The organism is Desulfacinum infernum DSM 9756, from assembly GCF_900129305.1.
Classification (GTDB): Bacteria; Desulfobacterota; Syntrophobacteria; order Syntrophobacterales; family DSM-9756; genus Desulfacinum; species Desulfacinum infernum.
This window is the reverse complement of sequence record NZ_FQVB01000012.1, coordinates 1-57,671: the sequence shown is the minus strand read 5'-3', so window position 1 is coordinate 57,671 and position 57,671 is coordinate 1. Positions and strand designations below refer to the sequence as shown.

Here is a 57,671-nt window from a genome sequence, read left to right as displayed (position 1 = left end):
ATTTTCTTGGAGACCCCCCATGAAAGCCTTGTTCTGCGACGGTCGTCTTGGGGCGGGGACCGGGGCCCGCCTGCGCGCGGTTGTCTTCAGCCTCGTCTGCTGTTGTCTGTCGGCCTTTTCCGGATGCACGCCGGTTGTTTCCAAGGGATTGCTGGCCCGAACACGGGACGTTTCCTTTGAGGAGGTTCTCCGGCGCCCGGCGCAATACTCGGGGCAAAAGGAAGAGCCCGTCTACTGCTATCCACCGCCGTATCCATGGCATCCATGGTGGTATCACCCCTATCCGTGGTTGTGAAGGAGCTTGGCATGAAACACTGCATGGCAGGGATTCTTTCGGCTTTCATCGTTTTTTCTCCGTACTTTGTTGCGGCAGATGATACTCGTGTCCATCCGCTGGACACCGTGGTGGTCTCGGCCACCCGCTCAGAGATTTCGGTGTTCGACGCCCCCCAAAGTGTGACGGTTTTGACCGGCGAGGAGATCATGGCCTCGCCCTTTGAGCGCGTGGAGGACATTCTCCGCAGCGTTCCGGGCATGTACAATTTTCGTCATTATGCCCTGCAGACAAACGGCATCGTGAGCCCGCTCAAGATGCGCGGCGTGGGCAACAACAGAATCCTGATACTGGTGGATGGAGTGCCCCAGAACGATAATTTCAACAACGCCATTGCCTGGGTGGCTTGGGGCCACGTCCCAAAAGAAGCCATCGAACGCATCGAAATTGTGAGGGGGCCCACATCGGCTCTTTACGGATCGGAGGGCCTGGGCGGTGTGATCCACATTATCACGAAGAAACCCGGCACGGAAAGGCATACGTTGGTTCGTGGCGAGGTGGGAACGGCGGATACATATGCTGGGTACGGTTTTCACAGCCAGAAGATCAAGGACTTCGGGCTTCTGGTGGCCGGAGGGTACGAAGAGAGCGATGGGTTCTACATGGTGGATGATCCGCAGGATTATGAGATCAAACGATACCGGGAAGTGTGGAAAGGCCTCGGCAAGGCGACCTACGACATTTCACCTGATTCCCATATATCCCTTGCAGCGTTGTATTATGACCATGAAACCGGAAAGGGTAGAGAGTTCTTCTACGATGAAATGACTCTTGAACAATACTGGATGAACTACGAGCATCTCGGTGAATCGATGGATGTTAAGGGGTTGGTTTATTTGAATCGTGCCGACAAGACCGCGTACCAGGATACGGCAACAGACAACTACAGCTCACTTTTTCGAGAGGAGAAATTCAAGGGGACTCAGACCTGGGGCGCGGATTTCCAGGGAACGCTCTTGAAGAACGATCCCCTGCGCATCACTCTTGGTGCTTCTTATAAGGAAGCCAAGTTGGACTATGACGAAGACTACCGGGCCAGTGATCGTGATGCCGGAGCCAAGGGAAAACAGCGCTTTGTCTCACCCTTTGTCAACCTGGATTTGCGGATTCTGAACGAGAGTCTGATTTTCAATGTCGGGGCGCGGTACGACTGGATCGAGACAACCGATGGCGCCAACTGGGATACAGCTGCCAGCGCAGGCAAGCCGGCCTACAGCAATTCGTACGGTTCCGACACAGAAGGTAGTTTTTCACCGAAGCTGGGCATTGCCTGGCATCCCGATGACAAGACCACAGTGCGAGCTTCGGGGGGCAAGGGATTTCGAGCCCCCAGTCTGTTTGAACTCTACAAGGTTCACGTGCGGGGCGGTGGTACCTATTATCGCCAGGCCAACCCGGCGCTGGAGCCGGAGAAAATCTGGTCCTACGATGTGGGCGTGGAACAGTTCCTGACCGACACCCTTTGGGGCAGGGTGACTTTCTACCAATCCTTTGCGGAGGACTATATCGGCGACCGTCTCCTCGGTACCGCCAAGTTCGCCGGAGGCACAAAAACCCGGTATGAATACAAACTCGACAATATCAGTGAAGTGAACATCTACGGAGTCGAAACGGAGCTGGAGTGGTATCCACGGGCCGACCTCACCCTTTTTGCCAATTACACGTTCAATATTTCCGAAGTTGAAAAGGATGAAAACAACGCCGATCTGGAAGGCAACTACCTGCCCAATGATCCGCGGCATCAGGCCCATTTCGGGTTTCGGTACCATAACCCGAAAGTCGCCAATGTCTCCGTCATCGCTAACTATTATGCCGATATTTACTTCGACAATGAGAATACCTTGAAGGAGGGTGACTATTTTACCCTGGACGCCTCTGTTTTTCGTCGGTTTTTCGATCGCTTTACGGCCTACATAAGTGCAGAGAACATATTCGATAAAGAATATCCACTGTTCAGGTCTCTTTCTTCTGGTGATACTATTGCCCCAGGTCTTATCGTTACGGGGGGTCTCAGATTTGACTTCTGAAAGGCTCGGGGGATGAGTGCCGGAATAGGGAACCTACCCGCCCATTCACAGGAGAACATGAGGAAGTGACCATGAAATCGGCACCATTCAAGAAGAAAGGGCGTGTGTGTGCGGTTGCGCTCTTCATAATCGTGTTTTGGGGTTCTCCCCTTTGCGTGAGCGGCACCGAAAGGAAGGTCGATCCTCTGGGGGGATATAAATGGTGGAAACGCGTGGGGGAGGCCGCGGCGGAGTCGGCTCTCGGATCCTTTGGGAAGATGGGCCTGCGGCCCCGGAAGGGCGACCTGGTGGTTATGACCAACGCCGGGTATGCGGAGGTGGACGGGCGATCGACTCAAGCCGTCCTCGACGGGCTGGCTTCTGTAACAGGCTCGAGCCGGGGGCGGCATACCCTGGTGGAAGTCCATTCGGCCCCGTGGGCGCCGCTCTGGTGCGCCGTCTACGACCGGAGCTCCGGCTGGAACGTCTATCTGGAGCTGGACCCTTCCAGGGCCGCCGCCGGCAAGGAAACCCCCGTTCCGGGTCTGTTCCGGCCCGCGGTGATGGAGCGCATCGATTCGGAGCATGTCCTTGCCCACCCGTCGTCGTGGGATCTCAAGATCAAGAACAAGGTTTTCGGCGGCAATGAGTTCAGGATCCTCACCATCGCCAACGCCGTTGCCGCGGGGGCGCCCACCGCCGCCGTGCGAGCCGTCGAATTCCACGATCACTATTGCCCGGGGGTCGCCTCGGGGATCCTCATGGCCGAATATCTGAAAACGCACTTCCCTCCCGGCGAAGGCGGCTACTTCGTGCACGCCGTGAAACCCTGGTGCAAGGAAGACGCCCTGCTGGTGCTCTTGAACGCCACGCCGGGAAAGCGGGCCTATGCGGTGGACTATCCCACCAAGGAAGATGAGGCGGGAAGGCTCCCGGAGGCGGCGGAAGCCGCCACCATCGTCTACCGCCGGCAGAAAGACGGGGGCGGGTGGGAAGGAAGGGTCCTCGCCTTCTCATGGGCGGAAACGCCCTGCCCCAAGACCGGAAGCGCCTTGATGGACAAGCTCTGTGCGGACCTCTGGTACCTGAAACAGATGGAGCACCCGGAAAGGTACGTAAAGGTCCTGAAGGACTTCCGACTCCCGGACGGGGTTTCTCCCAGGGATTGGGCCGGCCCCGGAGTGGACCCCCTGAAGATGCTGGGACTCATGCAGACGGGGAAGAGTGAAAAATGAAAAGCGACTCCAATGAAGCGCGCAGTGCGATGGCCCTCGTGCCCGTGGGGCATGTGCGAAGCCCGCTCAAGGATTTCTTGCCCGCCCCTCCCGCCCATGGCCATGCCACGGAAGAATACCTGACAAACATCCGGCGGTACAACGAGCGGGTCAGAAACCTGGAATCCGAACTGGTGATCTTTCCCGAACTGGAAGACATCCTGCTGGGGATTGAAGAATTTTCGCATGTCCTGGTCCTTTACTGGGCGCACCAGGTGCCGGAGGAGCGCAGAGGCGTCCTGCAGGTGCATCCCATGGGCCGAAAGGATATGCCGAAAAGGGGTGTTTTCGCCACCTGCAGCCCGGCAAGGCCCAATCCCATCCTTCTGTCCCCGGTCAGGCTGGTTTCCCGCAGCCGGAACGTGGTGGTGGTTCGAGGCCTGGAGGCCGTGGACGGCAGCCCCGTCTTGGACGTCAAGCCGTACGTCCGTGGCTATCACGCCATCGACGAGGCCGTGGTTCCCCAATGGATGGAAAGGCTCCGGCAGGAGATGCAAGAACGAAATCCGTAATCCCTTTCCTCGGCGTACCCATTGAGCGCAGGAAGTGCTCCCCAAGGCCGAGTCGTCCGTTTTAGACATTTCAAGATCGAAGAAAACAAGGCCACGAAGACCTTTGAAGGCGGGAAGCAGAGGTATGCGTGGCCTTTTTCTTGGCTCTCGAAAAGGGATATTCGCAATGATTGAGCTCAAGTACCGGTGGTGAGGGCGGCGCGAGGATCCCGGGGAAACGCAGGAAGGTGATGGAGGGGAGTGCGTCATGGGCTGGAGGAAATCGATTGTGAATGCGTGGGTTGTGGGGGCGGCCCTCCTATGGGGGCTCCAGGGAGCGACGGCGGCTGCCGGGGAGACGGACCCGGTTGAGGTTCTGCAACCGGTTCGCGTGGTGGCCGCACCGGTCATCGAGGGAAACGTGGTGGACGACTACGGGACCCAGAAGACGGTGGTCTCGGAGGAACAGATGGAGGACCTGAACGCCCAGGATCTCCAGACGGCGCTTCGGCGCACCCCCGGGGTGACGATTTCCCGCTACAACCCCGTGGGCTCCTTCGGCGGGGCCACCGGCGGTGCCCTCTTTGTGCGAGGATTGGGTTCCAGCCGCCCGGGAGCGGAAATCAAGACCTTCGTGGACGGCGTTCCCGTCTACATGAGCATCTGGAATCACCCGCTGCTGGACCTGCTGCCCATCGACCCGGCGTCGGCGGTGGAAGTCTACAAGAGCCCCCAGCCGCATGTGTTCGGCAACGCCTTGGCGGCCGTCAATCTGGTCCCCAAGACGATCCGGGAGGAAGGGAGGCAAAGCGCGGTGAAACTCGCCTACGGAAGCTACCACACGGTGGCGGCCCGGGGCGGACACGGGGCGCGGACCGGTGCCTTGGACTACTACCTGGCCGGAGCCTACCGGTCTTCGGACGGCCACCGGGACCATGCGGACGGCGAGATGAAAAACCTCTACGGCCGCGCCGGTTACCGGATCAACTCCCATTGGTCCGTTTCCGCCTTCACGCTCTGGAACGACAACTACGCCGATGATCCGGGAGCCGAAGGGGCGCCGGCCGAAGAGCTCCTGGGCCGCTACGAAACCCGCCTGTGGCTCTTGTCGGCCACCCTGGAAAACACCTTCGAGGGGGCTTCCGGTTCCGTCAAGATCTACCGTAGCGGCGGCGAGGGAGACTGGCTGGACCAGCCCACGTCCACGGCGGGCGTGCAGGAAGATCTTTTCAATGATTTTCTCTTCTACGGCCTGAAGGCCCGCGAAGAGTTCCACCTGTGGCCGGGCGGACGGCTCCTGACCGGCTTGGACTGGGAACGGACCGAAGGTGACTATCGCATCGAGTATTCGGACGGCACGGAAGACGACTGGGACGGCCACGGTTTCAACATCCTGAGCCCCTATGCGGCCGTGAGCCAAACCTTCGGGGATCCCCGGGGCTTTCATGTGGTGCCTTCCGCGGGCGTTCGGTTCTACGACCACACGGATTTCGACAGCGAGTGGGCGCCCCATGCGGGCCTGGTGGTGGGCGTGGGCAAGACGGAACTCCACGCCTCCTACGCCCGGGGGGTGCTCTACCCGGGCCTGGATGTGGTGGTCTTTTCGGAAGAGGTGATCCCGGCCCTTGCCGACACCTGGAAGAACCTGGACGCCGAAAAGCTGGATCACTGGGAAATCGGCCTGACGTCGCCCCTGGGACGGTGGGCGAGCGTGGACGTGACCGCCTTTTACGACGAGGGATCGGACCGGTATGTGGTGGTTCCGCCGCCGCCCTTTCCGCCCGTCTATGACAATGTGGAAGACTACCGGATCCGGGGCATCGAGGCCACCCTCACGGTCTATCCCTCCGATTCCCTTTCGCTGTTCGCCGGTGTGTCGCTCCTGGACCCCGATCCGGCCGATCTTCCCTATACGCCCGACTGCACGGTGAGCCTGGGCGGCAACTGGCAGTTCCTCCACGGGTGGACCCTGAGCGTGGACGGAGAATACGTGGACGACATGGTCGTTCGGGAACAGGCTCGACGATCCACGGCCGTCAACACCCAGACCGTGGGCGATTATTTTCTCCTGAACGCCAAGTTGAGCACCCGGTGGAGGATCCGGGACCTGCAAGCCACCGCCTTTGTGGCCGTGGAAAACATCACGGACGTGGACTACGAGTACCTGCCCGGCTATCCCATGCCGGGGACCAACGTCATGGCGGGGATCACCATGGCGTTTTGAAGCGGGTATCCGTGGTTGCCCATGACCCATGGGGGAGTCGCATGGAATCCGACAGGGCCAAGGTTCGGTTTTTCGAGGAACGCGCCGCGGACTGGGAAGAGGCATGTTATCCCCGGGATGTCCGCGCTCGGCTGGAAGAGCTCATCCCCTCCTTCGGAATTCGTCCCGGGGAAACCGTCCTGGACGTGGGAACGGGGCCCGGCGTCCTGATGCCTTACATCCAGAAGGTCCAGGGACCGGTGGGGCGGCTGGTGGCCTTCGACCTGGCCTGGGCCATGGCGAAGGAGGCGGCCCGGAAACCGCGACGCCCCCGCGACGGGGTGCTTCGCGCCGATGTGCACGCCCTGCCTTTCCCGGACGGCCTTTTCGATCGGGTGCTCTGTTTCGCCGCCTTTCCCCATTTTGCGGACCCGGCCGCGGCGGTGAAGGAGATGCATCGGGTGCTGCGCCGGGGCGGGGTGCTGGTGATCGCCCATCTTCTCAGCCGGGAGGAACTGGCCCGCCACCACGCAAGCCACGGCGAGGTCCGGCGCGACGTTCTGCCGCCGGAACCCGCCATGCGGGCCCTGCTGGGCCGCACGGGGTTCCTGGTGGTGGAGCTCGTGGACCGCCCGGGTCGCTATCTTGCCCGAGCCGTCAAGACGGGTCGGCCTGGTTCGGCCGCCATGAACGGTCACTTCCTTCGTGGACACGGCTGACTCAACGAAGAATGCAGCCCTGGGAACGGCAGGGCGGGGACCGGGCTGGTTCCACCTCAGCCAGCGAATCCCGAACCACAGGAAAGGAGACACAGTGCGTTGACGGCGATGGGTTCGTGAGTAGAATGGTCCAAAAAGTACAAACCTCAGGTGCCGGCCCGTGGCCGGCTCAAAAGGGAATCCCGTGAAAATCGGGAACGGTCCCGCCGCTGTGAACGGGGACGAAATCCGCACGAAGGCCACTGTTACGGGGGATCTGTAGCGGGAAGGCGCGGAGAGTAGGGCGATCCGTGAGTCAGAAGACCTGCCTGGGGTTTCTTCGCCCGCGTGCGCGAGACACGCGTGGGGCGATGCGGGATGAAGTTTACCAGGGTGCAATCCCCGAAGTCCAAAGAGGGCTTCGGGGATTTTTTTGTTTCATCCAAAGGAGGCTGCTTGGCTGACGAAAGGAGGATTCTGCATGGAAAGGCGAACGGGCATTTTCTGGCTGTGGATTTTCGTTCTCACGCTGACCTGGGGGGTGACGGACGTTGGGTGGGGAGAGACCGCCGAACGGGCCCTTCCAATCAGTCCCATCACGGTAACGGCGGAGCGTTTCCCCGTGGAAGAAAAAGAAAGCCCCCGTTTCGTTACCGTTGTTTCGAGCGAGGAACTCAAAGAAACCGGGGCCGCCACCGTCGTGGACGCCCTTCAGCGGCTGGGCGGATTTTCCTACCGGGCCCTCGCCCCCCTCGGGATATCCCACGGTGGCATGAACAGCACGTTGTCCATTCGCGGCATCAAGGACGGCGAATTGGTGCTCATCAACGGATCTCCGATTCAGGGGGCCGCCGGCCATGCCTATGACCTGGACACCATCCCGTTGGATCAGATCGATCGGGTCGAAATCCTGAAAGGGGCCGCTTCCACCCTTTACGGCGCGGACGCCATGAGCGGGGTCATCAACATCATCACCAAGGAAACCCGGCCGGAAACAGCCTTCACGGGAACGGTTCAGCTGGGCAACGAATCCTACCATAACCACAGCCTTTCAGCATCCCTCCCGGGAGTGAACGTGGGGTTCCAGTATCAGCACCTGGGCGGACAGAAGGGAATCTCCCGCAGTTTCTCCCAGAAGTATCGTTATGACCTGGACCCAACCGATCGGTACGCATGGAACCTCAATGCCCGTCTGGTGGAGCACCTCCACCTGGACTACCTTGGGGCCTACTACACCACCGGCTTCCAGAAGCATTACGACGGCGACGCGAAGCCCTATGAAGGTACGGATCAGGACTACGCCAAGAATTTCGTCAACTTCCGCTATGAAACCCGGTCCTTTCGGGCGAAGGTCTTCGGTACCTATGACGAGATGCGACGGGACGAATACTCTGACCCGGACGAACCAATGGATGAAAACAAGAACTACAACGTGGGCATGGAAACCGATTATCGATTCAGCCTGTCGGGATGGGAGTTCAACATGGGGGCGGACTGGATCTACCGCGGTGCGGATTACAACAACCAATACGGCCGGCGCCACCGGAATGACTACGCGCTCTTTTTTCAAGCGAAAAAACGGTTCATGAAGCGACTCACCGCCACGGTGGGGGCTCGGGAGCAATTCATCGATGCCGCTTCGGGAGCCAGCGACTCCGACCGTTTCTTGCCCAGTTTCGGTCTTACCTTCGCCTGCAGCGACAGGCTGAGTCTCTTCGCCAACGCCGGTAAAGCGTTTCGGGCACCTACGTTCAACAATTTGTATTACGAGAGTTCATTCCTCAAGGGAAATCCGGAGCTGGGCCCGGAAGAGGGATGGACCTACGAGGCGGGGGTGAAGTACGATATTCCCGCCCTGCGGCTTCGGCTGGCCGCCTTCCACATGGCCTATACGGACAAAATCGAAATCGACCGATCCCGTGGCTACCCCCTCACTTACTTCAACGCCGGCGACTACCAATCCACGGGCATCGAGTGGAGCATCGGTGTCAACCCGTTTCTCGCCCTCTCAGGTTGGGCACAGGCGCTTTCCGTTTACACCAACGGGTATTGGGCCGATCCCGTCGCCGAGGATGCGTCGGGCGTGGACTATCGGACCGGGCCCAAGTTCCAGGCCACCGTGGGGCTCGAGCACCTGAGCGAACCGTTGGTGTGGGATCTCAACTGCCAGGTCCTCAGCTCCAGGGAGCGAAACCTGGAAAGCCACGCTGTCGTCAACTTCTACTCCAAGTGGAAATTGGGGAAGGGTTTCCTGACCATTGGCGTGGACAATCTCTTTGACCAGGAAGTCCAGATTTCCGGAGATCTCTCGGAAGATGCCAGCAACCGATATGTCTATTACGAGGTTGGACGGTTGGTGAAAGTGGGTTACGAGATCCGTTTTTGATTTTCAAATGATCTTTGGTTTCATCCGCAAGGATGTTCTTCGGCCCTCTCCCATCCCTGGGTTGGTTTGCCGCTTCGTTTTTTTTGTCAATGCGGCAGACCGACAGGGTCTGAAGAGACGAACCGGATGGGCTCTTTGGGAGGGGCATGCTAGGATTGCAATGGGAGAACCAGAATTCGGGGGATTGCCAAATGCTGAAAGAGATCCGCAGGCACGTTTGGGACCTGAAGGAACGCTTCGATCGAAGCCCCTGGAAGTTCCGGTGGCTCTACCGGAGGGGAAGGACCCCGTGGGACACCCAGATCACGCCTCCCGAGGTGATGGAGTTCATCGAGCGGACCCCGCCGGGACGGGCGTTGGATCTGGGCTGCGGGACCGGAACCAACGCCGTGACGCTGGCCCGCCACGGCTGGGACGTGACCGGGGTGGATTTCGCCCCGGAAGCCATCGAGACCGCACGGCGAAAGGCGGCGCGTGCAGGAGTTCAAGCCGCCTTCCACGTGGCCGACGTGACCGAACTGGACATGCTGGAGGGGCCCTTCGACTACGTGTTGGATATCGGCTGTCTTTTCATCCTGGACCGGGAAAGGCGGAAAAAATACGCCCGCAACCTGGAGCGGCTCACCGCCCCGGGCGGCTGGTACATGCTCTACGCCTGGATGCCCCGGCCCTGGCGGGGAAGCGTCTGGGGGATCAGCCCCGAGGAAGTGGAAGAGCTCATCGGCCGGTGGTTTCAAAAAGAGCGCGTGGTGGTGGGAGAAGAAAGAGGACATCCCTCGGCCTGGTACTGGTACCGGCGGCGCTGACGGTCCATGACCCGCCGGCCGCACCCTTGGAGGCCTCGCAGCCCGGTCCTTCACAGCGGAGCAGCGTCTCTTTGGGAAGACATCCATAGGAATAATCGATTCACCATATCGAATTCTCTCGCCATTTCCTATTTGCCTCCCGTCTTTTCTTTCCCTACAAGCATGAGCTGAACTGGATGCGGGTGCGGCGCCCGGCCGCCGGGGCCGGGGCGCTGCGGTCTTTCAGCTGGAAAGGGGGCGCGGGGCCCGGAGGTCCCGCGCCATCCAATGACGGGAGGCAACCGATGACGGCAAGCTACGAGGCCATGTGGGAGCGGCTGGGCTTGGACCTGGAGGCCCATGCGTCCCTGCTGGAGGTGTTGGGAAAGTTCTACGGCGACATCTACCTGAGCCAGCAGGGGCGCCTGCGGGGCATGGAATACCTGGATTTCGTCCTGTCCGAGATCCACGGGCTTCGCATCCGGGAATTGGAGGAAGCCAAGGCTCAGGGGCGCAAGGTGATCGGAACCTTCTGCGTCTTCGTGCCCGAAGAGATCGTCTGGGCGGCGGACGCCATCCAGGTGGGCCTTTGCGCCGGGGCGGAAGCCGGCACGGAAGCGGCGGAGAAGATCCTTCCCCGCAACACCTGCGCCCTCATCAAGTCGTTCGTGGGCTTCAAGCTGGCCCGTCTGTGTCCGTTCACCGAGTCGTGTGACATGGTGGTGGGGGAGACCACGTGTGACGGCAAGAAGAAGGCCTACGAAATCTTTTCCGATTACGCTCCCGTTTACGTCATGGAAATCCCCCAGATGAAGCGCGATTCAGACCGGGCGTTGTGGAAGGCGGAGGTGCTGCGATTCAAACGGGCCGTGGAGGATCTGACCGGCCGCGAGGTGACGGCGGAAAGGCTCCGGGAGGCCATCCGGCTCATCAACCGGCGCCGTCGGGTGCTTCAGCGTCTCAACCGGCTGCGGGCCGCCCGGCCCGTGCCCATCTCCGGCCGCGATGTGCTGCTCATCAATCAGGTGAGTTTCTACGACGATCCGGACCGCTTTACGCAGAAGGTCGACGAGCTCTGTGACGAGTTGGAGGAAAAGGTCCGACGGGGCGAAGGGGTGGCGGACGGTGCCGCCCGGGTCCTGCTTTCCGGGTGCCCCATGGCGGTTCCCAACTGGAAGCTTCCGTACATCATCGAATCTTCCGGGGCGGTGGTGGTGGGCGAGGAATCGTGCATCGGAACCCGCAACACGCGGGATCTGGTGGATGAAGGTGGTACGACCCTGGATGAGATGCTTGACGCCGTGGTGGACCGGTACATGAAGATCGATTGTGCCTGTTTTACGCCCAACACCGAGCGGCTTGAGCACATCGTGGACCTGGCGCGCGGGCTGGATGTGAAGGGCGTGATCCACTACGGTCTGTCTTTCTGCCAGCCTTACGCCATGGAAAGCTTCAAGGTGGAAAGAGCGCTTCGGGATGCGGGCATTCCTATGCTTTCTATCGAAACGGACTACAGCATGGAAGATGTGGAACAGCTCAAGACCCGGGTGGAGGCCTTCGTGGAGATGATCCGTTAGGAGCTCATGCCGCCATGCCCGTGATCGGGATCGACATAGGGAGCCGCTCCATTGAGCGGGTCGTCTGGGACCCCGCCACCGGCCGCTGGAGTTGGGACAAGGCCCCCACCACCTTCGACCCGGTGGCCCAGTGCCGGAGATTGCTGGCCGATGCCGACGGCTGCCCCGTGGTGGCCACCGGTTACGGCCGGCGGCTGGTGGAGGAACACTTCCCGCCACTTTCCGTCCGGACCGTCACCGAAATCCAGGCCTACGCCCGCGGTGTGCACCACCTGTATCCGGAAGCACGAACCGTTCTGGACATCGGAGGCCAGGACACCAAGGTCATCGCCCTGTCCCCGGACGGGCGGGTGGTGAAGTTCGAGATGAACGACCGATGCGCCGCCGGAACGGGAAAATTCCTGGAATTCATGGCCGCGTCCCTCCAGGTTCCGCTGGAAGCCTTCGGGGATTTTGCCCTGGAAGCCGACAAGCAGGTGACCATCAACAGCATGTGCACCGTCTTCGCCGAGTCGGAAGCCACTTCGCTCATGGCGCGGGGGGAAAAGCCCCAGAACATCGCCAGGGCTCTCCATGAAGCCGTCATGCGGCGAACGCTGGCCATGCTGCGCCGCGTGGGCGGGGAGCGCCCCGTGGTGTTCGCCGGAGGTGTGGCCCACAACCGCTGCATCTGCCGGTTGTTGGAGGATTCGCTGGGGGAGGGGTTGAGGGTGGCCGATCCCCCCGATGTGATCGGCGCCCTGGGCGCCGCCCTGACAGGCGCCCTTTCCTGAACCGGCTTCCGTCTCGCCACGTGAACCCCGCGTCTTCTCAGCAGATGACCTGGTAAGGTTAAGGTGACCGATCGTCCATGCTATTTGTCATCGGAACTTCCTATTTGCATTAAACAAGGCAATCCCACTACACCTCTTCCGGAATCGGCAAGTCCTTTTTCGAAATCGTCAAGACCGACGCGCCACCCGGCACCGGGAGCCGCCGCATAGGAAGGAGGAGGGTCCATGGAAGCCCTGACGCCGCGCAAGCTTCGAGACGATGTTCGCCAATACCTGAACCAATTCGATCTGAATCTCTGCCTCACCTGCGGCACCTGTTCCAACGGGTGCCCCATCACGGGCACGCCGGGCCTGGAGGGCTGGGATACCCGCAAGGTGATCCGCATGTTGGCTCTGGGGATGCTGGATGAGGTGGTGGAGTCCAAATTCCCGTGGGTCTGCACCGGGTGCGGGCGGTGTGCCCACGCCTGTCCCATGGGGATCGACATCGTGGCGATCCTGGCCCACATGAAGCATCTTCGGCCCCGGGACCAGGTCCCCGGGATCCTGCACAAGGGTGTGGAAAACGTTCTGGCCACGGGCAACAACATGGCCATCCCCAAGGAAGATTTCCTCTTCCTGATGGCGGACCTGGGGGCCGAGCTGGCCGAAGAGGAATGCCCCGGGTTCTATGTACCCGTGGACAAGGAAGGGGCGGACATCCTCTTTTTCCCCAACAGCAAGGAGGTCTTTGCGGACAACGAAGACATGAAGTGGTGGTGGAAGATCTTTTATGCCGCCCGAGAAAATTGGACCATCCCTTCGGAAAACTGGGAAGCGGTGGACTGGGGACTCTTCACGGGAAACTACGAAGCCACCAAGATTCTGGCGAAGCGCAAGATCGACCACATGAAGCGCCTGGGTGTGAAGCGCATGATCATGCCCGACTGCGGCGGAGGATCCTACGGATGCCGCAAGGGCATGAAGGTCTGCTCGTTGGAGGATCCCGATAACCGGGTCGATTACATCTATCTGTACGATTATCTGAAGGAAATCATAGAAACGGGCCGGATCCGCCTGGACAAGAGCCGCAATGCGGACAAGGTCTTCACCTGGCACGATTCGTGTAAACACGGGCGGGAGCTGGAACGCAACTTCGGCAAGGGCTATTATGAAGAGCCCCGCTGGATCATTCAGCAATGCGTGGACCGGTTCGTGGACATGGAGCCCAATCGGAGCGGCAATTATTGCTGCGGGGCCGGCGGCGGCATGTGGCCCATGCCCTATGAAGAAGAATCCGCCTACCACGGGCGCTACAAGGTGCGTCAAATCAAGAACACGGGAGCCCACGTGGTGGTGGTGGGCTGTTCCAACTGCCATGATCAGATGATGAAGCGCCTTCCGAAATTCTATCCCGACGATTGCCGCTACGAAGTGAAGTACATCTGGGAACTGGTGGCCGATACCCTGGTGCTGGAACCCTGGAGCGACGAGGAGGTGGCCCGGGCCCAGGAGGAAGCCAAGGCCCAGTGGGAACGGCTCGGCGTGGATCTGGACATGGAATACTGACCCCCAGGGATCCTAGGCGTGGACGGCCCGGATGGCTTCCCGGCCATATACGGAATGCGGGGCGGCTCCTCCGTGTTCTCTCCCCTGACCGGGCCGTCCACCGTTTCAATCCTCAGCCTCCAACGCTCCGTCCCGGGCCGTTGTGCAGGGAAAGCCGACTCGGATCGGGATTTCCCATAACGGGAGTCCGCCTTGTTCGGCATTTCCTATTTGTGTTTCCAACGGCCGATCCAATAGAAATCGTCCCATGCGGACCAAGAAATCGAAAGACGATCAGGGAGGGGATTCATGATTCGTCAAAGAGGGGCTTGGCTTTTCCTTGTCATCATCTGTGTCCTGGCGATGAGCACGGGGGTCCGAGCGGACGGCTACGACGCCTTCAAGGGCCTGGAGGGGACGCTCAAGATTTCGGGCGGCACGGCCCACATTCCGGTCATGCAGGAGCTGGCCCGTGAGATCATGACCCGCTACCCGGCCGTTCGCATCACCATTGCCGGGGGTGGTTCCGGTGTGGGCATCAAGCAAGTGGGCGAAGGCCTGGTGGACATCGGAAATTCCGGGCGCAGGCCGACCGACGAGGAGATCGCCACCTACGACTTGCGGCTCCATCGATGGGCCGTGGACGGGGTGGCGGCCGTGGTTCATCCTCAAAACCCCGTTCGGGCGCTCACGAGCCGGCAGTTGCAGGATGTTTTCGCGGGCCGGGTCAGGAACTGGAAGGAGCTGGGAGGCCCGGACCAGGCGATTCATGTGTTCACCCGGGATGAGGCCAGCGGCACCCGGAACGTCTTCTGGAAGAAGGCCCTCGGGAAGGGGACGATCCGAAAGGACGCCGATGTGGTCCCGTCCAACGGAGCCATGAAGACGGCGGTGGCCACGGATCCCGCCGCCATCGGGTATATGTCCGTGGGATATGTGGACGAGACGGTTCAGGCGGTGGCCCTGGACGGTGTGGACCCCAGCGTGGAAAACGTGCGGTCCGGACGGTATCCGGTGGCCCGCGGCTTGTACAGCAACACCAAGGGGAAACCGTCGGCCCTGGCGCAAGCCTTCCTGGACCTCCTGTTCGCCCCGGAAGGCCGGGCGATCATCGCCGCCAAGGGATACATTCCCGCGGACAAATGACCCGCCGTGAACGTCTGACCCGAAAGATCCTGGGGGCGGCCACGCTGTGCGCGGCCGCCCTTCCGCTGTCCATTCTGATCTTCATGGTCGTCCTGGCCCGACCCCTTTTCTCCTCCTTTTCGGTGACGGACCTTCTGACGGGAACGTGGGAGCCCCTCCAGGGGCGCTACGGCATCCTGCCCATGATGACGGCGAGCCTTCTCCTGGCACTCGCCAGCCTGGCGGTGGCCTTTCCGGTGAGCCTGGGTTGCGCCGGATTGATCTTCGGGCTGGCTCCGCCCGTGGTGACGGTTCCCTTACGGCGTCTGGTGCAGCTCATGACGGGATTTCCCACGGTGGTCTACGGCTTCGTGGGCGTCTTCGTGCTGGTTCCCGCGGTCCGGGACCTTTTCCAGGCGGGGTCCGGCCGGTGCCTGCTGAGTGCCTTGGTGCCCCTCTCCCTCATGATCACCCCGACCATGACCCTCTTCTTTTCCGATGCCTTCGCGGCCGTGCCCCGCCCGATCCTCTTGGCGGCGACCGCTTCGGGCGCCGACCCCGTCCAGCGCTTCGTCTGGGTGGTGATCCCGTCCGCGCGAAGGGGGCTGGCGGCGGGGATGGTTCTTTCCTTCGGACGGGCGGTGGGGGATACCCTCATTGCTTTGATGCTGGCCGGCAATGCCGCGCGAATGCCTTCCGGTTTCCTGGAATCGTCAAGGACACTCACGGCCCACGTCGCGTTGGTGATCGCAGCGGACTTTCAAAGCTTGGAGTTCGCCTCCATCTTTGTTTGCGGTATGGTGCTCTATGTACTAACGAGCTGCGCGGCCCTGTGCGCCTGGAGGATGCGCGCCGCGGCGGAAAGGTATTCAGGATGAAGAGAGGTTGTTGGGAAAGGGCCGTTCGCTGCGGGTGTTATGCTGCGGGGTTCTGGGTCGTTTCGGGGGCTGTGGCGGTGGTGGGTTTTGCTGTTCGGCAGGGAGCGCCCCACGTGACTCCGAAGCTCCTTTTCGGCGGTGTCTCTGCCCGGGAGGCTCTGTTCGGCGGAGCCCCGGTTTTCGACGGCCTGTGGCCGGCCGTCGTGGGAACTTTCTACTTGGTGGCGGGGGCCGTGGCTCTGGCGGCGCCTCTGGGTTTGGCCACCGGGATCTATCTGGCCGAATTTTCCAGAGGCCGCCTGAAAGAGGTGCTCACGGTCTTCTTCGACGTGCTGGCCGGCGTGCCGTCCGTGGTGGTGGGGCTTTTCGGTTTCAGCGTCTCCCTCCTTCTCCACAAGATGGTGTCGCCGCGCTTGGGGCCATGTCTGCTGGTGGCCGCCTTTTCTCTCATGATCCTGGTGCTTCCCTACGTGATTCGCGCCACCCAGTCGGCCCTGGAAGGGGTGCCGCAGGAGGTGCGCATCACGGCGTTGAGCCTGGGAGCCGATCCGGTCCAAAATCTCGCGTGGGTCCTCATTCCCCACAGCTTTCGCGGCATCGCCAGCGGACTCCTCCTGGCCGTGGGGCGATGCGCCGAGGATACGGCCGTGATTCTCCTTACCGGCGTGGTGGTGACGGCCGGCGTGCCCCGATCCCTGCTGGACCCTTTCGAAGCGCTTCCTTTCTACATCTATTACGTATCGACCCAGTACGCCTCCCCGGAGGAACTGGAACGGGGATTCGGGGCGGCCCTGATTCTTCTCGGGGTGAGCGTGTCTCTTTTCGCCGTGGCGTATGCCGTCCGTCGGGCAGTGGGCCATTGGGCTCTTTATCGAGCGTGAAGTGGTATGGATCCTGTGATCAAGATCCGGGTGGAGGAGCTGACCTTCCGCTATGGGACCCGGACGGTGTTGCGCGATGTGAACGCCGTTTTTTTCGAGGGCGCTCTGACGGCCGTCGTGGGACCTTCGGGACGGGGCAAGAGCACTTTTCTCATGGCTCTCAACCGGCTTTGGGAGGAGGTGCCGGGGGCCGATGCCCGGGGGCGCGTTTGGGTCCGCTTGGACGGCAATGAACGGTTGGTCTCGGATCCCTCCTTTCCCGTAACGGAACTCCGTCGACGGGTGGCCATGGTGTTCCAGGTGCCCAATCCGCTTCCCATGAGTATTTTCAAGAACGTGGCTTTCCCCCTGAAAGTCATGGGCCTAAGGGACAAGGCAGTTGCGGCGGAAGTGGTGGAGGATGCCCTTCGCCGGGCTTTCCTGTGGGACGAGGTGAAAGACCGCCTCCGCGAGGACGCGCGCCTCCTTTCCGGGGGACAGCAGCAGAGGTTGTGCATTGCCCGGGCCCTGGCCGCGCAACCCGATGTGCTGCTCTTGGATGAGCCCACATCTTCCCTGGACGCCCGTGCGGCGGGGATTATCGAAGAACTCCTGCTGACTCTCAAAGGGCGGTGCACCCTGGTGGTGGTGTCCCACTATCTGGAACAGGTCGAGCGCCTGGCCGATCAGGTCTATGAGGTGGCCGATGAGACGCTGCAGCTCGTATCCTGAACGCCGTTCTGCTGTGGAGAGGTCCCCGGGTTCGGCGGGCTTTCCATTGACCGTGGCACCGCCCGGAAGTTAAAAGGAAGAAATCGCGAAAGGCGAAGGAATTTCAGGCGGGAAAAGCCATGCCGCAGACCACCGGACAGGGACTCACCAGCGAACTCTACAAGACGATCGTCGCGATCGTGGACGACCGGGTGCGCGAAATCCGCGTGACCCGTGAGGAATTCGAGGATCTGAAGGAGGTGGTCCGCGAACTGGCGAAAGCCCAAGCCCGCACCGAACAGCGCCTCGACCGCCTGGCTGAAAAGGTCGAAGAATTGGCGGAAGCGCAGGCCCGTACGGAAAAACGGTTGGATAGCCTTGCGCAGAAAGTCGAGGAACTGGCGGAGGCTCAGAAGCGCACCGAAGCCCGGGTCGAAGAGCTGGCGGAGGCGCAGAAGAAGACGGAAGTCAAGCTGGCCATGCTCACCGACGAGCACCGCAAGACCCGGGAAATGCTGGGCGGCTTGGCCCACACGGTGGGCTACCGCCTGGAGGACGAAGCCATCTGGGCCCTGCCTCACCTTTTGGCCCGCGACTTCGGGATGGAGATCGAAAAGCCGCTGGTGCGGACCTTCCTGGAGGCGGCACCCAATCGCTACGTGGAAGTGAACATCTGGGGCCACGGCGTTGTGGACGGGCGGCGGGTGGCCATCCTGGGCGAAGCCAAGTCTCAGCTCAAGAAACGCGACGTGGACGGATTTCTCAAGACGATGGCGAAGGTCCGGGAGATTTCGGGCATGGAAATCTTTCCGGTTCTCGTCACCTACCAGGCATCCCCCAAGGTGAGACAGGCCGCCGCCGAAAAGGGTATCAAGGTCTATCTGTCCTACGAGCTTCGAATTCCGCGCGGATCTTTGTGACGGCCGCTGACAGATGGCAGCCTCTCGGCTTCGGTGATGTTTTACGGGATCCCCGAGCCGGGCGCAGGGGGTCTCTTCCGGGCCGGGCCCTTGCAGTAACCCCTTGCCTTCAAAGGCGTGGAGAATCGGTTCCCGCCGTCCTCCAGAATTCCTTTGCGTGGTCTTCCGCCAGGATGCGCCGATCATCGAGGCGTATCGTGACCCCCATGGCGTCCAGATGTTCCAGGACCGCGAGGGCCCGGGTCCGGCCGTATCCCAGGGCTCTCGGGCAGTCGCTGAGACGCAGGGCTCCCTTGGTCCGGATCCAGGATCGCACCCGCTCTTCCGTCTCAACGAGGGCTTCCCGGGTGATGTAACGACCGTCCTGGAGTCGGACCAGGCGTTTCTGGGCAGCCAGGTGGTCGAGGATTCGTTGAACCTCGGAGGGATCGAAACGTCCCCGGTTGTGGTCGCAGACGGTTCCGGCCGCGAAGCTGCTCAGCCCCGCCCGGCGGGCGAAGTGGAAAACGGCGTCCAGGATCTCTTTCTGGCGGGCCGTCCACTGGCGTTTTCGTTGGGGCAGCCGGTAGCCGCCTTCGACATGATCCATGATTCCCCGGCGGCACAGATCCGCCAGCAGCTGACGGGTCCATCCGGGGTCCAGTTTCATGTCGACGCGGGCGCGCAGTTCTTCGGCGGAAGCGCATTCTTTCAAGGGGTTGGAGGAAAGGATATCCACAAGGGCGTCGTGGAATTTGCGGCGCAGATTCCCATGGTCCTTTTTCCGCACGTAACGTCCGTCCTCAAGGACCACCAGCCGGTCTTCCTTGGACCATCTCTGCAACACGCGCGACACGTCCCGCCGGCGGAAGCCGCAGGCCAAGGCTGCTTGGGTTTCGGAAAGGGGGGTGTACGGCGAACGGGAAAAAAGGTGGTCGATGGCTCCCTCCAGATCGCCCCGTTGTAAACAGTGGAGATAGGGGAGAATCCGGCCGGCCTTGGATGTGCGGAGCTTTTCCCGGGTTGGTTCCAGGATGCGGCCTCCGCCGGCAATGGCATAGTCGTCCAGGAAGCTCAGCACAAAGCGGTCGCCAGCCAGGCAGCCGATGGTCTCTTCCAGCCGGATCTGGGCGATCGCTTCCTCGCCGGGTGCAAGCAAGGCCCTGTCGAGAAAATGAACCCGGCCCTGGACACAGGCCGTTCCCACATGGACGCGCACCCTTTGTTGATGGGATAGCTTGCGCGGCGCGTGGCGCAACAACCTGACGTCCGCATTCAGATACGGGGCGGCCTCCACCGTGCCGGGCTGGGCCAGGAGCATCCCCGGACGGACCTCGCCCGTGCCCACGTGATAAAGATTCACTCCCACCCGTTGTCCCGCCGCGGCTTCCTTCACCTTCCGGTGATGCACCTCCAGGGATCGCACTCGAGTGAGTCTGCCCGAGGGCAGGATCGCCAGTGGGTCGTTTTCCCTCAATATCCCACTGAGAAGAGTGCCGCTGATGACCGTACCGTGACCCACCACGTTGTGAACCCGGTCGATCCACAGTCGGCAGGGACGGGCCTTGTCCCCCCCGTCGAGCCTCGACGCCATGCGCTCCAGCTCGTGGAGGATGAGGGGGGTGCCCCGCCCGTCCAGGGCCGAAAACGGGACAATGGGGCAGTTTTCCAGAAAGGTGGCTTCCGTCAGCTCTTCGATTTCAAGCCGCGCGTACTCCCGGGTCTCCTCATCCACCCGATCCGCCTTGGAAAGGACTATCATTCCGGTGCGCGCGCCCAGCAGTTGCAGGATGTCCAGGTGGTCGCGGGTTTGGGCCATGACTCCGTCGTCGGCGGCCACCACGAGCACGGCCCCTTCCACGGCGCTCAGCCCCCGGACCGCGTTGCGCAGATAGTCCTTGTGTCCCGGCACATCCACGAGCGAAACGAGCCGGCCGGAGGCAAGACGCAGTGGGGCCACGCCGGGCTCTATGGTCAATCCGCGCCTTTTTTCCTCGGGCGTGCGGTCCGTGTCAATGCCTGTGAGCCGGCGCACCAGGCTTGTCTTGCCGTGGTCCACGTGGCCGGCGATGCCGATGGTAGCAGTCTTGATCATGGGAAGGTCCACCTCCATGCAGGTTCTCTTCGTTCTTCCCGGAGCCGGTTCTCCGTTGCCGAAACCGCTCCACCGCTTCAGGGAGCCATCGGCGCATGAGGACGGATCCATCCAGTCCGGAAGCGACCTGGTAAGCTTCATAAGCGGGGTTCTGCGGCGTGGGGGCGGGACACTGCATCAGATGGGGGTAGTCGTAGGTGGCAGGGTCGAGCACCTGGTCGATGAGCGGCCGCGTGGCCGAATCGGTGGGCTCGGTCCAGCCCATGCGCCGGCAGCACTCGAAGCGGGCCTGGTCGGAGAAGTAGAAATAGGCGTTCAGGAGATCGTTCAAATCCTTGGGCGGCTGTTGCTCCAGTTCGTGCCCTGAGCCCAATCCCAAGGCGCCCATCATGAAGTCGTAGAGCGCCAGCTTGCTTTCCGGTGTTTCCCCCATGCCCACGATTCACCTCCTTTCCCTGGGAGCACGTCACCGAACGGGCGAGCAGCCGTTTCGATCCCGGTGCCGTCGGCCGGGCACACCCGTCGATTCCCGAGGCGGGAAGATCGGCCCCAGGGTCCTGATGCGTTGGGTCATTTCGGAAAAACAGCGTGCCAGTTGGGGACCCATGGAGGCCGCGTTGTGAACCATGGCGATCCGCTCCGGGCTCACACCGATTTCCTTCAGGATGGCACGGGCTCGTTCCACCCGCTTGGCCGCCTTCCGGTTGCCGTCCACATAATGGCATTGACCGGGAAGACAGCCGGAGACCAGAACTCCGTCCACCCCGGCCTCCAGCGCCGCCAAAAGATGGCCCACATCGATGCGCCCCGTGCAAGGCACCAGGACAATTCGCACGTTGGCCGGGTAACTCACGCGTAGCGCCCCGGCCATGTCCGCCGCCGCATAGGAACACCATTGGCAACAGAAGCAGCCCACCAGAGGCTCGAACCTTCGCGGGGTCCTCTGTTCATCCAAGCTTTCCGAAGAGCCTCGCCATGAGCCCAAGGACACCTCCCTCGGAGTTCCATTCACGGACGTCGGCCCCATCGGCGTAGGAATGGAGGGGGCAAGGGGAATCGAACCTCCTCCCGGCTGGTGAGGCCGGGCCGACGGGTTTGCAGCCCGTGGGGCGCCCAGCGCCGTTGCCCCCTCGGACACCCGCCAGGTATCCGGCCGCTGGTTGTGCGACATCCGGTTTGTCGAGACACTAACAGTCATGGCTCCCCTCGCGCCGCCCCGCATGGATGAAAGAGCGGGCCGGAGCAAGGGCATTTGTCGGAACGCCGCGATATGCCATTCTCTATGAGTCGCTGCGCGCCCCTTGCATTGCCGGGCATCCTCATTGCAGCCTTCGCAGTTTCTACAACTAAGAAGATTTGCGTCTATTCGCGTTCATTCGCGGTTCTCTTTCATATTAAAGAAAGGAGGGGAAGACGCGCCTTCCAGATCGGCCCACTGCCTACCTGGCACGGGTGTGTGCGGGATCGCCGGGTCAGGTAAAGCCGAAAAGACGCGCCATGGGGAACTCCTGATTCCGAGTGGGAAAACAAGACCTCTATAGCCCAAAGGAATCGATACGTCACATAGGAAATTTGGATGCATCAGGGCCCCCGCCATCGCCCCGGCCTTTCCAGCCGGGAGCCTCGAAGGGCAGCGCCTCCACGAAGGAGGCTCAACGCCCCGTCCGAATCGGCAGGGTACGGTCTTTTTTTCCCCCAAGGTGAAGGGAGTTGACGGTGGGGGGACCGGATGGTATCGGCAAAAGTCTAGTCGTGTGGGACCGCGCCGGGTTGTTCGGGGAACCCCCCGGGTCCGAACCAAAGGCATTTCAGGGGGCTGGGAAGGCGTTGGCCCGCTTCCGGCGGCCAAGGCAAAAGGAAGGTCATGAATAGACTGGGGTCCCTTGTTCAAAGGCTTCAACAGGCTCTGGAAGTACCCGGCCTCCTGCTGCCGACCGCGGGTGTCAGGGTCTTCGGGGCGGAGGAGACGGTCGCGGAGGAACTTTTTCGCTTCGAGCCCGACGGGGTCGCCGTCACTTCCTGCCACGCCCTTCGAGCGGCCATGCTTGATGATGCGGTTTTTCTGTCCGCGCGAAGCGTCGGCTGTGTGGCGGCGGCCGTCAGCCTGGGCTTCGAGGACATGAACCGGGAGGATCCCCTGGAGGGTCCACGGGAATACACGGAAATCATGCGCAGGAACAGCGGCGATCCCGAATCCTTCAGGCCGCCGTCTCCCCGCGAGTTCAGCGACGGCACCGTCTACGCCTTCCGGGAAGCGGGAAAGAAGGAATACGCTCTTTTCGGCGAAGAAGATTCCGGCCGGTATGCAAGCCGCGCCGTCGCCGTCCGGGCCCTTTCCGGCATGCTTGCCATCCAACCGCCCGCTACCCGGGGGGTATTCTATTTTTCACCCGGTTTTGACGATCTGGAACTGGATCCGGACGTGGTGGTCCTTTCCGTTCGGCCCGTGGAGCTGTGCCGGCTCATCCAGGGCTACCAGTACCTGACCGGCGAGCGTGTGGAGGCGAGCGTGGGAGGACTCAGAGCCGGATGCTCCGACTTGGTGGTGCGGCCTTACCTGACCGGGACCATCAACTTTTCCCCTTTCTGTCTGGGTGCGCGCCTTATTGCTCGATTCGAGGGGGACCGGATGGGGCTGGGGATCCCCGGCCCCCTCTTCGAGACGCTGGTGCGGGGAGTGGAGGCATCCCGAACCGGCTTTCCGTTTCCTCAATACCCGGGAGCCGTGCACTGACCTGCAGGGTCGGCCGAAGGAGGTGGAACACATGGATCATCTCTTTGCCTATGGAACTCTCATGTGTGAGGACATCATGGAAGAGGTGGCCGGGTGTCGGCTCACGTCCGAACCGGGGATTCTGAGAGGGTACCGACGTCGGCGGGTGAAAGGGCAACTCTATCCCGGGATCGCCCCCGAAGCCGGGCAGGCGGTGGAGGGGGTCGTCTATCGCCATGTGCCCGATTCGGCCTGGCTGAGGCTGGATCGGTTCGAAGGGCCGATGTACGTGCGCAGGCTTGTGGAGGTCGAGTCGACGGACGGGCGAAGGGAGCGGGCCTTCGCCTACGTAGTGCGCCATTCGTTCCTCGACCGGCTCGGAGAGGAGGACTGGGACTTTGCCACGTTCCTCAGGGAGGGAAAGATGAGGTTCCGGGAGACCTATGAGGGCTATTCCCGGTGGGCTTGACGAAGGTCCCCCGGGGGGCCTCTCATTCCCTGCGCAGAGCCTCGATGGGGTCCAGTCGGGCGGCTTGCTTGGCCGGGAAGAACCCGAAAGCGATTCCCACGGCGGCTGAGAAGAGGAAGGCGGTGCCCACGATACCGGCATTGAAGATGAAGGGAAGGCCGAGGACGGATGCGGCGATGGCGGCGGTGACGAGTCCGAGGGCGATGCCCGTGATGCCTCCGAAGATGGAAAGGACAACGGCTTCCACGAGGAACTGCGTCAGCACGTCGCGTTCCATGGCCCCGATGGCCAGGCGGATCCCGATCTCACGGGTGCGCTCCGTGACGGAGACCAGCATGATATTCATGATCCCGATGCCGCCCACGATGAGGCTGACCGCCGCCACGGCGCCCAGCAGCGCCGTCATGACCTGAGTGGATCCGGTGAGGGCCTTCGTGATCTCCTGCATGTCCATGACATGGAAATCGTCCTCCTTGTCGGCGGAAATGCGCCGCCTTTCCCTCATCAATTCCGTGATCTGTTCCTTCACCTTTTGGGTGGAGATCCCTTCTTTTACCGAGACGTAGATGGCCTGGACGTCGGTGTTGCCGGCCAGCCGCCGCTGGAAGGTGCGCAAGGGGATGAGGACCACGTCGTCCTGGTCGGCGCCGAAGCTCGACTGTCCCTTGGATTCCAGCACCCCGATCACCCGGCAGGACAGCTTGCCCAATCGGATCCAGGCGCCGACGGCTTCCGAGGATCCGAAAAGCTCCTTTCTGACGGTGGTCCCCAGGAGACACACCGCCTTGCCCGACCTCTCTTCCGCCTCGGAAAAGGTGCGACCGTCCGCCAGAGGCCAGTTGCGCACCTGGAGAAACCCCCGGGTGGTTCCGGTGACCGTTGTGGAGCGGTTGCGGCTTCCGTGAATCGCCTGGGCGGACATGGAAGCAACGGGCGCCACCGCTTCCACGCCGCCCACCTCCCGCGCAATGGCCCGGGCGTCTTCCGCCTCCAGCGGATCGGCTTCCGAGCGCACGCCGCCCGGGCCCCGATGGGCCTGTCCGGGCCGCACGTCCAGTCTGTTGCTCCCCAGACTCGAGATCTCCGAAGCCACCTGTGCCGTGGCCCCTTCACCGAGGGTGACCAGGGTGATGACGGCGGCCACTCCGATAACGATCCCCAGGATGGTGAGGGCGGATCGGAGGACGTTGCGCCGGATGGTTCGGATGGCCATGCGGATGTTTTGTCGGATCACGACGGTTTCCTTTCCGGCGGTTGTCCGTCGACGATGAGACCGTCGCGGAAGCGGATGCATCTTCTTGCGAAGGCCGCCGTTTCCACGTCATGGGTGACCATGACGATGGTGAGGCCGCGTTCTCTGTTGAGGGCCGTCAGCAGCTCCATGATCTCGCGGCTCGTGACGGAATCCAGGTTCCCCGTGGGTTCGTCGGCCAGCAGCAATTTGGGGTGGGTCACGATGGCGCGCGCAATGGCCACCCGCTGCTGTTGGCCACCGGACAATTCTCCGGGGCTATGGGATTCGCGGCCCTCCAGGCCCACGGATTTCAGGGCCTCCGCCGCCAGGCGCCTTCTTGCGCCGCCAGGCATCGATCGGTAGATGAGAGGCAGTTCCACGTTTTCCAGCGCCGTGGTTCGGTGCAGGAGGTTGAAACCCTGGAAGACGAAACCCAGAAAGTACCGACGCAGCAGAGCCCTTTGGTCTCTCGTCAGCGCCCCCACATCCACTCCTTGGAGCAGGTAGCTGCCCGACGTGGGTGTGTCCAGGCAGCCCAGGATGTTCATGGTCGTGGATTTTCCGGATCCGCTGGAGCCCATGATGGCCACGAATTCCCCCGCATGGATGGTGAGGTCGATGCCCTTCAAGGCGTGTACGGCCGCCTGGCCGGTGCCGTAAACCTTTCGAACCTTACGCAATTGGACGAGGGGAGGTCCGCTTTGCGATACGTGGGTGTTTCCGCTCATCCGCCAACCCTCACGGCGTCCACCACCACGAGCATCCCCGGTTCCAGTTCGCCTTCTTGGATGACCGTCCTGGTCCCGTCCGTTTCTCCCGGGGTCACCGGGATTCGTCGGAGGCGTCCGTCCTCGAGAACCCACACGGCGGCCTCCCGGCCGTCCGACGGGACCGCCGGCTTCTTCTTGCTTGTGGGGCGCGGCGGCCTGGGGATCAACCTGGAAATCAGGGACCCCGAGGACTCGTCCTCATGTCCTGCCGTGGTCTCGGGCGTGAAACGCAAGGCCTGATTGGGAACCAACAAGGCATCCTGCACCTCCTTCACCAGGATTTCCGCCGTGGCGGTCATTCCCGGCCGGAGGGACAAGTCCGAGTTGTTCACGATCAAAACCGTCTCATAAGTGACCACCCCGTCTTCCTCGTTGGCCCCGAATCGCACCTGGGCGATGGAGGCCGGAAAACGCCTGTCGGGATAGGCGTCCACCGTGAACTCCGCCCGTTGCCCCTCGCGCACGAGCCCCACATCGGCTTCGTCCACATCCACGATGAGCTCCATCTGGGTCAGGTCCTGGGCCAGCGTGAAGAGAACGGGCGCTTCCAGCGTGGCGGCCACGGTCTGTCCCGGTTCCACGGAACGGTCCAATACGATGCCGTCAATGGGGGAACGGATCACCGCTTTGGCCAGATCCGATTCGATGGTGGCGATGGTCGCCTGCTTTTGGGCCACCTCCGCTTGGTACCTGGAAACGGCCGCCCGGGCTCGGGCCAGATCCGCCTCGGCTGCGTCCAGATCCTGCCGGGAGACCGCCTGTCCGTCGGTCATGGCCCACAGACGCTTCTTGCGGGCCAGTTCGCTTTCGGTTTCCTTCAGGGTCGCCTGGGCATCCGCGAGTTGGGCCTGGACCGCTTGGAGCGCGGCCTGAGATTCCCGCAGTTCCGCTTCCAGCTTGCTGGTGTCCAGTCGGGCCAGAACCTGTCCCTTGCGAACGCGGTCGTTGTAATCCGCTTCCACGGACCGCACGGTTCCCGAAAGCTCGCTTCCGACCTCCACTTCGGTGGTGGGCTCCAGGTTTCCCGTGGCGCTCACCGTAACGGAAAGACTGCCTCGGAGCACCTCACGGGTTTCGTAACGAACGGCGCCGTCGGAGCGGCCTCTCCAATGGAGGGCCGCAAGGAGGATCACCCCCACCAGAGCTCCTACCAGCAACAGCAATCGGACATGCCGACCTCTGCCGCGGGCGGCATGGGTTTCCAACAGTTCCTTCACATCGAGATCCTGGTCTTGTGTCACCGGTCCGTTCACTCCTTTCCCCGAGCCGCGTCGCGGGTGGCGGTTCCCGGATATTCCCAGCCTCCCCCCAGGGCCTTGAAGAGTCTCACCAGATTCGAAGCTTCCTCGCCCTCGCTCGCGGCCAGCTGATCTTGCAGGCTCAGAAGGGCCCGCCCGGCCTCGAGCACGTCGCTGTAGTCGTTTTGCCCCGCCGCATAGCCGGCCCGGGCGAGCTCGGCGGCATGACGTGCGGCGAGGACGCCGTTTTCCAGGAATCGTTTCCGCTTCCTCCCCTGGACATAGGCCGAAAGGGCCTCTTCCACCTCCTTCAACGCATTGAGCACGGTGGCTTCGTAGGTCGAAAGGGCCTGGCGTTGAAGCTCCGTTTGGATCTCCACGGCGGCGCGCAGCTCTCCGGCCCGGAAGACCGGCAGGGAAACGGAAGGACCGAGGCTGAAAATGCGGTTGCCCATATCCAGGAGATCGCCCGCCGTAAGGGATTCCAGGCCCAGGCTTCCTTTCAGTGTGAGTTTCGGATAGAGATCGGCCACCGCCTCACCCACGCGGGCCGTCTGGGCCGCCAGTTCCCGCTCGGCGCGCCGGATGTCCGGCCGACGGCGGAGAAGGTCCGAGGGGATCCCCACGGCAACCTGCGCGGGGGCGTGCGGGATCGGCTCAAGACTCTCCAAGAGGGTGTGCAGGGATCCGGGAGGACGCCCCACGAGCACGGCCAGGCTGTCTTTTGCCGATTCCAGATCCGCCTTCAATTCGGGGATCTGTGCGCGCACCCCTTCCAGGTCGTACAAGCTCTGTTGCACCTCCAGTTCCGTGGCGAGGCCCGCCAGCCGGCGTTGGGTGGTCAATCGGTGGAGCGCCTCGCGCGTTTCCAGATCCCGTTCCAGGACGGCCAGCCTGTTTTGGAGGGTGCGCATTTCCATATAGGCCAGTGCCACCTCGGCGGCCATGGAGACCTGCACGTCACGCAAGTCTTCCTGTGCCGCCTGTTCGTCGGCTTCGGCGGCTTCCACCGACCTGCGGGCTCCCCCGAACAGATCCAGTTCCCATGAGGAATCCAACCCGGCGGTGAAAAGTTCACTCACCACCCCGACCCTGGAACGGCTCCTGGCGTAAGACCCCGTGCCGTCCGCGGTGGGGAAGAGCGCCGCGCGGGACATCCTCCGGGCGGCGCGGGCCTGGCGAACCTTGGACCGTGCCGTCTGCAAGTCCGGATGGGCCTCCAGGGACCACTGCACCAGCCGGGACAAAACGGGGTCCTGGAAGGCCTCCCACCAGGTGGACAGGAAACGTTCGTCGGTCGTGGCGCACGCGAGGCCTTCCTCCAGGGGGGATGTCCATGAATCGGGCACTTTCTTTTCGGGGGCGACATAGGAGGGACCGACGGCGCACCCCGCAAGGCACAAAACGGCCATGGCGCAGGGGATGAAGAAGAGGTAAAAGGATCGTCCGGGATGTGTTGTCATAGGGTATCCGTCTGAGTCTCCCTTGGGTTTCGGAGTCCCTTTCCGTGGACTCGCGGCTTGCGGGCTCCGTTGACGGTGCGGATCATAGCGGCCGAATGTGGAGAAAATATGGAGAAAATCTGTGAAAGATGAGGACGGGTGAACCATGAAACTCACCTTCCGATCCAAGGTGTTTCTGACCCTCCTGTTCAACAGCCTGGTCGTCGTCATCGGCATGCTGTTGATTGCCGGCTTTTACGCGGCCCGAAACTTCGAACGGTATGTGGTGAAGGTGGAAGAGAGAAAGGTGAACGGTTTGCTGGAGTTACTAAGCCGGGAATACGAACTGGCGGGGGACTGGGCCCCCCTTCGGGAATCCGTGGGTCAATGGCTGCTCATTTTGGGCATGCGCCCCGGCCGTCCTCACGAGGAGACCGGCGGGGCGGAGGAGTCCGCCCGAAACGGCGCCGGCGTTTCGGAAACCGAGGGCGGCCGGCGCGCGAGGCCCCGTTATGTTCTCTTCGACCGGAACCGGCATGCTCTGAGTCCCACGGATTCCGTGTCTGCCGACGGCTATGACCTCAAGGCCGTTCGCGCCGGCGGAAAGGTGGTGGGATGGCTTGGGGTCCACGAGCGCCCCCGCCCTTCCCAGCCACTGGACGTGGAGTTTCTGAGGCACCAGGCCAGCACCTTCCGGGCGGTGGGCGGGGTGGCCGTTGTGGTGGCCATCGTCGTCACCTGGGCCCTGTCCAGGCATCTGTTGGCCCCCGTGCAGGAGTTGGTGAAAGGGACCCGGGCGCTCATGTCGCGCCGCTTCGAAACCCGGGTGGAAGTGGGCTCGGACGACGAATTCGGGCGGCTCGCCTCCGATTTCAACGAGATGGCGCGGACCCTGGAGCGTTACGAGCGGATGCGTCGGCAATGGCTGGCGGACATCGCCCATGAATTGAGAACCCCTCTGGCCGTGCTGCGGGGGGAGATCGAGGCCATGTTGGACGGTGTGCGGGATGTGAACCGGGAGGCATTGGAATCGCTCCACGGCGAGGTCCTCCATCTGAGTCGGATCGTGCATGATCTGCACGACTTGTCCCTGATCGAATCGGGTCGGTTCCAGGCGGAGTTGAAGCCGGTGGATCCCTTGGGGGTCTTGGACGAGACGTTGAAGGCCTTTCGGACGCGCTTCGACCAGCGGGGAATGGAGATCCGGGCCCCGGACTTCGCCCGGGAGGCGCCTGTCCACGTCCGGGCGGATCCGGACCGCCTCCGGCAGCTCTTTTCCAACATCTTGGAGAATACGCTTCGCTATGGTGAGGCTCCGGGCTGGATCGAGATCGGGGTCGAGACGGATCCCGGCCGGGTCGTCATCCACCTGGAGGATTCCGGGCCGGGTGTTCCCGAAGAGTGCCTGGATCGCCTCTTCGACAGGCTCTACCGAGTGGATAGGGCCAGGAGTCGGGCGCAAGGGGGCAGCGGCCTCGGCCTTGCCATTTGCAGGAGTATAGTGGAATCTGTCGGGGGTAGGATCGGAGCCGCCCGCGGGACCTCCGGGGGTTTGCGCATCACGGTGGAGTTCCCCCGACTTTGATGCTTTTGGAAAGCCGGGGGCGCGCGCAGCTGGAGAGAAGTCATGGCGGATCGGATCACGGTGCTCGTGGTGGAGGACGAAGCCAAGATCGCCGGCATCCTGAAGGACTATCTGGAAAAGAGCGGCTACCGCGCGGTGGTGGTGGATCGAGGTGATGCGGCACTGGATCATGTTCGGCGAAACCCGCCCGGCCTGATCCTGCTGGACATCATGTTGCCCGGGCTTGACGGGATGAGCGTGTGCCGTGAGATTCGAAGCTTTTCCAGCGTGCCCATCATCATGATCACGGCCAGGGTGGAGGAGTTGGACCGTCTTCTCGGGCTGGAGCTGGGTGCCGACGACTATATCTGCAAGCCCTTCAGCCCGCGGGAAGTGGTGGCCCGGGTCAGGGCCGTTTTGCGAAGATCCGTCGCGTCGTCGGCCGTCGAGACGGGCACGATCTTCCGGGTGGGGCATATCACCTTGAACCCGGAAACCCGCCAGGTGGTGGTGCACGGCCGGGAGGTGCGGCTGACCCCGTCCGAATTCGGCCTGCTGAAAACGCTGATGAGCCGGCCCAACAGGGTCTTTTCCCGGGCGGAGCTCATTGGAGCCGTCCAGGGGTATGATTTCGACGGTTACGATCGCACCATCGATTCCCACGTGAAGAACCTGAGGAAGAAACTGGCACGTCATCTTCCGGATTGCGAAGTCATCAGCACCATCTACGGCGTGGGGTACCGCCTCAACGCCGCCGTTGAGAAATGATGGTCCGCAGGTGCCGGCATGGTGCGGCTCGGAGATCGGAAGACGGGGCTCCGGCAAGCGGGCGGGAAGGATGGAACGGATATGGAACGACGGCCCTGCGGGTCCGACGATTGGAGGAGCTGCTGGAACTCCCCCTGGGGGCCTCCCCTGGTGGGGGCGCACCGCGGGGGGCGGGCTCTGGCTTCGGAAAACACCCTGGCGGCGGCCATGCTCAGTTTCGCCGTGGGGGCCGATTTCTGGGAGATGGACGTGCAGCTGTCCGCCGACGGCGTCCCGGTGGTGATCCACGATCCGACGCTGAAGCGCACGTCCAACGCGGCCCGGGTGGACGTGCACAAGGCCCCGTGGCGGGTGAGGGATTACCTGCTGACCGATCTGGAAAAACTGGACGTGGATGTCCATCCGCCGAAGGTGGACGCTCCCGGCGATCCCCTCCAGCGGATCCTCTGGAGCCTGAAGGATTCCGGGGACGAAACGCATCATCGACTGTCCACCCTGCGCCAAGCCCTCCTGTTGACGCGGGCCCTGGGCTGGAGGGTCAACGTGGAGATCAAGGGCGACGGCAAGACCCGGAGCCGCCTCACGGAAGAGACGGTGCGGATCGTCATGGAAACGGGCATGGGTCCATCGGTGCTCATCTCGTCTTTCCACGAAGATGCCCTCGTTCGGGTGAAGGCCCTGGAACCCTCCCTGGCCGCAGGGCTCCTGACCAGGAAGCCCTTCCAGGACCCGGTGGCGGCCGTGCGGCGCCTGGGAGTGGATGCGTACCACCCCAAGGCGAGTCTGGTGACGGAAGAGGACGTCCGAAGATGTGCCGAGGCGGGCATTCCGGTAATCGTCTGGACGGTCAACGAGCCGGAGGAGATGGAACGGTTCGCGGACCTGGGCGTGTTCGGCATCATCACCGACCGGCCCCACGTGCTTGTGCATCTGAAAAAAAGAAGGGGGGCCCGGCAAGACAACCGCCCTTAGGAGGCTGTCCGAGAACTCCGCAAACCGTCACTCCCGCGCAAGCGGGAGTCCATAGGTTCCCGGAAATCCTGGATCCCCGCTCCCCGTTCAAGCCGGGGACAAGCTTCGCGGGGATGACGGATGGAGACAAAACGAGGCAAAGAGCCCATTGCCGGACAGCCTCTTAGGAGGCTGGGCGGAAGCGGATTTCCGTTTCGGGAGCCGGGGATTTTCACCTCTTTTCCTGAAAATCGGTCATCCCCGGCGTTTCGGGACAGCTCCTGCGGGGTTCGCAGGAAAAAGGGGCCGTATCGCCTGGGTGGGGGAGAAACCCGGGGGGTTCCCGAAAACGCCACGCCGCCAAGGATGGCGGAATACAGATTACGGGTCACAGATCACGGACCGCGGATCATGCGGTCTTACCGAAAGAGAGGAGAACCCATCCATGGTGACGGTGCTCGACTACGGCGCGGGAAATGTTCGAAGCGTGGTGAACGCCATTGGGAGCCTGGGCCGGGAGGTTCGGTTCGTGGAGCGCCCGGAGGACATCCTGCAGGCGGAAAGGCTGGTCTTTCCCGGAGTGGGGGCTTTCGGGGAGATGATGCGCGTGCTGAGGCATCGCGGCTACGTGGAACCCCTCCTGGCGTATTTGCGCTCCGACCGGCCGTTTCTGGGGATCTGCCTGGGCCTCCAGGCCCTCTTTGAGGGGAGCGAGGAGGCACCGGGGGAGGACGGCCTGGGGTTCTTTCCGGGGATCGTCCGCCGGTTCCGGGTGGATCTGGCCGTGCCCCATATCGGCTGGAACGGCATCAAGGCGAGGAAACCGTCGGTGCTCTTCCGCGGCGTGGAAGGAAACGAGAAGGTCTACTTCGTCCATTCCTACCACGTGGAGCCTCGGGATCCGTCCGTGGTGCTGACCGCCACCGATTACGGCGTGGAGTTCGTGAGCGCCGTGGAGAAGGGGCGGGTCGCGGCCGTCCAGTTCCACCCGGAAAAGAGCGGCCCGGTGGGCCTGAAGATCCTGAAAAACTTCCTGGAAGGAACGGGCGCCCCGGTGCTGCCGCGGGTGGTGGAACCCAAGACCCAACTGGCCAAGCGCATCATCGCCTGCCTGGACGTGCGGGCCAACGATCGGGGGGACCTGGTGGTCACCAAGGGTGACCAGTACGATGTGCGCGAAAAGGGCCAAGTGCGCAACCTGGGAAAACCCGTGGACCTCGCCCGCCGCTACTACGAAGAAGGCGCGGACGAGATCACCTTTCTCAACATCACCGGCTTTCGTGATTTCCCCCTGAAGGACATGCCCATGCTGGAAGTCCTTCGGAGGACGTCGGAAAAGGTCTTCGTGCCGCTCACCATCGGCGGGGGCATTCGCGACTACACCGACAAGGACGGCACCCGCTACGGGGCTCTCCAGGTGGCTTCCGAATACTTCCGGTCGGGAGCGGACAAGGTGTCCATCGGAAGCGACGCCGTGACCGTCGTGGAGGAGGTGCTGAAGACGGGCGCACCCACGGGACGGAGCGCCATCGAGGAGATTTCCCGGGTCTACGGCAGCCAGGCCGTGGTCATCTCCATCGACCCGCGGCGGGTGTACGTGCCGTCGCCGGACGCGGTGCCGCACCGGGTGATGGAGACGGCCTTTCCCGGTCCCGGCGGAGAACGCTATTGCTGGTACCAGTGCACGGTGAAGGGCGGCCGGGAAGGCCGGCCCGTGGACGCCGTGACCCTGGCCCGGGTGTGCGAGGATCTGGGGGCGGGGGAGATTCTCCTCAACTGCATCGACCGGGACGGCACGAACCTGGGCTTCGATCTGGAACTGATCCACGCCGTGCGGGAAGCGGTCACCATCCCGGTGATCGCCTCCAGCGGCGCGGGATGCCCTGAGCACTTCCTGGAGGTCTTCACCCGGACGCGGGCGGAAGCCGCCCTGGCCGCCGGGATCTTCCACCGCCGGGAGGTAGGCATCGGGGAGGTGAAGGAGCTTCTTCGGGGGAAGGTTCCGGTGCGCCTGCCCCTGGGATGAACTCACCGCAGAGACGCAGAGGGCGCAGAGGTTTACGGGGAGGATGCTTCGGGCCGGGGCGCTGAGACGCCGCCCCGGCCCGAGCCGCCGCCTGGCGGCACGGTCTGGACTCGTCCCCGGATCGGGAGTGCTGGGTCCCCGCCTCCGCGGGGACGACGAAGAGACATCCGGAGAACCGAAGAAAAGGAACGCCGGGAGCCTTCAGCCCCGCGGGAATTTTTCCAAACGCCCGGATTTCCGTGGAACCACCGAGACAACCTCAGGCATTCCGACCCCAGGATCCGCAGCCCTGAAGGCGCTCGCTCCCTTCAGGGCTGCGGATTACAGTTCCAGCCGAGGAACATTATGCCTGCGGCTTTTGCCCTTTGCGTCTCTTGGCCCATCCGGCGAGGCCCACCAGGCCCGTTCCCAGAAGCAGCATGCTCGCCGGCTCCGGCGTATGAACTCTTACCGTTTCATAGACCACGTCGTTGGCGCAGTTGACCGTAAAGCCGAGGGTGAGGTCCGTGGGAAGCGTCAGTGCGATCGAAGAACCGAAGTCAAAGGTGAGTTCGGGGGTTCTCCACCCGGTGAACTCAACCGTCCCCAGCAGAGCGGAATCCGCGGGTTGTTCGCCAAGGCCGATGGGGTGATCATCCCGGATGAGGTAACCGGCCCAGTAGCCCTGGTTGTCCCTCCCGGACGTCAGGTAACCGGTGGCCGAGTTCAACGGGAGATCGACCGAATAAAGCGACCAATTGCCGGAATAGACCACGTATTCCCATTGATCATCGCTGTCCACGTCCAGGAAGAGATCCCCCGGGTGGAGCTTGCCCCACGTGGTACCGCTTTCCCATTCCTTAAAGGAGAAAGTGATCTGTTTCAGAAAGGCCCCTTCCACCGTGATGGTTCCGCCGGTAAAGTCCGGATCGCCGATAGTGTCCTGAGAGTCATCTCTGGAGCCGTTCCCCCAGCCCGGCCAGTAATTGTGGGTATCGCCGAAGGTGAGGGTGAGGGATTGGGCGGGGTGGGGAAGGCAAAGAATAAAGGTTCCAAACAAGAGCAAGAGGAAAAGAGGGTTTCGTTTCATCGATGGGTCTCCTGGTCCGTGTCCGTTCAACGGCCCCCGGGTTTTGGGTGGGGGCGTCCGCTGCTTCCGTGCTTCCTTCATGACCAATCGGCGTCCATTCCCGACGATCCCCAATGGGGCAGCCCATATATAGGCAAGATGAATGCCAGTTCGCAAAGAAAGGAAACGAAATTAGAAAAGCAAGGAAATACAAATAGGTGATGTGGTTCTGGGTGAAGTGGGGAGGGCTTTACGGGAAGCGATGGGCGGGGAAGTGTGCAAAGCATTACATCGATATAGGCAAGACGGGTGCATAGGGTGAAAAAGATTGCACTTGCCTGGGTGCCCTCCAGCCCCGGCCTTAATCCTCTAATCCTCTAATCCTTTAATCCTTCACCCCTTTTTCTCCCCGGCCAGCTGGTAAACGAGGCGGTGGGCATCGTGGACGAGTCTTCGAAGGGGCAGGCCCTGGGGGCAGCGTTGTTCGGCGGCCAGGAGGCGATGGACGGGCGGGGTGGGAAGCGGGCCCCGGGCCAGCAGGGTTCGGGCGGCGTCCCGTGCCGCCTCCATGTCTCCGTAGTCCCTGTGGTACATGAGGCATCGCATGAGATCGGCCACGGGGCCTCCGGTAGCCTCTTCGCAAAGCGAAGCGCAGCCGGCGCAGTAGGTGTGGGCCGTGGCCCGGGCGTGGCGGCGAAGCAGGTCCCGTTCCGTTCGGGTGAGGGACACCCGGTCCAGGGCGGCCGCCGTGTTGCTCATGAGAATGGTCATGTTGGGCATCTGGGAGCAGATGCTGGCGATCCGTTCGTCTTCCCAGACGATCTTGAGTTTCGCCTGCTTGTCCGTGAATCCCCTCCGGAGCAGGCGTTCGGCCAGCTCGGCTTCCTCCCCGGATTCCATGCGAAGGGGGCCGCCTCCCTGGGTCTTCATGGCCGTGAGCCCGATGCCCGCCTTCGTGCAGGCATCCAGGGCCCGGTTCAGGTCGGGATCGTTCATGAGGCGGAAGTTGTAGGTGAACATGATGCCGTCCACCCAGCCCAGTCGGGCGGCGTCCGAAAGGCACCGGGCCATGTTAGAATGGGTGCTGAAACCGAAAAGTCGGATCTTTCCCGATGCCTTGGCCGCATCCGCCCAGCGGCGGACGTCGTCGTCCAGTTCGTCCACGCTTCGCAAGGCGTGGAGGAAGTAGAGATCGATCACGTCCGTTTGCATCCGCTCCAGGCTGCGCTCCAAAAGGCGGGTCATGCCCTTGGGATCCCTGGAATCGGACTTGGTCACGAGAAAGATTTCCTTCCGAGCGTCCGGGAATCGGCTGAAAAACCGGCCGATGCCCTCCTCACTGCGCCCGCCGCCGTAGCAGTCCGCCGTATCCCAGTAGGTCACGCCCCAGCGAACGGCCTGGCGAAGCAGGATCTGGTTGGCGCCCGTGTCGAACATGCCCCCCAGGGACAGGATGGGCACCCGGATGCCGCTCTTTCCGAACGGACGGGTGGGCACTTTCCCCTGCGGTTCCGGCGGGGCGCCAGCGGCCGTCTGCGACGTCGCCAGAGGCGCCGCGGCCGTACCCAACCCCAGGCAGGCTGCTTTCACAAAAGTCCGTCGGGTCACTCCGTCCTTTTTCATGGCCGTCTCCGTCGGTCGTCAAGCGTAAGGCGTCAGTCGTAAGGCATCAGTCGTAAGGCGTGAGTCGTAAGGCGTAAGGCGTGAACCGCGGGTGTTGCGGACTCCCCTTATCCCATACCCCCTACCCCATATCCCCTAATCCTCTAATCCTTGATCCTCACAAGGCCAGTCGTCTGTCGGGATGCCGTGTTTCGTTTTCGGCCGAAACCCGAATGGCGGGAACGCCCCGCACGGGGCATTCGTGCTGGCAGATGCCGCAGCCCACGCACCGCACCGGATCCACGACGGGCCGTTTCAACGCCCGGACCACCCGGACCGGCCCGGTCGGTCCGGGCTCCAAGGCTGCCGCCGTTACCCCGTCCAGCCGAATCCAGCCGTCTCCCCAGTCGGTGATGGGGTCTCGGCGACCGATCCCATCCACTTCCCATTGAAGGTAAACGTTTTCCGGCACGGCGGCATCCCCCGGAGGCGAAAAACCCGGAAGATCCAGTCGGTCGTCACCGCCGGCCGAAACGCCTTGAGCCATCTCAAAGATCGTCGCCCACCCGTCCCGGGTCCGGATGGCCTTGGGGCTCACGGGACAGTTCTCCTCGCAGACGATGCAGGGGCGGTCCAGGGCCCAGGGCAGGCAGCGGTTCCGATCCACGAAGGCGAGGCCGATCCGGATCGGCCCGGCACCCTCGAAAGGACCCTTGCCCTGTTTTTCTTCCAGGCTGAGGCGGCGGATGGCCGCCGTGGGGCAGATCCGGCTGCAGGCCGTGCAGTTCCACTGACATCCGCTGGAGCCGGCGCGAAAATCCAGGACGGGGGTCCAGAGCCCCTCCACCCCGGCTTCCCAGAGGGCGGGCTGGATCACGCCGGTGGGACAGATCCGGACGCATTGGCCACACTTGATGCAGCGCTTGAGAAAGTCCCTTTCCGGGAGGGATCCCGGGGGGCGCACCACCAAGGGCGGAAACCGGCGGTGGGTGAGCCCTTGGAGTCCCAGCACGGGAGCGGCGGCCAGGCCCCCCACGACCGCGGCCACCGCGGCCCTCCGGGAAAGGTCGGGCCCTGCGGCGGATTTTCCCTCTTCCCGTGCGGCCGTGTAGGTGACGGCCTCTTCCGGGCAATGAATGAGGCAGTTGGAACACAAGGTGCAAGCGCTCAGAATGGGGGCCCGGGAGGGGGCACAGGCGCCGTCGCAGACCGCTTCGCACCGGAGGCACTCGGTGCAGCGCTCGGCGATTCTCGAAAAACGCCACAGGGGCTTTCGTCCCAGCAGGCCCAGGAGCGCCCCCAACGGGCACACGTACCGGCAGTAGAAACGGGGGGTGTGCCAATTAAGGAAGACCGCGGCGGCGAAGAGGGTTCCCAGGAGCCACGCTCCGTGGGTCCAGCGGGTTCCGGCCGTTCCCGCCGGTTGTCCCAGGCCCAGGACCGGAAGGATCACCAGGTTCAGGGATCGCTGGAAGAAGGGGATGGGGTCCAAGAGGCCCGTCTGCAGGAGTCCACGGGCGGTGGGAAACCGTGCCAGGACCAGGCCCGCGGCGAGGCAGGCCGCCAACAGTCCGGCCGTCTTCACGGGATCCTCTGATGCTCTTGGACTCGGCCCGTTTCCGTGCGGCAGCGCGCCGACAAGGACCCATGCCAGGGCGGCCAGGAGAACGCCGGACTGGAGGATGGTCGTCGGCGAAGACCAACGTCCGGGGTCGGCCAGGGATCCCGCCGCCATGCCGAGGAAGACCAGCAGAAGGCCGAACTTGATCCCGTGCCTTGGGGACGGTTGGTTCCTTCGGATCTTTTCCTTGAAGGAGAGGTCTCGGTGCCGCACCCAGCCCATGGCCTGGTGGAGGGCGCCGAAGGGACAGACCCAGCCGCAGAAGAAGCGCCCGAACAGGACGGTGAAGGACAGGGTGACCAGGGCCCAGAGAAGGCCTGCAAAGAGGGTTCCGGTGGTGAGCACGGTGGCGAAGGCCGTCAGCGGATCCAGCTGCAGGAACCAGTTGACGGGCCAGCCGCGGATGTCCGTCACGCCCGCGCCCATACGGGTGACGGCACAAAACCACAAGAAGAGGACGAAAAAGAAGGCCTGACTGATTCTGCGAACGGTGACGATGCGCATATCGGTTCTCGCGTGCGGGTTGGCGTTGCGGTTTCGATCCCACTTCATGCGGCCCGAACCCGGTGCAGGCGCCACCGGTCCGGGTTTCGGGTGCCCGCCCCCGCCGCTTCCGCCAGGGCCAGGTACGGCAGGCGGTCAGGGTCCATTCCCAGCAGCGCGGCGCCCAGCACGTCGGCCGCCACCGGATCCGTGCTCACAATGAGGGTCCGCGTGTCCTTGAGGTCGGAAAGGGATCCGCCGGTGGGACCGTTGGTCACCATGGCGGTCACGCCGTCCAGCACCGCCAGGGTGGGCCGGAAGAGGGCCGCCAGTTCGCCGATGACCGTGTGGACGTCCTGGTGGAAGACGTTGCGGGGACCTCCCAGCAGGCCGTACCAGTTCTTGAGGATCATGGAGGCGCCCGCCCGGTGGTGGTGTTTGACGGGCGCCACGTTGATGACCTTGGTGGCCGGAGCGAAGGCCTTGGTGAGCATGGGCCAGCTTCTGAGGAGCCGCCCTTCGGGAAGGGATGCTTTCTGGAAGTCCCGCGGGCCCGGTACGAAGAGCTCCGCCCCGGCTTTCCGGACGGCCCCTTCGATGCCGCTCAGACGAAAGCAGCTCACCGGGTCGTTGATGGGATTGTCGGAGACCAGGATCTTTCGCGCTCCGGCCAGGCGGCATTCCCGGATGAGTCCCTCCACAAGATCCGGGTGGGTGGTGGCCCCCAGCGCGGGAGGCGATGCGAAGGCAGCGTTCACCTTGATGAAGACGCGGTCTTCGGGCCCGACGAATCGTTTCATGCCGCCCAAGGCCGCCAGGGCCGCCGCCAGGGCCGCCCCCCGGTCGGTCCCTTGGGCCACGGCCACCTGGGGCGGGTCCTCGTCCGGGGACCAATCGAAGGGGCCGATGATTTCCTTTTCCGCCGGGTCCGTGGCGCCGGGTCCGGAAAAATCCGCAAAGCTCCAGCCCAGCCCCCAGAGGGCGGCGATGCCGGCTCCGTATTTCAGGCCTTCCTTCAGGAAGCGTCGTCTTTCCATGGTGAACTCGCCCTCCTGGGAGCCTGTCCGAGAACTGATCAAACCGTCACTCCCGCGCAAGCGGGAGTCCATAAGGTTCCGGAAATCCTGGATCCCCGCTTCCGCGGGGATGACGGATGGAGACAAAACGAGGCAAAGAACCCATTTTCAGACAAGCTCCTGGGGAGAAGTCTAGCCGGGAACGCCATCCCCCCGGGGGGATCGGGGGTCCGCTGTGTAGGGGCGGTTCGCGAACCGCCCCCACATGAAACGGCTACCACCTGCAGGCATCCCCGCTCCCCGTGGTAGGGGCGAAAGATTTTTCGCCCCTACAGCCTTCCGTTTGCCGAGGGTACCCTGCAAAGGGGGCGGGTCCATGCGGCCGAGCGTCAGAAGCAGCCGACAATAAACGCGAATGGACACCAATCTTTTTTGGAAACCTTCGGCCGCTACTTTGCGGAAAGCCTTTCCTTGAGGGCGCGGGCCAGGGCCAATGCCGGATCCCGGGCTTCGGCTTCGTGCACGCCGGCCACGTAAGGCCCGTGGGAAAAGGCCACCTCGGTCCAGCCGAAGAGATCGAGCACCACGATCCCTTGGGCCGCGTCGGGGTCCGGCAGGCGCCGGGCACCGTTTTCTTCCAGGAACCGGATGTAGCCCCGGGCGGCTTCCGCTCCGTCCTTGCCCGCCTCCAGGGCCACGAAGGCGGTCATGGGGTTTCCTCCCGCATCGTAGGGCACGGCGTAGACCTTGGAAAAGCCGTCGTAGCCGAAGGCCCCGCCGATGTAGAGCACCGCCTGGTCGAGACGGGCGCCCTTTTCCGGGAAGAAGGCCAGTTCCGGTAGGGCGATCTCCCGTTCCGAGACCGATTCCCACAAACGCCGAAAGAGGCTTTCCAGGTGCCGGGTCAAGTCGGGATCTTCCGAAGCGGCCACGGCTTCCAGGTAGTAGGAGCCGGCGACGGCGTAGAAGGCGTTGGCCGTGGCGTACCCCCGGGAGATCCCCGCCAGGGGACGGGCCTTGGAACGACGTTGCTGGCTGTAGACCGCAAAGGCGCTCTCGGGATTTTCCATTTGATAGAGGAAGATTTCCGCCCACCGGTCCGGAGCGTCCTTCAGGGCGACCCGCCGGGTGGTGAGGTTCCGGAATCCCGCGGTGAGGTAAAGGTCCGCCTTTCCATTGATCTTGTCCGACAGGGTGGCGCTGTCGAAGGATTCGGGCGGGCTCAGGGGCGTGAAGGGGTCGGTGACGGTCCCATTCAGCGCGGGAGGGGCCGGCGGGGGCGAAGCCTTCGGCCGGGAACGGGGTGCGGGAACGGCGGTTCCCGACAGGAGCGGGTCCGCATGAAACTGCCTCAAGAAGACGCCGGCGGCCGTCAGGGCGATGAGGCCCAGTACGCCCAGGGCCGTGAGGCGCTCCCGCTTGCCGGGTGTTTTCGGGTGGGCACGGGGATTCATGGGCACGGCCCGGTTCAGGGTCCGCCCTGGTGCATCATGGGCGGATGTCCCACCAGGGAAAAGAAGAAGGCCAGGAGAACGGTCTGCACCAGCCAGCCGATGAGGCACACGCCCACGGCCCGCCACGTGCTCCGGTAGTCCAGGGCCTGGCGCACGGCGATGACCATGGCCCAGAGCATCCAGAGGCCGGCCGCCAGAAAGACGATGTTTCGGAGAAAGGGGAGGACTCCCAGGATGCGGATGAGGCCCGGCGCGCTGGAAAAGCCGATGGTCCGGAGAAGTTCTCCCAGATCCGCCCGGGTCTGAGGTTCCGGAAGGAGCTTGGTGCCGATGAGATAGGTGAGGGACGCCCAAACGATCCAGCCTGCAAGGGCGATGAGGGTGAGCAGCACCAGTCCTTGGAGGCCTCCCTGGCTCATGTTGCCCAGGCCGGCGGCCGCGCTGGAAAGAACCACCACGGTCAGGGCCTGGCCCGTGGCCGTCCTGTCCGCTTCCACCTCCTCGTAGAGGCTCACGTCCAATTTCGCCGCTCGAATCATCCGTTGGATCAACCCGTCCATGGCACCTCCTCCGCCCCCCATCTCCTCATCGGGCTCCGCCACCCATCACCCATCACTCGTCACCCATCACTCGTCACCCATCACTTAATGTAGCCGGCCCGTTCCAGGAAGAGAAGCACCTCCTGGGCCGCCTCGTCGGGAGTCAGTTCCGTGGTGTCGATGGTCACCTCCGGGGCTTCCGGGGGTTCGTAGGGGTCGTCGATGCCGGTGAAGCCCTTGATGAGTCCCGCGCGGGCCTTGGCGTAGAGCCCCTTGCGGTCCCGGCTTTCGCACACTTCCAGGGGGGTGGCCACATGGACTTCCACGAAGCCGCCGTAATTTTCGATGAGCTGGCGGATTTGCCGTCGGGTGGCCGCGTAGGGGGCGATGGGGGCGCAGATGGCGATTCCGCGGTTCTTGGTGATTTCACTGGCCACAAAGCCGATCCGCCGCACGTTGATGTCCCTGTGTTCCTTGGAAAAGCCCAGTTCGTTGGAGAGGTTGCGCCGCACGATGTCCCCGTCCAGGAGGGTGACGGGCCGCCCTCCCATTTCCAGAAACCGGGCGTAGAGGATCCGGGCGATGGTGGACTTTCCGGCTCCGGAAAGGCCGGTGCAGAAGATGGTGAACCCCTGCTTGTGCCGGGGGGGATAGCCCCGCTGGAGCTCTTCGATCACTTCCGGAAAGGTGAACCATTCCGGGACCCGTTTTCCTTCGCGCAGCCGTCTGTGGAAGTCGTCCAGGGCCAGCGAGCGCACGGTGGATTCGGGCGGCACCTCGCGGGCCGGCATGTAGGCGTCTTCCTCCATGACGTACACCATTTCTTCGAAGGGAATGATCCCGATGCCCAGTTCTTTCTCAAAGGCCGTGGCCAGTTCCATGGCGGCTTCCGGGGGGTAGAACGGCGTTCCGTCGGGCCTTCGGCCCGGGCTCGCGTGGTCCCGGCCCACGATGAAGTGGGTGCATCCGTAGTTCTTCCGGATGATGGCATGGAGCAGGGCCTCCCTGGGGCCCGCCATGCGCATGGCCAGGGGCAGGAGGCTCAGGAGCATCATGTTGGGCGGGTAGTAGCGGCTCACGGCCTGGTAACATCGGATACGGGTGTAGTAGTCGATGTCTCCCGGCCGGGCGCGCCGCGCCACGGGGTGGAGCAGCAGGTTGGCCTTGGCCTGATCCATGGCCCGGAGGGTCATTTCGAACTGGGCCCGGTGGAGCGGGTTTCGGGTCTGAAAACCCACGATCCGGCGCCATCCCAGCTTCCTGAAGAGCGCCCGCATTTCGTGGGGGGTGTGGCGCAGGCGCTTGAAGGCGAAGTGCAGGGGCAGTTGCACCCCTTCCAGGGTGCCTCCCACGTAATGGGTTCCCGCGTGGTGAAAGAGGGTGTCCACGCCGGGATGGGCCGTGTCCGTGGTGCCGTAGACGCATTGCGCTTCGCGGGCCTTGTCCATGGGCCAGATGTCTTCCACGTGCAAAACGGCCACCATGAACCCTTCCGCGTCCCGAAGCGCCACGGATTGACCCGGTTCCAGTCCGCGGGCGTCGGCTTCCGTCACGTCCAGGCAGACCGGCAGGGGCCAGAGGGTGCCGTCCTGGAGGCGCATGCGGTCCAGGACCGATTCGTAGTCCGCGCTGGTCATGAAGCCGCGGAGCGGTGAGAAAGCCCCGTTGAGGATGAGCTCCAGATCCGCCAGATGCCGCCCGTTCAGGGTCAGGCTGGGAATGCCCCGGCTCAGGTCCTTGAGAACCTGGGCCCTGTCTTCATCCACCACCAGATCGACGAGTGAACCGCCGTGTGCGTCCCAGCTGAAATCGGTCATGGGGTCCCTTCTCCCTTTTCTTGTGCTCAGATCAGGACGAGATGCCGGTATTCCGAATCCTTGGGGGAAGCCGTTGCGGCACGATGTGCATCCTACAATAGAGAAACGGCCGGCGGGTTGCAAGGCCGGGCGGCGGATTGGTCCATCACAGCGCGCAGCGTCTCGGCCAGTTCTCCCATGGTGGTGGGCTTGGCGAGCCAGGCGATGCCGCCTCGGCGCAGCATCTCGCGGGCCTGCCGATCCAGGGGATAACCGGTGACCACCACGATGGGAAAGGCGGGGTCCTGCGCCCGCACGGCTTCGATGAGTTCCCGTCCCCCCATGTCGGGCATGACCATGTCGGTGACCAGGGCGTCCACGCGGGCTCCACCGCTGCGGAGAACCTCCAGGGCTTCCCGTCCGTTGGCGGCGGTGAGGACCGTGTAACCCAGGGCTTCCAGGATCTCCCGGGTGATGAGAAGCACCTGGGGCTCGTCTTCCACCAAAAGAACCACTTCGCCCACCGCGCCGTGGTCTTCCACGGAATCGGCCGGTGAAGTCGTGGTTTCCTCCGACGGTCTCCTCAGGGCCGGCAGGTACACGGTAAAGAGCGTACCCTGCCCCTGGGAGCTTTCCACGGTCACATGGCCGCCGTGCTGCTTCACGATGCCGTAGACCTGGGACAGGCCGAGGCCCGTACCCTTGCCCACTTCCTTCGTGGTGAAGAAGGGCTCGAAGACGTGGGGCAGGTGCTCCTTGGCGATCCCCGTTCCCGTGTCCTGGAAAGAAATCCGGATCCAGCGGCCCGGCATCATGCCTTCCAAAGGCGCTTGTCCCGGTGCGCTCACTTCGATCCGCTCCAGGCCGACCCGGAACGTGCCGCCTTGCGGCATGGCGTCCCGGGCGTTCAGGGCCATGTTGGTCACGATCTGCTGGATCTGCGTGGGATCCGCCTCCACCATGTATTCGCTCCCGTCGTCCTGGAAGCGGATCGAAACGTTCTCTTCGATGGTGCGCTCCAGGATCTTCAGGGTTTCCTTGACGAGGGGCTTCAGGTCCAGGGGGCCTTTCCGGCTGATGGATTCGCGGCTGAAGTCGAGGATCTGCTGGATCAGGTGGGCGGCCCGCTGCCCCTGGTTCACGATGGTGTCCAGGCCATGGGCCACCTGGGGGGGGACGCCCTTCAGCTGGAGGACCTGGGCCTGCATCATGATCCCCATGAGCAGGTTGTTGAAGTCGTGGGCGATACCCGCGGCCAGCTGGCCCACGGCCGCCAGCCGATCCTGCTGGCGGATCTGGTTTTCCACGCGCCGCTCCTCGGTCACATCCTGGATGGTCAGGACATGCAGGGGCTGTTTGCGGCTGAAGAGATGGCGCACGTGGATTTCGTAAACGGCTCCCGTGGAGGAAGAGATTTCCAGCGGCAGCCTCTCGTCGCACCGGTCCAGGAGGGCCTGGAGGGCCAGGGGGCCCGTGTCGGGAAGGGCCGAATCCGCGACTCCCATGTCTTCCAGGTAGGCCAGGCCGGTCTTGTTGGACAATCGGACCGATCCCGCCCCGTCGAAAAGAACCACTCCCTGGGGAAGGTTTTCCAGAAGATCCTGCAGGCGCTCTTCCTCGGCGTGCAGGAGGGAGTAGAGCCGGTGGAGGGACTCCCCGATCTGCCGGCCCATGAGGGAGACAAAATGCCACTCCTCCCGGCTGAACGGCTGGGTGTTGCGCCTTCCCACCGCCAGATGGCCCAGCACCTGCCGGTCGGCCATGAGCGGAACGCGGCAGACGCTGTGGAGGGCGCAGATGGCTCCCTGCCGGTCCGGGTCCGCGGGGGCGGCCAGTTCCACGACGGATGTTTCCTGGCTTTCCCCAGGGTGCAGGCCGGGGAAGATCTGTTCCAGGACCTCGGATCGAAATTCCGGCGCAAGGGGCTGTGTGTTCAGCAGATAAAGACAGCGGGTTCCGTTCTTTTCCAAGCTCAGGCCCGCCACGTCCACCTGCAGCACGCGGCGAAGCATGGAAAAAACCAGGGAGGCGAAGGTTTCTTCGTCGGTCACGAAACCCATCTCCTTGGAGAAGGTGTAGAGGGTTTCCAGTTCCCGGGTGCGCTTTTGCACCTTCTTGTCCAAGGTTTCCGCCAGATTATGAAGCTCCCTGGTCCTGGCGTGCAGGTCCGCCTGGATGAGCGACCGGGTGAAAAGCTCCCCCGCCTGGGCGGCGAACACCATCTCATCCGGTTCCCACTTTCTTTCCGCGCGGCCGTCTTCCAGCATCAGGTAGCCGAAAAGGCCGCCGTCCTGGCGGATGGGTACCAGCACCAGGGTCTTGACGCCCCGGGGATGCATGTAGGCCTCCGGAAACGAACCGGGATCGGACGGGGCGGAAGCGTCCCCGACATGGAAGATCCTGGAAAGAACCCGCCCTTCCCGGCGGATCAGGTCGGGTTGGGAGGAAAGATCCAGCGGGGCCTCTTCCGCGCACGCTTCCGTTTCACCGGATCCGCAAAGACACACCAGCCGGGAACCTTCCAGGCGCCAGACGAGGGCCCTGCTGACCTCCAAGGTCTTCGCCGTGACCCTGCAGATGAATTCCTGGGCCTCCAGGATGCGCCCTTCGATCAGGGCCGGATGGGTGGACATCTCGTAGATGGCCTGCTGGAAGGCCTGGGATCTGTGGATCTGGCGGATCCGCCTTCGGCTCGTGGCCTTCTGCAAGGCCCGCATCTTGGTGTAGTAACGGACCAGATCGGCCAGTTCCTTGAAAGTGACGGCGGGCCCCGGCGATTCCCGCCCGCCTTCGCCATCCCGGGCGGCGCTGCGCATTTCCCCGATCAGGTACTCCAAGGGCTCGGCGATCCTGCGACGGACGCGCCCCAGGAGGGAGGAGCTCATGAGCGCCAGGAACAAGACGGCGACGAGGGTCACGGCCGAGATCACGACCACGGGATAGTAGAGTTCGCGGACGGGACCGTAGACCATGACCTTCCAGCGGAAGGGGGGGACTTCCGCCAGGGCCCCCTGCATCAGGACCCCCTTGTCCTCGTAAATGCTGGTGGTCTTGTCTCGGGCGTCTCGGAGCAGGGGCTTCAGGAACAGGAGGTTTGCCTGGTTGCGGCTCACCTTGGGATCCGGGTGGGCCAGGGGATTTCCCAATCGGTCCACCACGAAGGCCTTTTGCGAGGATGTCCGGTTGTTGAGAGCCGCCAGCGATTCTTCCAGCCCCTTGAGATCCAGATCCCCGGCCACGTATCCGCCCGCGGGGATCGGCCGAAGAAGCCGTACGGTCAAATGGCCGCTCCGGGGCGACAGAAAGGGCAGAGACACTTGCACCCCCCGGGTTTTATCGGAGCTGTCCCGGCCGGGAAAGGATTGGGCCTCCAGGAACGGAACATAATGGGGCGTTGAAAAGACCAATCGGCCGGCGGGATCCAGGATGTAGAGGGCCTCAAAGCCGCCGAAATCCTTCCAGGATGTTTCCACATGGGGGATGACCTGTTCCCAGGGGGACTGGGAAAGGATTTTCGACAGGCCCACGAGGCGGCGGGCGGCGGCATCCAGATAAGTGGCCGTGTCGGATGCCAGCGATTGAGCCAGGAGCCTCTGGTTTTCTTCGATCTGGTGCTTTTGAAAGACGGCCAGGCCGCCGCCGGCCACCAGCACCAGGAGGGCCGCCGGGAGAAAGAAGGCTCCGAAGAGAAGACGCCGAAAGAGCGCCCGAAGGGATGGAACGGATCGGGACGGCATGATGGGCGAATGGACCTCCTCTTACGCAAACAAAAAGCCGATCCGCGGTCTTGTCGCCGACTGGGATCAGCCTCTTGGTTCTTCCCGAATCCCTACGGGGATCCGGGCGGACAAAAAAGTCTACCGCAACACTATAGTTCGGTCGATGGGGCTTCGGACTTGAACGTTTTTTGGGCTTTCCTGAATTGGGCCCGGGCCGTCTGGGCCAGCCGCTTGAGATCCTGGAGGTCTTCCAGGGTGAAGTCCGGGCGGCGGCAGGCGAAAAAGGTGTTGTTGTGAGTCAGGGGTTCCGTTTCGATGGGGAAAGGGCTTTGCCGGACCGCCTGGTTCCAGGCCGCCGTTCCGGGAATGGGGGAATACTCGGCCAGGTAGGGCAGAGCTCCCGCCCGGCGCACCGTCTCGACGGCTTCGGCCACCTCCTCCACCGTCTGATCCGGCAGACCACACAGAAGGTAGGCTCCGATCTGTTCACTTGCAAAGCCCGCCTGCAGGAGATTTTCCACCGCCAGCTGGAACATCTCCACTTCCAGCTTGCCTCCCCAGGCCTTCTGCTTGTCCGGCCGGGTGGTTTCCAGGCCCAGCCGCAGGGTGGTGAAGCCGCTCTCGTACAGGAAGCGGCAGAGGTCCGGGTCGGTGAGAGCGCGGATGTGCAGGGCGTTGGGGGTGTGGAAGCGGAAGGTGCGGCCTTCCCCTCGGAGCCGCTCCAGCGCCGGGCGGAGTCCCGGGTTTCCCAGCAGCAGCGCGTCGTCGTAGAAGGCGAAGTCCCGGACGCCGGTTCGCTCATGAACCTGCAGGATCTGGCCTGCCACGGTCTCGGCCGGAAACGCAATCCGTTGGGGTTGGAGGCGCGACGAGGCGCAGTAGGGGCAACGGTAGGGACAGCCGAGGCTTGCGATCACCGGTCCGTAGGTAAGCCGGGGGAGCAGGTCCAGGGCGGGAAGAGGAAAGTGCGCCGGGGAATCCCACCGGTGACGGTTGGATAGGCGGAAGTTGAGCACGGTTTCCGCCCGGGCGAGGGTCTCGGCCAAGGGTTCCGTGCACACACGATCGGCCCCGCTGGTCCTTCGGGCATGTTCCGGGCACAATCGGGCGTAGATGCCCCCAAGCCACACGGGACTTTTCGGGAAGACGTCGTTCAAATGGGCGATGGTTTCCGCCACCCCCGGGTACCAGTAGGTCATGGCACTGGTGACGCAGATGAGATCGGGGCGGGGAAGGGGCTGGAGCTTCTTTCGGAAGCTTTCCGGATGGATCCCGTAGCGGTAGAAGGTGCGCGAAAGCCCCTGGAGGGGTTCCGGCGTGGGGATGGGCATCTTGGGATATTTCCCGGTTCCGTACTTCCGGTCGCCGCCGGGCAGCACGTCGGGACGCTCCTCCGTTTCCGGGTCGTGCCGGTCCAGGCAGTCCACCAGGGCCACCCGGCAGCCGCCTTCCCGAAAGAGGGCGGCCAGGAAGAGAAGCCCCAGGGGCTTGGCCCACAGATCGTAGGCGGCAAAGTCCGTGATCCAAGGATTGACGAAGAGCACGAAGGGCGGTTCAAAACGGCGCGACATGAAGGGGGTGATCCTCCTCTCCAGGATCCTGTCCGGAAACGTTCCGGATGACCGCTTTTCCCGTAGCGCAGCCCTTCAGGGCTGCGGAGAATCCCCGGTCATCGCATGGGCCATCGCATACGGCCTGTGACTTCAAGAGGTTACGACGGCCTTTTCCGCGGGGCTGAAGCCCCGCGGCTACGATGAGAGAGGGGTTCCCGGCCTTCCAAGCCGGAAAAACATTCTCGGAGAGCCTCTCAGGAGGCTGTCCGAGAACGCCGCAAACCGTCACTCCCGCGCAAGGGGGAGTCCATAGGTTCCCGGAAATCCTGGATCCCCGCTTCCGCGGGGATGACGGATGGACGTTGGAAGGGGCAAATGAGCCATTTTCAGATAAGCTCCCAGGAGCTTGCCAACGGTCTGTAGGGGCGAATGATCATTCGCCCCTACAGCCCACTGTTCCCTAACGATCATGGTCTCCCTTGCGCCACCCCGCACGGATGAAAGAACCTGCAGCGGGCCGTCGTCCGTCCTGTGGAACCTTTCTTCTCTCTGTGGGAGCGCCGCAAGGGGCGATGAGCCGGGAGCGGCCCCCCGCCATGGAACGGCCGGCCACCCCTTTCGCGGCTTTCGCCGCTCCCACAAATAATGCTGCACCTGTCCGGCGTTGATTCGAGCTGTCGATGTTCCTGCAAGGGACCGAAAACACTGGTCTTTCATCTTCACGATTTTGGCCGTCCCTTCTCCGGTCCCTATCCTGCTGACTCCCATTGGCTGGGGTTCATTCGCCCCGACGGGCTGGGCTACGATGTCAGCGGGCCCACGGCGCTTGGCAGCGCCTTTGCCGCCCCCTCGCACCGTAGCCGTTGGAAATTTTCCGGCAAAAGGAATTGCCAACCGAACCGTCGCTTCTATATCCTGACCGGCGATTCAGGTCAAAGCGGGCGCGGATGGAAGGAGGAAAAATGCGGGCGGTGGTGCAACGGGTCTCCCGGGCATCGGTGGAAGTGGACGGAGAAACCGTGGGGGCGATCCATGGGGGGCTTCTGGTGCTGGTGGGCGTGGGACGGGAAGACACCCATCAGGACGCCCTCTATCTGGCCGACAAGATTGTGAACCTTCGCATCTTTCCGGATGATGAGGGGAAACTCAACCGGTCCGTGCTGGATATCAGCGGCGGCGTTCTGGCCGTCTCCCAGTTCACCCTCTGGGGCGACTGCCGCAAGGGTCGGCGCCCGTCCTTCGTGGAGGCCGCACCTCCCGATCGGGCCCGGGAGCTGTTCGAAGCCTTCGTGGCGCGCCTGCGGACCCATCCCATCCCGGTGGCCACGGGCCGCTTCCAGGAAACCATGGCCGTGCACCTCACCAACGACGGCCCGGTGACCCTTCTTGTGGACAGCGCCAAGAGGTTCTGACGAACGGGAGAAAACCATGAACGCCGAAACCTTCGAGATTCCCCCCGAAGACGTGGGTATCCACGTGGATGCGGAAGGCGACTGGTACTACGGAAATCGGCTCATCTTTCGCAAAGAGATCCTGCAGACCTTCTACGAGCATCTGGGCCGCGGAGACGACGGCGGCTATTTCCTGGAGTGGCAGGGGAAGCTCCATCCGATCCGGGTGGACGATACGCCGTTTGTGATCACCCGCGTGGACATGGTGAACGATGACGCGGGAACCCAACGGATCCGCCTCACCCTGAAACACCTGGATGAGCCGGAATGGCTGGATCCGGAGACGGTGTGGGTCGGCCGGGACAACGTGCTCTACTGCCGGGTTCGGGACGGGGCCTTCCCGGCCCGGTTTTCCCGGCCCGCCTATTATCAGATCGCCCAGTGGATCGAGCCGGACGAGGCGGGCGAGGGGTTTTCCCTGCGCGTGGGGGATCGGACCTACCCCGTCCCCATGAAGGGTCCCGCCTGACGATCATGGCGAGGCCCGCCACCACGCACGGATGAAGGATTCTCGTCAACGGAAAAGAATCATTTGCGTCTATTCGCGTTCATTCGCGGTTTTGTTTCGCGTTAAGCCCCCATCACGGACGGCCCGTGACAACGAAGGATGAATCGCATCTTTGGTAAGCAGGCCCCTGTAGGGGCGAATGATTATTCGCCCCTACAGGCCGTGCGCACGAGCGGAACGAGGCCGCGTTTCATACAAAACGTAAATCCCGGCGGGTGCGGCGCCCCGAGCCGCCGCCCCACCGAAAGAAATGGCCTGGTGATGCTGCGAGTTCTCACCGTTTCCGATGTGATCGACCCGGACCTTTATCCCGTGGTGGATACGGACCGGTTCGGCCGGGTGGATCTCATCTTTTCCTGCGGGGATCTGCCGCCGGAGTATTTGTTGCACCTTTCCCGATCCTTCGGCATCCCGGTCCACTACGTGCGCGGCAACCACGACATCCGCCCCAAGGCCATGCTCCAGCCCGGCCTGGTGGACCTGCACGAACGGATCCGGGTCGTGGAGGGGCTCCGCGTTCTGGGCCTCGAGGGGTCCATGTGGTACAACGGGGGTCCGGTGCAGTACACGGAAAAGCAGATGCAGCGCATTGTGCGCGGGCTCCGGGCGAGCCTGTGGTGGCACGGCGGGGTGGACGTGGTGATCACCCATGCGCCGCCCCGGGGCGTGGGCGACGAAGAGGACCTGTGCCACCGGGGCTTCGAGTGCTTCCTGGGGCTGATCCAACGGTACCAGCCGGCCTATTTCATCCACGGACACATCCATCGTCTCTTTGCCGATCCGTCCGAGCGCATCACCGTCCTGGGACGGACCATCGTAGTCAACACTTTCGGATCCCACCTGATGGAAATCGACCATGACATCCTGGCTCCGCAAACTGACCTTCTGGAAAAGAAAGGTGTCGGGCGACTCTGGCACCGTCTCCTTCGAAGACCTTCAGCGCGCCGACGAGGCCTTTGAATGCCGGGACCGGGGGCTCCGGACCGTCCCCCTTTCCAGGATCGTCGGGAGCGTGGGGCGCTACCAGGACTTCGACGACAAGTTCCGGCTGAAAAACCAGGCTCCTTCCGAACGGCTCGAGGCGATCAAAAACGCCATGCGTCGCGGCAAGGTGCTCCCGCCCGTGCGCCTCTGGCAGATCCGGGACGCCTACTACGTGGAGGACGGCAACCATCGGGTGGCGGCGGCCAAGGCGCTGGGGCACGACGAGATCCTGGCCCATATCGTGGAGTTCGTCCCTTCCGGAGACGACCTGGAAGATGTGCTCTACCGCCAGCGGGCCGACTTCCTGGACGCCACCCGGCTCCATGCCGACATCACCCTGTCCGAGCCCGGTCAGTACGAACATCTGCTGGAACAGATACGCCGCCATCAGGCCTTCCTGAAACAGTCCCGCAGCGCCCCCGTTTCCTTCCAGGAAGCCGCCGCCGACTGGTACCAGTACATCTATCGGCCCTTGTGCGCCATCATCAAGAAGGAACGGCTGGTGGACCAGTTCCCCGGAAGGACCGTGGCGGACCTCTATGCCTACATCTCCGTGCGGCTGTGGGAAAAGGGGGAGCGGCGCCACTACGGCATCGGCATCAACGAAATCCTGCCGGACGACATGGAGGCGTTTCGAGAGAAGATGGCGGAAGGCGACGGCATTCGGTATCCGGAAATGCAGCGCACCATCACGGCCTTCGTGCTCATGAGCGTGCAGGCCAAAAAGGAGCACAAGATCGTGGAGCGGCTCTACGAGCTGGAGCCGGTGCGCGAGATCCACAGCGTCCACGGCGACGTGGACCTCCTGGTCAAAATTCAACTCACCCGGGATCTTCTGAGCTCCGACGCGGAGGTCATCTCCGACTTCGTGCACGAGAACATCCGTCAGCTTCCCGGCGTGCACTTCACCAAGACCCTCATCCCCGGCATGTCCAGGATCAAGGACTGAGGGAGATCCCCGGAAGCAGGCATGCCTCTTCGGCAGGCTGGTGGGAGGCATGCCGTGGGTGCGATGCGCACGGGCGGTAGGGGCGAATCATCGTTCGCCCCTGGTTTTCCTGCTTCGGGAAGACGGGTTTCGGCGTCATGGCCGCGGCCTGTGGTGACGGTGGCTGATCCCCTGAGGGAGCGGCCTCGGCTGTGATCGGACGTCCTCATCCGATCCGGAAGAAGGCCTCGTCGAATCCTTCCACTCCCGCGTATTTTTTCAGGAACCGGCCGGGAAAGAGGGCCCAGGCTTCCAGGATGGACGCATCCACGGGGATGCCCGCTTCCCGGAAGGCCTCGGCGATCCGCGTCGGCCTGGGCGGACAGCCCGGCACCGGGATGGCATGGGCGATGCGCGGATCGTCCTTGTGCGCCCGGCTCATGCACTTTCCCAGAAGGATGGTGTGTTTCTTGCCCGGGGTGGGCTCCATGGCCTTTCCCGTGAGCACCTCCACGTCGTCCCAGGGGGACCCCGACCAGGCGCGGGCCACGGCCGTGAGGATCAGGCCGTTCAGCATGGAACAATAGGTGCACAGGGTGTCGTCGTACTTACGGTAGCTCAGGCCCCGGATGCCCATCTTTTCCATGACGGCGGGAAGCGAGCCGTCTTGGGTGTAGGGAAAGGTGTGGGCGTGGGGGCGGGCCAGGTTTTCGAGGTCCTCCCCCACGAGGCGGATGTCCGAAAGATCCAGGGGCCGGCCGGCGGCCCGGGCGGCGTGCACCAGGTGCGGGACCTGGTCGGGGCGGTAGCCCAAGAGGCGGGCTCCCACCAGGTCCGCCGAAAGCAGGTCGCGGGACGCCGCCAGCACGTTCATCCGGTGGAGCGTCCCGTCGAAGGCCGGGCCCCTTTCGTTGCTGAAGATCCCGTCGATCACGGTGAAGACGGGCGGAAGCCCGGACGGCAGGGCCGCCACCATGCGGTGCAGGTCCCAGCGGGGATCGGGGCTGTGGCATCGCTTCCGGGACGCCATGTCGATGAGTCCCTTCAGGTTCTTGATGCCCAGGCTCACCACCGTCTGGGCGTGGGTCTTCAGGACGGGAAGATCCACGATGAGGTCGGATTCCAGGGCGTCCCGGTTGAACTTGAGCGAGATTCCGTCGGCCACGGGCACTTCCCGGAAGGGCCGCTGGAAGACGTCCACCACCCGGACTCCGTACCGTTCGGCCAGGGTGAAGTAGCCGAGGGCCGAAAAGGCCGCCTCCGCCAGCCCCTTCTCCCGGGGGTCCACCGTCACCAGGCCTTCCCCGATGGTGATCTGTCCCGCTCCCGCGTCGCGGAGCGCCCGCACCACGTCCTCCACCACCCGGCTCGTGGTGATCACGCCCCACTTGGGAAAGTCGGTCGCCCGGGTCCAGGTGACCACGTTGGGCTTGATGAAGACCCGGGTGTCCGGCCCCAGGGTCGGAAAGCCTCCGGCCGCTTCGATGACCGCCGCCACGGACTCCACCGGCTTTTCATAGGTTCGTAGAGCCACCGTGAAAGAGGGTGTCGTGCTCATCCGTTTTTCCTCGCCTGGTCGATCTCCCGGTACATCTCCTCGATGAGGTGGCCGTAGCGCTCCAGGATGACCTTTCGCTTGAGCTTCAGCGTGGGGGTCATCTCGCCGTCTTCCAGGGAAAACTCCTTGGCGATGAGGGCAAACCGGACGATCTTTTCATGGGGGGCGAGATCCCGGGTGAGGTCGTCGATCTTTTGCCGGAAAAACCCCGTCACGGTGGGGTGTTGCACCAGTTCCTCCCGGGAAAGTCCCTGGAGGCCCTTTTCCGCGAGGAACCCTTCCAGGTTTTCGAAGCTGGGGACAATGAGCGCCGTCACGCATTTGCGGCCTTCGCCCACCACGGCGATCTGCTCCACGGCCGGGTCGGCCCCCACCAGGGTTTCGATCATCTGGGGCGCGATGTATTTTCCGCCCGAGGTCTTGAAAAGGTCCTTGATGCGGTCGGTGATCAGGAGCTCCCCGTAGGCGTCGAAGGCCCCCGCATCCCCGGTGCGGAAGAAGCCGTCGTCGGTGAAGACGGCGGCCGTCTCCCCGGGCTTGTTGTAGTAACCCTTCATCACGTTGGGGCCTCGGACGAGGATCTCCTGGGTGCGCGGATCGATCCGCACTTCCACGCCCGGCAGCGGCTTTCCCACCGTGCCGAAGGAAAAGCCTTGGGGTTCGTGGCAGGTGACGGTGGCCGTGGTTTCCGTCAGGCCGTAGCCGCACACGATGGGCACGCCCACGCCGCAGAAGAACCGCTCGATTTCCGCCGAAAGGGGCGCTCCGGCGCAGGGCATGAACCGGATCCGGCCCCCGAAAAGCCCCTTAAGCTTGGAAAGGACCATGGCATCGGCCACCCGATGCCGCAGGCCCAGGCCCATGGGGACGCCCAGGCCGTCCTTGCGGCGCCGGAAGACCTCGTCTCCCATGGCGAGAGCCCATTGGAAGAGGCGCCGGCGGGTCCCCGGAGCCGACTGCACCTTCTCCCGGATGGCCCCGTAGATCTTTTCCAGCAGCCGGGGGACCGTGCACATGACCGTGGGGCGCACCTGCTGCATGGCGTCCAGCACCTGCTTGGGATCGTCCAGGTAGGCGTTGGTCATGCCCCGGTGGAAGACGTAGTAGGTCCAGGTGCGTTCGAAGACGTGGGAAAGCGGAAGGAAGCACAGAGACAGGTCCGACTCGTCGCATGGGAGGATCCGCCCGTCGTGGGAGGTCATCTGGAAGAGCACGTTGGACTGGGTGAGCATGACCCCCTTGGGTTCCCCGGTGGTCCCGGACGTGTAGATGAGGGTGAGAAGATCGTCCGGGTTGGCTTCTTCCAGGCGCCGGGACACCTGGTCGTCGTGGGACGCCTGGCCCAGGGCCAGAAAGGCGTCGAAGGTCAGGACCTTTTCCGAAGCCGCATCGGCGGCCGAATCGTCCAGACTCACCACGGCCTGGACGTGGGGAAGATCGCCCACCACTTCCAGGGCGCGGGAAAGCTGGTCGCCGGAACCCACGAAGACCACCTTGGCCTCCGAATCCTTCAGGATGTAGGCGGCCTGCTGGGCCGTGTTGGTGGGGTAGATGGGAACGGAGACCGCTCGAACCAGCTGGCAGCCCACGTCCGCCACCGTCCAGCGGGGCTGGTTGTGGCTCCAGACGGCCACCCGGTCCTGGGCTTCCACGCCCAGGGCGATGAGGGCTCGGGCCGTTCGGCGGACGGCATCGTAGAAGGCCGTCCAGGTCATCTCCCGCCATTGGCCGTTGTCTCGGTACAGAAGGGCCCTCTTGTCGCCGCTCTTTTCCGCTCGCTGGATGAAAAGGTGGGAATAGGCTTTCATGGCTGTGCTGCGTCTCCTTTGAAGGGTTGGGGGGTGTCCTGGGTCAAAAGGTCTCCATGGGACGATTCTTTTTCATGGTGCGTTCCCGGCGGGCGGTCCTGAAGGCCGCCCCGACCGGATCCACATCCCGGGTGGGGGCGGGGTTTGTCCCCGCCCGCTGAAATCGCGCAGATAAAAGAACCCGGCGGTCCATCGCTCCGTTGGGGGAAGGCAGAAGGATCCCTCGGGGCGAACTCCCGGCCGTGCCACGGGGGAAGGTGGATTGCACACAAACCAATTTAGGGGAAAGTGCTCCGGGGCGCAAGGCAAAGAAGAGCGGCTGTGCATCAGGGTTCCAGGCGCCACTCCCGGTAGAAGGTGCGGGGGTGGAGTTCCCCGTAGGGGGCGTTCACTTCCAGGGCCAGGTGGCGGCGGATGTCCAGGCACAGGTCGCACTTGTTGAGAAAATCCCGGGCGGGCCGGTAGTCGTACCGTTCCGAAGCCAGCCGGAAAAGTCCCCGGATGCCTTCGCGGAAAAGGAGGGAAAGAAGCGGGTATTTGTCTTGATCCAGGGGGCGGCCCAGGTCGCGAAGGTCCACGGCCAGGCCGCTGCAAAGGCCGGGGATGTAGCGGCCGTAAAGGTCCACATGGAAGTGGCTGGTGTCGGCCGGTTCCGGACAGGGCCAATCGTTGGCGGCCAGGACGTCCCGGGCGGGCTTTCTTCCGAAGACCTCCCCGAAAAAGAGGGCCGCCCGTCCGCCGTAGTGGATCCAATACCGGCGGGGGATCCGGCGCAGGTAGTCCTGGCCGAAGGCTTCCGTAAACGCTTGCAGGTCGTGGGGTTTTTCGACGCCCAGGGCTTCCAGGTCGGGCCGGAAGCCGTCCACCCAGGGAAAGATCCGGATGCCCGTCTCCCGGCAGGCCTCCATGAGGTTTCGGACCCTTTGGAAGGGGATGAATTCGTTGTGAAACGGACTGATGGAGATGAGCAGGGTCCGGAGCCCCGCCCTTCGGCATTGCTCAAGAAGGGCCGTCCCTTTTCGATCGTACACGAACCATGACCCGTTGGTTTCCACGTAGTCCACGGCCATGCCCGTTTCCCGGGCCGTCTCCAGGACGGCCAGCAGTCCTTCCGGGTTCAGGAAGGGCTCGCCCCCTCCGATGTGGACCGAGGCGCACCCCAGTCGGAGGATGGTTTCCATGGCCCTTCGGGCCGTCTCCCGGTCCATGAAGTCCTTGGGCCACCGGGGGCCGGAGCAGTAGAGGCAATGGCGGCACCGGGACGTGCAGTGGTAGTTGGTGATGAGGCCTCCGGACTGGAGGGAACGGATGGTGAGGTTTCGGGAAAAGAGGGGCACGGGAGCCTCCGGGAGTCAAAGTCTGCGAGGCTGACAAAACCGCGAATGAACGAGGATGAACGCCAATAGGCGTTGCCCTGTAGGAGCGGTCTTGGTCGTGATCCGATCCGCCAGGTCCTAGGAGGCTGTCCGAGAACGCTGCTTTTATCAAACAACTTCATAGTTGTGAGAAGGCGATATGGGCGGAAATGCTATGATAGCCTGTCGAGCACCTCTTCAGGGAGCGTTGGAGGCATCTGCGGAGCCCCAAAAACAGTCGAAGCGGGCTCGAACCGCCTCCTCAGGCGGCCAGCTGCATCATTCGCCTTTCCCTAAGATCTACGATGCCGCCCAGAATAGCCCTTGCAACCTTCGAAATGTTGTGAGCAGCGCACATCAGGGCAAACTCGCCCTTCACCTTTTCAAGTCCTCTCAAAAGGAACCCTCGGAACCCAAGATTCTTCATGTGCCCAAAGACGGGTTCCACAAT

47 protein-coding genes, 1 tRNA gene and 1 riboswitch (1 of these 49 running past the window's edge) are annotated in these 57,671 nt (G+C 63.3%); of the genes, 27 read left to right on the top strand and 21 right to left on the bottom strand.

From position 1 onward, the window contains the following. The 17 genes from BUB04_RS07310 to BUB04_RS07235 all read left to right on the top strand — a co-directional run. Positions 1–23, top strand: the final stretch of a protein-coding gene (locus BUB04_RS07310; RefSeq protein ID WP_073038340.1) for an ATP-binding protein. 775 nt of this gene lie to the left of the window's left edge; the window shows 23 of its 798 coding nt (coding positions 776–798); the start codon falls outside the window, past its left edge; it ends in the stop codon at positions 21–23. Beyond that, positions 20–295 carry a hypothetical protein gene (locus BUB04_RS19015; RefSeq protein ID WP_143156394.1) on the top strand — a complete coding sequence of 92 codons (276 nt, stop codon included), beginning with the start codon at positions 20–22 and terminating at the stop codon, positions 293–295. Before BUB04_RS07310 ends, BUB04_RS19015 begins: the two co-directional genes overlap by 4 nt. Before the next feature lie 11 nt (positions 296–306). Then, positions 307–2,361, top strand: coding sequence for a TonB-dependent receptor plug domain-containing protein (locus BUB04_RS07305; protein ID WP_073038339.1), 2,055 nt, complete (start codon positions 307–309; stop codon positions 2,359–2,361). 71 nt (positions 2,362–2,432) lie between these two features. Continuing rightward, positions 2,433–3,575 (top strand): FmdE family protein, encoded by a 1,143-nt coding sequence (locus BUB04_RS07300; protein ID WP_073038338.1) that lies wholly within the window; start codon positions 2,433–2,435, stop codon positions 3,573–3,575. Next, positions 3,572–4,126 (top strand): tRNA (N6-threonylcarbamoyladenosine(37)-N6)-methyltransferase TrmO, encoded by a 555-nt coding sequence (tsaA, locus tag BUB04_RS07295; RefSeq protein WP_073038337.1) that lies wholly within the window; start codon positions 3,572–3,574, stop codon positions 4,124–4,126. The genes BUB04_RS07300 and tsaA overlap by 4 nt, the downstream gene beginning before the upstream one ends. A 268-nt stretch (positions 4,127–4,394) precedes the next feature. Further along, complete coding sequence (locus BUB04_RS07290) at positions 4,395–6,329, top strand: TonB-dependent receptor (RefSeq protein WP_178371934.1); 1,935 nt, start codon at positions 4,395–4,397, stop codon at positions 6,327–6,329. 41 nt (positions 6,330–6,370) lie between these two features. Continuing rightward, positions 6,371–7,027, top strand: a complete 657-nt coding sequence (locus BUB04_RS07285; protein WP_073038335.1) for a class I SAM-dependent methyltransferase — start codon at positions 6,371–6,373, stop codon at positions 7,025–7,027. 131 nt (positions 7,028–7,158) lie between these two features. Beyond that, positions 7,159–7,353, top strand: a riboswitch (cobalamin riboswitch). A 134-nt stretch (positions 7,354–7,487) separates the two neighbouring features. Further along, a complete protein-coding gene (locus tag BUB04_RS07280; protein WP_084076283.1) occupies positions 7,488–9,392 on the top strand; it encodes a TonB-dependent receptor in 1,905 nt (634 codons plus the stop codon). 191 nt (positions 9,393–9,583) lie between these two features. Continuing rightward, positions 9,584–10,198: a class I SAM-dependent methyltransferase gene (locus BUB04_RS07275; RefSeq protein WP_073038334.1), complete on the top strand. Its 615-nt coding sequence runs from the start codon at positions 9,584–9,586 to the stop codon at positions 10,196–10,198. A 284-nt stretch (positions 10,199–10,482) separates the two neighbouring features. Continuing rightward, entirely contained in the window at positions 10,483–11,754 is a 1,272-nt protein-coding gene (locus tag BUB04_RS07270) for a double-cubane-cluster-containing anaerobic reductase (RefSeq protein ID WP_073038333.1), read from the top strand. A 14-nt stretch (positions 11,755–11,768) separates the two neighbouring features. Beyond that, entirely contained in the window at positions 11,769–12,527 is a 759-nt protein-coding gene (locus tag BUB04_RS07265; RefSeq protein ID WP_073038332.1) for an acyl-CoA dehydratase activase, read from the top strand. A 225-nt stretch (positions 12,528–12,752) separates the two neighbouring features. After that, entirely contained in the window at positions 12,753–14,075 is a 1,323-nt protein-coding gene (locus BUB04_RS07260) for a (Fe-S)-binding protein (RefSeq protein WP_073038331.1), read from the top strand. A 288-nt stretch (positions 14,076–14,363) separates the two neighbouring features. Next, positions 14,364–15,200 carry a phosphate ABC transporter substrate-binding protein gene (locus BUB04_RS07255; RefSeq protein WP_073038330.1) on the top strand — a complete coding sequence of 279 codons (837 nt, stop codon included), beginning with the start codon at positions 14,364–14,366 and terminating at the stop codon, positions 15,198–15,200. Further along, on the top strand, positions 15,197–16,057 hold the full coding sequence (locus tag BUB04_RS07250) for a PstC family ABC transporter permease (RefSeq protein ID WP_073038329.1): 861 nt from the start codon (positions 15,197–15,199) through the stop codon (positions 16,055–16,057). Before BUB04_RS07255 ends, BUB04_RS07250 begins: the two co-directional genes overlap by 4 nt. Continuing rightward, on the top strand, positions 16,054–16,938 hold the full coding sequence (locus tag BUB04_RS07245; protein WP_073038328.1) for a PstA family ABC transporter permease: 885 nt from the start codon (positions 16,054–16,056) through the stop codon (positions 16,936–16,938). The genes BUB04_RS07250 and BUB04_RS07245 overlap by 4 nt, the downstream gene beginning before the upstream one ends. A 6-nt stretch (positions 16,939–16,944) precedes the next feature. Then, positions 16,945–17,649 carry a phosphate ABC transporter ATP-binding protein gene (locus tag BUB04_RS07240; protein ID WP_073038327.1) on the top strand — a complete coding sequence of 235 codons (705 nt, stop codon included), beginning with the start codon at positions 16,945–16,947 and terminating at the stop codon, positions 17,647–17,649. A gap of 119 nt (positions 17,650–17,768) precedes the next feature. Next, positions 17,769–18,548, top strand: coding sequence for a hypothetical protein (locus tag BUB04_RS07235; protein WP_073038326.1), 780 nt, complete (start codon positions 17,769–17,771; stop codon positions 18,546–18,548). Between the two features lie 109 nt (positions 18,549–18,657). Here the strand turns inward: BUB04_RS07235 and selB are convergent, their stop codons facing one another. The 4 genes from selB to BUB04_RS19280 all read right to left on the bottom strand — a co-directional run bounded on the left by selB (position 18,658) and on the right by BUB04_RS19280 (position 21,752). After that, positions 18,658–20,622, bottom strand: a complete 1,965-nt coding sequence (gene selB / locus BUB04_RS07230) for a selenocysteine-specific translation elongation factor (protein ID WP_073038325.1) — start codon at positions 20,620–20,622, stop codon at positions 18,658–18,660. Next, positions 20,540–21,055: a hypothetical protein gene (locus BUB04_RS19285; protein WP_178371933.1), complete on the bottom strand. Its 516-nt coding sequence runs from the start codon at positions 21,053–21,055 to the stop codon at positions 20,540–20,542. The genes selB and BUB04_RS19285 overlap by 83 nt, the downstream gene beginning before the upstream one ends. Positions 21,056–21,088: 33 nt before the next feature. Further along, entirely contained in the window at positions 21,089–21,607 is a 519-nt protein-coding gene (locus BUB04_RS07220) for a hydrogenase iron-sulfur subunit (protein WP_245795149.1), read from the bottom strand. Positions 21,608–21,660: 53 nt separating this feature from the next. Continuing rightward, a tRNA-Cys gene (locus BUB04_RS19280) sits at positions 21,661–21,752 on the bottom strand. Positions 21,753–22,486: 734 nt separating this feature from the next. Here BUB04_RS19280 and BUB04_RS07215 point away from each other — a divergent pair. After that, entirely contained in the window at positions 22,487–23,356 is an 870-nt protein-coding gene (locus BUB04_RS07215; protein WP_073038323.1) for a DUF169 domain-containing protein, read from the top strand. Between the two features lie 31 nt (positions 23,357–23,387). Next, positions 23,388–23,804, top strand: a complete 417-nt coding sequence (locus BUB04_RS07210; RefSeq protein ID WP_073038322.1) for a gamma-glutamylcyclotransferase family protein — start codon at positions 23,388–23,390, stop codon at positions 23,802–23,804. Between the two features lie 22 nt (positions 23,805–23,826). On the opposite strand, the gene BUB04_RS07205 is transcribed toward BUB04_RS07210, so the two are convergent. From BUB04_RS07205 to BUB04_RS07190, 4 genes are read right to left on the bottom strand one after another with little or no spacing between them, the layout of a single operon-like run. Beyond that, the gene (locus BUB04_RS07205; protein WP_073038321.1) at positions 23,827–25,038 is read right to left on the bottom strand and encodes an ABC transporter permease; all 1,212 of its coding nucleotides are present in this window, start codon (positions 25,036–25,038) and stop codon (positions 23,827–23,829) included. Then, positions 25,035–25,766 carry an ABC transporter ATP-binding protein gene (locus BUB04_RS07200; protein WP_073038320.1) on the bottom strand — a complete coding sequence of 244 codons (732 nt, stop codon included), beginning with the start codon at positions 25,764–25,766 and terminating at the stop codon, positions 25,035–25,037. Before BUB04_RS07200 ends, BUB04_RS07205 begins: the two co-directional genes overlap by 4 nt. Beyond that, positions 25,763–27,049, bottom strand: coding sequence for an efflux RND transporter periplasmic adaptor subunit (locus BUB04_RS07195; RefSeq protein ID WP_073038319.1), 1,287 nt, complete (start codon positions 27,047–27,049; stop codon positions 25,763–25,765). The genes BUB04_RS07200 and BUB04_RS07195 overlap by 4 nt, the downstream gene beginning before the upstream one ends. Before the next feature lie 8 nt (positions 27,050–27,057). After that, the gene (locus BUB04_RS07190; RefSeq protein WP_073038318.1) at positions 27,058–28,509 is read right to left on the bottom strand and encodes an efflux transporter outer membrane subunit; all 1,452 of its coding nucleotides are present in this window, start codon (positions 28,507–28,509) and stop codon (positions 27,058–27,060) included. A 145-nt stretch (positions 28,510–28,654) separates the two neighbouring features. Here BUB04_RS07190 and BUB04_RS07185 point away from each other — a divergent pair, with 145 nt between their 5' ends. From BUB04_RS07185 to hisF, 4 genes are all read left to right on the top strand, one after another. Continuing rightward, positions 28,655–30,073 carry an ATP-binding protein gene (locus tag BUB04_RS07185; RefSeq protein ID WP_073038317.1) on the top strand — a complete coding sequence of 473 codons (1,419 nt, stop codon included), beginning with the start codon at positions 28,655–28,657 and terminating at the stop codon, positions 30,071–30,073. Positions 30,074–30,115: 42 nt separating this feature from the next. Further along, complete coding sequence (locus BUB04_RS07180; RefSeq protein WP_073038316.1) at positions 30,116–30,820, top strand: response regulator; 705 nt, start codon at positions 30,116–30,118, stop codon at positions 30,818–30,820. Between the two features lie 81 nt (positions 30,821–30,901). Further along, positions 30,902–31,792, top strand: a complete 891-nt coding sequence (locus tag BUB04_RS07175; protein ID WP_073038402.1) for a glycerophosphodiester phosphodiesterase — start codon at positions 30,902–30,904, stop codon at positions 31,790–31,792. 424 nt (positions 31,793–32,216) lie between these two features. Next, the gene (hisF, locus tag BUB04_RS07170; RefSeq protein ID WP_073038315.1) at positions 32,217–33,797 is read left to right on the top strand and encodes an imidazole glycerol phosphate synthase subunit HisF; all 1,581 of its coding nucleotides are present in this window, start codon (positions 32,217–32,219) and stop codon (positions 33,795–33,797) included. Between the two features lie 343 nt (positions 33,798–34,140). Here hisF and BUB04_RS07165 read toward each other — a convergent pair whose 3' ends face one another. The 9 genes from BUB04_RS07165 to BUB04_RS07125 all read right to left on the bottom strand — a co-directional run bounded on the left by BUB04_RS07165 (position 34,141) and on the right by BUB04_RS07125 (position 48,646). Further along, positions 34,141–34,866: a PEP-CTERM sorting domain-containing protein gene (locus BUB04_RS07165; RefSeq protein ID WP_073038314.1), complete on the bottom strand. Its 726-nt coding sequence runs from the start codon at positions 34,864–34,866 to the stop codon at positions 34,141–34,143. 372 nt (positions 34,867–35,238) lie between these two features. After that, on the bottom strand, positions 35,239–36,468 hold the full coding sequence (locus BUB04_RS07160) for an aldo/keto reductase (RefSeq protein WP_073038313.1): 1,230 nt from the start codon (positions 36,466–36,468) through the stop codon (positions 35,239–35,241). A 157-nt stretch (positions 36,469–36,625) separates the two neighbouring features. Continuing rightward, entirely contained in the window at positions 36,626–38,620 is a 1,995-nt protein-coding gene (locus BUB04_RS07155; RefSeq protein ID WP_245795148.1) for a 4Fe-4S dicluster domain-containing protein, read from the bottom strand. Continuing rightward, positions 38,617–39,588, bottom strand: a complete 972-nt coding sequence (locus BUB04_RS07150; RefSeq protein ID WP_073038401.1) for a DUF362 domain-containing protein — start codon at positions 39,586–39,588, stop codon at positions 38,617–38,619. The genes BUB04_RS07155 and BUB04_RS07150 overlap by 4 nt, the downstream gene beginning before the upstream one ends. Positions 39,589–40,016: 428 nt before the next feature. Beyond that, positions 40,017–41,021, bottom strand: a complete 1,005-nt coding sequence (locus BUB04_RS07145; protein ID WP_073038311.1) for a DUF6599 family protein — start codon at positions 41,019–41,021, stop codon at positions 40,017–40,019. Positions 41,022–41,035: 14 nt separating this feature from the next. Then, positions 41,036–41,581 (bottom strand): YIP1 family protein, encoded by a 546-nt coding sequence (locus BUB04_RS07140; protein ID WP_073038310.1) that lies wholly within the window; start codon positions 41,579–41,581, stop codon positions 41,036–41,038. An 80-nt stretch (positions 41,582–41,661) separates the two neighbouring features. Next, a complete protein-coding gene (locus tag BUB04_RS07135) occupies positions 41,662–43,377 on the bottom strand; it encodes a bifunctional sulfate adenylyltransferase/adenylylsulfate kinase (protein ID WP_073038309.1) in 1,716 nt (571 codons plus the stop codon). A 92-nt stretch (positions 43,378–43,469) separates the two neighbouring features. Continuing rightward, positions 43,470–47,093 carry an ATP-binding protein gene (locus BUB04_RS07130; RefSeq protein WP_073038308.1) on the bottom strand — a complete coding sequence of 1,208 codons (3,624 nt, stop codon included), beginning with the start codon at positions 47,091–47,093 and terminating at the stop codon, positions 43,470–43,472. A gap of 131 nt (positions 47,094–47,224) precedes the next feature. Beyond that, positions 47,225–48,646: a B12-binding domain-containing radical SAM protein gene (locus BUB04_RS07125; protein WP_073038307.1), complete on the bottom strand. Its 1,422-nt coding sequence runs from the start codon at positions 48,644–48,646 to the stop codon at positions 47,225–47,227. A 944-nt stretch (positions 48,647–49,590) separates the two neighbouring features. On the opposite strand from BUB04_RS07125, the gene dtd reads away from it, so the two are divergent. From dtd to BUB04_RS07105, 4 genes are all read left to right on the top strand, one after another. Beyond that, positions 49,591–50,040 carry a D-aminoacyl-tRNA deacylase gene (gene dtd, locus BUB04_RS07120; protein ID WP_073038306.1) on the top strand — a complete coding sequence of 150 codons (450 nt, stop codon included), beginning with the start codon at positions 49,591–49,593 and terminating at the stop codon, positions 50,038–50,040. A gap of 16 nt (positions 50,041–50,056) precedes the next feature. After that, positions 50,057–50,548, top strand: a complete 492-nt coding sequence (locus BUB04_RS07115) for a DUF1285 domain-containing protein (protein ID WP_073038305.1) — start codon at positions 50,057–50,059, stop codon at positions 50,546–50,548. Between the two features lie 300 nt (positions 50,549–50,848). Further along, positions 50,849–51,547: a metallophosphoesterase family protein gene (locus BUB04_RS07110; RefSeq protein WP_073038304.1), complete on the top strand. Its 699-nt coding sequence runs from the start codon at positions 50,849–50,851 to the stop codon at positions 51,545–51,547. Further along, a complete protein-coding gene (locus BUB04_RS07105) occupies positions 51,444–52,520 on the top strand; it encodes an Lrp/AsnC ligand binding domain-containing protein (protein WP_084076277.1) in 1,077 nt (358 codons plus the stop codon). The genes BUB04_RS07110 and BUB04_RS07105 overlap by 104 nt, the downstream gene beginning before the upstream one ends. A 205-nt stretch (positions 52,521–52,725) precedes the next feature. Here BUB04_RS07105 and BUB04_RS07100 read toward each other — a convergent pair whose 3' ends face one another. The 4 genes from BUB04_RS07100 to BUB04_RS07085 form a co-directional block, all read right to left on the bottom strand. Beyond that, positions 52,726–54,057 (bottom strand): DUF362 domain-containing protein, encoded by a 1,332-nt coding sequence (locus BUB04_RS07100; protein WP_073038302.1) that lies wholly within the window; start codon positions 54,055–54,057, stop codon positions 52,726–52,728. After that, positions 54,054–55,865, bottom strand: a complete 1,812-nt coding sequence (locus BUB04_RS07095; protein ID WP_073038301.1) for an AMP-dependent synthetase/ligase — start codon at positions 55,863–55,865, stop codon at positions 54,054–54,056. Before BUB04_RS07095 ends, BUB04_RS07100 begins: the two co-directional genes overlap by 4 nt. Positions 55,866–56,191: 326 nt before the next feature. Beyond that, a complete protein-coding gene (locus BUB04_RS07090; RefSeq protein ID WP_073038300.1) occupies positions 56,192–57,202 on the bottom strand; it encodes a radical SAM protein in 1,011 nt (336 codons plus the stop codon). Between the two features lie 280 nt (positions 57,203–57,482). Next, a partial coding sequence (locus tag BUB04_RS07085) for a transposase (protein WP_178371931.1) occupies positions 57,483–57,671 on the bottom strand: 189 nt, incomplete at its 5' end.

What these genes read in the sequence shown, in the direction of transcription:
- BUB04_RS19015 (WP_143156394.1), top strand. Translation starts at nt 20, where the DNA reads ATGAAAGCCTTGTTCTGCGACGGTCGTCTTGGGGCGGGGACCGGGGCC.
- BUB04_RS07305 (WP_073038339.1), top strand. Translation starts at nt 307, where the DNA reads ATGAAACACTGCATGGCAGGGATTCTTTCGGCTTTCATCGTTTTTTCT.
- BUB04_RS07300 (WP_073038338.1), top strand. Translation starts at nt 2,433, where the DNA reads ATGAAATCGGCACCATTCAAGAAGAAAGGGCGTGTGTGTGCGGTTGCG.
- tsaA (WP_073038337.1), top strand. Translation starts at nt 3,572, where the DNA reads ATGAAAAGCGACTCCAATGAAGCGCGCAGTGCGATGGCCCTCGTGCCC.
- BUB04_RS07285 (WP_073038335.1), top strand. Translation starts at nt 6,371, where the DNA reads ATGGAATCCGACAGGGCCAAGGTTCGGTTTTTCGAGGAACGCGCCGCG.
- BUB04_RS07280 (WP_084076283.1), top strand. Translation starts at nt 7,488, where the DNA reads ATGGAAAGGCGAACGGGCATTTTCTGGCTGTGGATTTTCGTTCTCACG.
- BUB04_RS07275 (WP_073038334.1), top strand. Translation starts at nt 9,584, where the DNA reads ATGCTGAAAGAGATCCGCAGGCACGTTTGGGACCTGAAGGAACGCTTC.
- BUB04_RS07270 (WP_073038333.1), top strand. Translation starts at nt 10,483, where the DNA reads ATGACGGCAAGCTACGAGGCCATGTGGGAGCGGCTGGGCTTGGACCTG.
- BUB04_RS07265 (WP_073038332.1), top strand. Translation starts at nt 11,769, where the DNA reads ATGCCCGTGATCGGGATCGACATAGGGAGCCGCTCCATTGAGCGGGTC.
- BUB04_RS07260 (WP_073038331.1), top strand. Translation starts at nt 12,753, where the DNA reads ATGGAAGCCCTGACGCCGCGCAAGCTTCGAGACGATGTTCGCCAATAC.
- BUB04_RS07255 (WP_073038330.1), top strand. Translation starts at nt 14,364, where the DNA reads ATGATTCGTCAAAGAGGGGCTTGGCTTTTCCTTGTCATCATCTGTGTC.
- BUB04_RS07250 (WP_073038329.1), top strand. Translation starts at nt 15,197, where the DNA reads ATGACCCGCCGTGAACGTCTGACCCGAAAGATCCTGGGGGCGGCCACG.
- BUB04_RS07245 (WP_073038328.1), top strand. Translation starts at nt 16,054, where the DNA reads ATGAAGAGAGGTTGTTGGGAAAGGGCCGTTCGCTGCGGGTGTTATGCT.
- BUB04_RS07240 (WP_073038327.1), top strand. Translation starts at nt 16,945, where the DNA reads ATGGATCCTGTGATCAAGATCCGGGTGGAGGAGCTGACCTTCCGCTAT.
- BUB04_RS07235 (WP_073038326.1), top strand. Translation starts at nt 17,769, where the DNA reads ATGCCGCAGACCACCGGACAGGGACTCACCAGCGAACTCTACAAGACG.
- selB (WP_073038325.1), bottom strand. Translation starts at nt 20,622, where the DNA reads ATGATCAAGACTGCTACCATCGGCATCGCCGGCCACGTGGACCACGGC.
- BUB04_RS19285 (WP_178371933.1), bottom strand. Translation starts at nt 21,055, where the DNA reads ATGGGGGAAACACCGGAAAGCAAGCTGGCGCTCTACGACTTCATGATG.
- BUB04_RS07215 (WP_073038323.1), top strand. Translation starts at nt 22,487, where the DNA reads ATGAATAGACTGGGGTCCCTTGTTCAAAGGCTTCAACAGGCTCTGGAA.
- BUB04_RS07210 (WP_073038322.1), top strand. Translation starts at nt 23,388, where the DNA reads ATGGATCATCTCTTTGCCTATGGAACTCTCATGTGTGAGGACATCATG.
- BUB04_RS07200 (WP_073038320.1), bottom strand. Translation starts at nt 25,766, where the DNA reads ATGAGCGGAAACACCCACGTATCGCAAAGCGGACCTCCCCTCGTCCAA.
- BUB04_RS07190 (WP_073038318.1), bottom strand. Translation starts at nt 28,509, where the DNA reads ATGACAACACATCCCGGACGATCCTTTTACCTCTTCTTCATCCCCTGC.
- BUB04_RS07185 (WP_073038317.1), top strand. Translation starts at nt 28,655, where the DNA reads ATGAAACTCACCTTCCGATCCAAGGTGTTTCTGACCCTCCTGTTCAAC.
- BUB04_RS07180 (WP_073038316.1), top strand. Translation starts at nt 30,116, where the DNA reads ATGGCGGATCGGATCACGGTGCTCGTGGTGGAGGACGAAGCCAAGATC.
- BUB04_RS07175 (WP_073038402.1), top strand. Translation starts at nt 30,902, where the DNA reads ATGGAACGACGGCCCTGCGGGTCCGACGATTGGAGGAGCTGCTGGAAC.
- hisF (WP_073038315.1), top strand. Translation starts at nt 32,217, where the DNA reads ATGGTGACGGTGCTCGACTACGGCGCGGGAAATGTTCGAAGCGTGGTG.
- BUB04_RS07165 (WP_073038314.1), bottom strand. Translation starts at nt 34,866, where the DNA reads ATGAAACGAAACCCTCTTTTCCTCTTGCTCTTGTTTGGAACCTTTATT.
- BUB04_RS07160 (WP_073038313.1), bottom strand. Translation starts at nt 36,468, where the DNA reads ATGAAAAAGGACGGAGTGACCCGACGGACTTTTGTGAAAGCAGCCTGC.
- BUB04_RS07155 (WP_245795148.1), bottom strand. Translation starts at nt 38,620, where the DNA reads ATGAAGTGGGATCGAAACCGCAACGCCAACCCGCACGCGAGAACCGAT.
- BUB04_RS07150 (WP_073038401.1), bottom strand. Translation starts at nt 39,588, where the DNA reads ATGGAAAGACGACGCTTCCTGAAGGAAGGCCTGAAATACGGAGCCGGC.
- BUB04_RS07145 (WP_073038311.1), bottom strand. Translation starts at nt 41,021, where the DNA reads ATGAATCCCCGTGCCCACCCGAAAACACCCGGCAAGCGGGAGCGCCTC.
- BUB04_RS07140 (WP_073038310.1), bottom strand. Translation starts at nt 41,581, where the DNA reads ATGGACGGGTTGATCCAACGGATGATTCGAGCGGCGAAATTGGACGTG.
- BUB04_RS07135 (WP_073038309.1), bottom strand. Translation starts at nt 43,377, where the DNA reads ATGACCGATTTCAGCTGGGACGCACACGGCGGTTCACTCGTCGATCTG.
- BUB04_RS07130 (WP_073038308.1), bottom strand. Translation starts at nt 47,093, where the DNA reads ATGCCGTCCCGATCCGTTCCATCCCTTCGGGCGCTCTTTCGGCGTCTT.
- BUB04_RS07125 (WP_073038307.1), bottom strand. Translation starts at nt 48,646, where the DNA reads ATGTCGCGCCGTTTTGAACCGCCCTTCGTGCTCTTCGTCAATCCTTGG.
- dtd (WP_073038306.1), top strand. Translation starts at nt 49,591, where the DNA reads ATGCGGGCGGTGGTGCAACGGGTCTCCCGGGCATCGGTGGAAGTGGAC.
- BUB04_RS07115 (WP_073038305.1), top strand. Translation starts at nt 50,057, where the DNA reads ATGAACGCCGAAACCTTCGAGATTCCCCCCGAAGACGTGGGTATCCAC.
- BUB04_RS07110 (WP_073038304.1), top strand. Translation starts at nt 50,849, where the DNA reads ATGCTGCGAGTTCTCACCGTTTCCGATGTGATCGACCCGGACCTTTAT.
- BUB04_RS07105 (WP_084076277.1), top strand. Translation starts at nt 51,444, where the DNA reads ATGACATCCTGGCTCCGCAAACTGACCTTCTGGAAAAGAAAGGTGTCG.
- BUB04_RS07100 (WP_073038302.1), bottom strand. Translation starts at nt 54,057, where the DNA reads ATGAGCACGACACCCTCTTTCACGGTGGCTCTACGAACCTATGAAAAG.
- BUB04_RS07095 (WP_073038301.1), bottom strand. Translation starts at nt 55,865, where the DNA reads ATGAAAGCCTATTCCCACCTTTTCATCCAGCGAGCGGAAAAGAGCGGC.